The organism is Pannonibacter carbonis, assembly GCF_003012935.1.
GTDB lineage: Bacteria > Pseudomonadota > Alphaproteobacteria > Rhizobiales > Stappiaceae > Pannonibacter > Pannonibacter carbonis.
The window spans coordinates 1-56,749 of sequence record NZ_PUDR01000020.1 but is presented as its reverse complement, the minus strand read 5'-3'; the positions used below and the strand labels follow the sequence as shown (position 1 = coordinate 56,749).

Sequence of the window (56,749 nt, the reverse complement as noted above, 5' to 3'; positions counted from 1 at the left end):
CAACAACAAGGACAATGGCAAACAGGCTGCGAATGACCAGGGCCGCCTGCACTGCCAATCCGGCCAGACCGATGCCAGCGAGGACAAAGAGGAGACCTGCAGCCAGTGGATCGAACCAAAGCAGCGCACCCGCAGCTGCGGACGCAGCCGGAATGGCGAGTGCGGCAAGCCACCCTGTCGCCACGGCCCGCTCAAGACAGATCAAAGTGCCGAAGAACCCGCACAAGACAAACACCGCATGCCGGTCCGCCAGGCTGGCGGCCGGCTCAAACTGGCCGAGACGGGCCATTCCGGCCGATAGTCCAGCAACCAGCCCGATGACGGCAATAAGGGCGAGGAGTGCCAGAAGCGGTCGCGTGTCCCTTTGCATCATTGCGATCCCAGAAGGCCGGAAACGGCCGTGCGCAGACGATCTGCAAGGGAAACCGATGTGCTGCCGGTGAAGCGATCCCGGACCTGCGGCGTGGCCAGGTCCGGCGTCCAGTGAAAGCTGCGGTCCAGGGTGACGGTGACGGCCTTCCCGGGCGCCAGAGACCCCTCGATAGCAGCCCTTGCCGTTTCTGCGATCAGGCCACCCAGCGGACAGGTGGGTGTCGTCATGGCAATGGTAACCTGTACCCGGTCTGAGGTTACCTCGACGTGGCGCACCAGACCGAGATCAACGATGCTGACACCAAGTTCCGGGTCTTCGACCGAGGCGAGGGCCTGCATGACCTGATCCTCGAGCGAACTGGTCATGACCGCGTGATCCGCACCCGCCAGAACTGCGGTCCATTCTCCATGTAGTGCCACTGAAAGGCGGCGACAGTCCGGGTTGCGAAGGCGCGGCGCAGCGGCACCGGGTCATGATCGTTGACAATCTCGAAGGATTGCCCAGGAAGCAGGGCATCGAACGTTTCAAAGATAACGGCCTTGCGCACTGCACAGGGCAGGGCACAGACATCGATGACGGGCGGTGTATCAATGTAGGGCGCGTTCATAATGCCTCCGGACGAGAAGTCATGATATGGGAGGAGACACTGGCAGACGTCCGGCGGATGGTCCTTGTTCCGGCACAAACTTCCGCTATGAAGACCCTTCGGCGGGACACTGGGTCTCGTTGAGACTGGCCAGAAGCTCGAGGCTTGCGACGCCCTGTGAGGCAGCATTCGCAATCTGGCGGAAAGCGTCGGCGAGGGCTGTCAGGTCCTCGGGATCCATCACCGCCGCCTCCGGCGCATTCAGGTCATCGAGATAGGGCAGGAAGCCGGCAAGCTGCCGTGCCCTCGATCTTGCAGACTCAAGCAGACGGCGGCGGGCGCGGCGGACCTCGAATTCCGCAAACACAGCCACTGTCCGCTCGACTTCCTCCTGGCAAGAGCAGGGAAGCCCCATGTCATGCAGGACATTCGACAGGCGCTGCAACAAGGCAGTGTCCGTCGCAGCCGAGGAGACAAACGGGGCCTCCGGATCTAGAGGCCCAGCCATTGCAGCAGTCCCTTGTCTTCGCGCACCAGCCGGATACCGAGATTGGCGGGTGGAATTCCAATCGAACAGGCCCCGGCCTTGGGGTCGCGGAAGAAGGCGATCATCAAGGCGCGGTGGCTCCCTTCTGCAACACGAACGCCACAGTTTTCCGTCACCTGGGTTTGTCCGCTCTCCGTCACATGGTGACGGGTATAGCAGGTGGTGGTCCATTCCCAGATGTTGCCGGAGAGATCGACGAGGCCGTGCTCGTTGGTTCCGAAATGTCCGATGGGCATCGGCGTTGGATCGATCGCTTCCTGGGCTTGGGACTCCGCTGCGTAGATCGCCATCCAGCGCTTTGAGGGGTTGGCCGGGTCACTGACCTCCGTATAGGCATCGTCCTTGAACCGGGAACCGGCAGCCAGGGCCCATTCGCGATCGGTCGGCAGGCGCCAGTTCTCACCGGTCTTGGCGGACAGCCAGCTGGCGTAAGTGACGGCGTCATTGAAATTGACCCCAACCACCGGCAGGCCGGCATCGCCCTTCGTATCAAGGGCAAGACAGGCACCGTCCTGGACGCAGGCCTCATATTCGCCGCGGGTCACCTGATTGCGCATGATCGAGATCGGTGCGTTCTGTTCAATGGTCAACAGCGGACCATTGACCGGGGTGCCCCGGTCGAGGAATTCGCCGGGTTCGCGATAAATGACGGACGAGGCTTCGATGCGGACAAGTGCCGCATCATCGGGCAGCGGCGAGAAACCTTGCAGGGCTGCCATGGCCGTCAGGCTGATTGCGGCGACGGTTCCGTACTTGAAAATGGACATTGGATGCCTCCACCAGCGATTGGCAGTTCGGCGACCCGCGGGGCGGCGCGGGTCGCCGACGACCGGCCTCATTCCCCGACGATGGGGCCTGGTGCCGATACCTGCATCATCAGGTCATTGTCCCACGCGCCGTCGACCTTGAAATGGGCGGCCGCGCCGAGTTCCAGGGCCTCGATCAGGTTGTGGTTGACATAGGCGTAGATGCCCGGCTGCAGGAACTTGTAGGTTGCAACCGTTGCACTGCCGCCGGCGACGAACCAGGTCTCCAGACCCTTCTGCGGCGGGTTGTTGAACTTGCCCCGTTCCCAGACATAATCGCCATGGCCGCCAATGAGGTGCGGGCGCGTGTCGCGGTTGGCCGAGCTGTGGATCATCAGCACCGTCTCGCCGACCTTGGCCGTCATGGCCTTCTCACCGGTGAGCGCACCAACTGCGCCGTTGAAGACCACATGGGTCGGGATCAGACCCTTCATGACTTCAACCGTATCGGCGTAGGCGTCACCCGGCGTTTCGTAGTCGATGTACTTGCCGGTCTCGTCCTTCGGGACATAGAGGTCGAACTCGCCGATGGTGTAGGCGCGGTCATAGGTGATCGGGTTGCCCTGGTCATCCTTGAGGCCGTCGCGTGGCAGAACCAAAAGTGTGCCTGACATGCCGCTGACCACGTGCCAGGCAACCATGCCTGTTGGGGCGCAGTGATAGACAAAGGCACCGTTCTTGGTCGCCTTGAACCGCAGGGTCACCTGTTCACCAGGGTTGACGAAGGTCAGTTGAGCGCCGCCGAGAGCACCGGTTGCCGCATGGAAATCGATGTTGTGCGGCATCGTGTTGGTTTCGGGATTGACCAGCGTCAGCTCGACGTAGTCCCCTTCATGCACGACCATGGTCGGTCCGGGCATCGAGCCATCGAAGGTCATCGCCTGGAAGGTTGTGCCTTCGCCATCGATGACGATCTCCTTTTCCTCGATCGTCATGGTGAACTGGACGACCTTCGGACCACCTTTGGCCACCTGGTCATGGTCCATGACGAGGGGCGGGGTCAGAAGCTTCGCCTTGACACGCTCCAGTCCGGCCGTCAGATCGGTTTGGGCTTTTGCATTGAGGGTCGGATCGGGCCCTTCTTCGGCGCGAAGCGGGGAGGCGATCATGAGGGCGAGTGCTGCTGCGCCACACAGGGCTGCACGACGGGTCAACATGGCAAGTCCTTTCTTGTGTTTGCCGTTGCTGTTGACTGGAGTAAACGACAGAAAAGGCGATGCTTTTTTGCGAAAAGGCAAAGAGCATTCCGGACATGACCGCGCTGGCCATTTCGTCGCAGGCGCGGTTATAACAAGCTGATCGTGTTGAGTAATTTCTGAGGATTGACGAATGGCCGCGCATCGACTTGACCGATCTCTGATCCGGAACCTGAGTATTTTCCAGGCGATGACCGATCCGGATCTCGACAATGTCCTTGCGATGGCGTCGGTGCGCCAACTGCCAGAGGGCGCTGCAGCCTTCACGCAAGGGACCGAGGCGACCGAGTTCTTCTGCCTGCTCAATGGTCGTCTGAAGGTGGTCCAGACGACACCGGACGGTCAGCAGGTCGTCGTCCGGCATGTCAATCCGGGGGATATCTTCGGAATTGCCAAGGCAATGCGCCGCCCGGACTATCCGGCGACCGCCGTTGCGATTGTCGAAAGCCTGGCGCTTGCCTGGTCGTCGACCCAGTGGGAAGTGTTTATCGCCCGCAGCCCGACGCTGGCCCTCAATGCGCTTCAGACCGTCGGCCAGCGGCTGCAGGACGCCCACACGCGGATCCTGGAATTGTCGACGGAGGAGGTTGAGCGGCGCGTTGCGCATGCAGTTTTGCGGCTCGTTCGACAGGCCGGGCGCAAGACGGAGGAGGGGATACTGATCGACTTCCCCGTGACGCGCCAGGATATCGCGGAGATGACCGGTACGACGCTGCACACGGTCAGCCGTGTCATGACGGCCTGGGAAGCGAAGGGGCTGGTTCAGTCCAGCCGCAAACGGGTCGTTGTCGTGGATCCGCACCGGCTCTATGTGCTGGCTGAGCGCAGCGACGACTGAGGACGGTCCGAAGTTTGTTCCTCGACAAGGACCGCTGCCCGTCCTCGGCTTAAGACGCTGGGTCATCCGTATCAGAACCGGAGTGCGTCATGACCCATGCAACTGTCCAAGACCTGAAACCCGTCGTTACCGTTGACCTGCGCTCGCTGCCAAGGCCCCAGCGTCATACGCTGGTGTTCCGCCAGTATGATGCCCTGGGTCCCGGTGAGTGCTTCGAGTTGATCAATGATCATGATCCGCTCGGGCTGCTCTACCAGTTCCAGCAGACCTTGCCGGGGCAGTTCTCCTGGACCTACAGGGTGCCCGGTCCAATCGACTGGCACGTGATTGTTGGCAAGGAAGGGGAACCCGAGGAGGTTCGCAAGGACGACTGCTGCGGCGGCGGCTGCGGCGGCTGAAAACAAGAAGGGCACCGGAAGGTGCCCTTTTTAGTTTGACCGGATGGTTTAATTTGACCGGGTGGCTGCTGCCATCGTCATTGCGCAGGTCCCCGCCGCATGGCGGGGGGCAGGGGCTGGTCGCCGAAATCCACGTTGGACCGGCGCAGCAAGGTGCCGGCCTCGTCGACCACCAGTGTCAGCCGTCGGTTGGCATGGAAGAAAACACAGGCATAGGTGCCCGCATCCTCGTTCTCGCCCTTGTAGAGGCGCCCGGTAATCTTGCCGGCGCGCATCAGGTCAATAAGGTCGCCGGCAGCAAGCCCGAGGCCTCTGGCAATGTCTGCCGCGTCAAGTGTCATATCCTCGCGCATCATCCGTTTTCTACCTCGTCCTCGATCTCGTAAGGAGAGCGGCCGGAGCGGATCGTCTCGTTGATGTCCTCCAGGAACTCGGAGAGCGAAATGCCATGCTCCGAGCAGGCCTGGCGGACGTCATGCATATGTGCAATCGGGCAGCCGATGCACATCAGCTTGCGATGAATGAAAAGCGGGATGGTGACCTTGTAGGTCTCCATCAGGTCGTCGAGGATCGTGTCGGCTGTCACCGGACCTGTCAGGGCTGCGGCCATGGTGCAATCTCCTGGCTGATGATGATCAGACTAGGTCGGGCAGAGCTTGGCAACGTTGATCGTGCGCAACGTTGGCCGCTTAAAACCGCGCCAAGTTGCCGGTCACAAGCAGGACCGGCCCAACAATCGTCGGCCTGCTGCGAAAAGGACGCAAGCACCATGGCCCCATCGATCGCCCCCGAGCTCGTGGAACTCTCACGGCAGCCGGTTCCACGTTACACCTCCTATCCCACGGCACCGCATTTCACGAGTGACGTAACGGCGGACGATTATGCCGGCTGGCTGAAGTCGGCAGGCCAGGAGGGGGGGGCCGTTTCGCTCTATCTGCATATTCCCTTCTGCCGCACGATCTGTACCTATTGTGGTTGCACGACCAAGGCGGCGCTGCGCGATGATCCGGTGCGGGCCTATGCTGCGGTGGTACATGACGAGATCGCGCTGATCGCCAATCACCTCGGCCGTGCACCCGTCACCCATATCCATTGGGGCGGTGGTACGCCGAACATCCTGCCGCCCGACAGCTTCACCGCTCTTGTCGAGGATCTTTCCGCCAGATTTGACCTGCAAGACTGGTTCGAACACGCCATCGAACTGGATCCCCGCCATGTCACACAGGAAGGTGCAAGGCTGCTGGCGCGGCTCGGCATCAACCGGGCAAGCCTCGGTGTCCAGACACTGGATCCGCAGGTTCAGGCCGTGATTGCCCGTATCCAGCCGCTGGAGCGGATCACTGCCGCCTTCGAAGCCCTTCGGGAGGCGGGGATCACCGCGATCAATGCAGATCTTATGTATGGTCTGCCGCGGCAGTCGCTGGGCTCCATCCGTGAGACCGTCGAGGCGGTTGTTCGGCTGAAGCCGGAGCGGATTGCCGTTTTCGGCTATGCGCATGTCCCCTGGATGAAGCCGCATCAGAAACTGATCCGGGACGAAGACCTGCCGGGGGCCGCTGAACGGCTGGCCCAGGCGCGGCTGGCGCGTGAACTCCTAGTCGATGCCGGATACTGCGAGGTCGGGATCGATCACTTCGCCCTGCCGGATGACGCCTTGACCCTTGCCGCCCGGGCGGGGACGCTTCGACGGAACTTCCAAGGCTACACTACGGATGTGGCAGAGAGCCTGATCGGCATCGGGGCCTCGTCAATCAGCCGCACGCCGCAAGGCTATGCCCAGAACGCACCGGACAATCATGGTTGGCGCAGGGCCATCGAGGCGGATCGCCTGCCTGTGGTGCGCGGCCGGCGGCTGCAGCCCGATGATCTGACGCGCGGGCGTGTGATCGAGGACCTGCTGTGTCGTTTCAGCGCTGACGTTCCCGCCGAAGTGGCCGGTTCGAACCTCGAACTGGCCAGCCTGCCGCAGCTTGCAGCGCTTGCCGAACGCGGCTGGTTGCGGATCGGCGATGGACAGGTCGAGATCCAACAGCATGCACCGGAGATTGCCCGGATCGTTGCCAGCGCCTTCGACGCCTATCTGGGCACAGCCGGGCGGCATTCTGCGGCGGTCTAGTCATGTCTGTCCCGGATCCGGACGCGCGTTCGCAAAGGGGACAAGGGTCATCTTTGGCTGGCTGGGTGTTTGCCGTCTCCTATCGGCCGTTCTCCCTGGCTGCGTCCGTGCTGGCGGCCCTGGCGGTGCCGGTCTGGTTGATTGCCTATCTGACGGGGATCGAGACGGTCAGCGGTCTGTCCGCACGGGACTGGCATGTCCGCGAGATGCTGTTCGGTTTCCTGCCAGCGGTGGTCGGAGGATATCTACTCTCGGCGACACCGAACTGGTCAGGGCGCTTGCCTGTTGCAGGCTGGCGTCTCGCCGGTGTCTTCGGGCTCTGGCTTGTCTGCCGCCTGCCGCTGGACGTGTCATTGCAAGGTGATGCGGCGGCTGCCCTGGGCCTGTTCGCGCTCGATCTTGCCTTTCCGGCCACTCTTGCAGCACTGCTTGCGCGTGAAGCGCGGGTTCGGGCACCACGACAGACGCGCCTGGCCGTGCTGGCTTTCGCCGGGCTCGGGGTGTCCGGTGCAGTTTTCAGCCTCTGCGCAAGGCTCGGGGTGATGCTCCCGGGCCTGCCGGCCCTGCCCTGGGTGGGGATCAGCCTTGCCCTGGCCTTGATCGCCCTGGTCGGAGGACGGCTTGTGCCCAGCCTGACCCGCAGTACCCTTGGCCCCGGGCTGAAGGACCAGGTGGCGCCGGTGGGGGGGAGAGTGGATCATGCCGCAATCGGCGGGTTGCTGATCGCAGGAATTGTCCTGGCTGCCGGGGGCAGCGGCCGCGTACCTGCGGTGATTGTCCTCTCGGCTGCGGCGTTGCAGGGTTTGAGGCTGCTGCGCTGGCGTGGCTGGCTGTTGCGGTCGCCCGAAATCCTGGCCTTGCATGTTGCCTATGGCTGGCTGGTGGTGGCGCTGGTCTTTGCCGGGCTGTCGCTGCTGCCGGATTCGGGTCTTGTGAGGGATGCGGGGCTGCACGCCGGAGCGGCGGGAGCCATCGGAGGCATGACCATGGCAGTCATGGGGCGGCTCGCCCTGTCTCGATCATCGATACGCCGCGGTAGGCTGGAGCGTTGGCAACGCGGTCTGTTTCACCTGGCGTTGGCGCTTCTGCATGCGTCCGTGCTGCTGCGGGTTGCCGCGCCGCTGGCGACTGGTCTGTTCGCCTCGGCCTATGCGGTAAGCCTGATTGCTGCGGCAATGGTGTGGTGCCTCGCCTGGACCAGCTTTGCCGTCGCCCAGGCGCTGGGGCATCCGCGCTTTCAACCAACCAGTTGCCGGTAGATTGCTGGTAGTGCTGAGGGCAGGCGCTCGGGGTGAGTTACGATCGAATAGGCCCCGCGCCCGAAGAGATACGGGAAGTAGTCACGGGCGGTTTCGTCCACCGTGACGCCGAAGACCTTGAGTCCGGCCTTGCGCGCTTCCCGGATGGCCATGCGGGTGTCCTCGATGCCATAGCGGCCCTCGTAATAGTCCATGTCATTCGGCTTGCCATCGGTCAGAAGCAGCAGGAGGCGGTGCCGTTGCGGCCGCTCGGCGAGGCGGGTGGTGACATGCCGGATGGCAGCGCCCATGCGGGTATACTGGCCGGGCCTCAGTCCCTCGATCCGCCGGATCACGCGGGCATCGACCGGGTCGACGAAGTCCTTCACGGTCTCCACGCTGACGGATGTACGCCGGCGTGAGGTGAAGGTGAAGATGGCGTGCTCGTCGCCGCATGCGTCCAAGCCCTGGCTGAGGGCCAGCAAGGCTGCCTTTTCCACATCGATGACCCGGTGCGCGCCAAGCGAGGCATCGGTGGAGAGCGAGATGTCCATAAGGACAGCCATCGACAGATCGCGATCGATGGCGCGGCCGGCAAGGAACAGGTTCTCCGACCCTGGGCTGCCGGCCGAACGATCCGCTGCTGCCCGCACGACGGCAGAGAGATCAAGATCTTCGCCATCCGGCTGGCCATGCAAAACGACGCGGCGGGGACGCAGCGCCTCGAACTGGCGCCGAACGGCCCGGATCTGACGCTGCATGTCATCGGAAGCTGTCCAGCCACCGTCGCCTTCGCTGGCCCGCCGGGTAAAGACGCGGCAATGGTCGGGGCGGTGGGCCTGACGCTTCCAATCCCATTCGGGATAGGTCAGGCCGACGGTCAGGGCGGAGCCTTCGGCCTCGCTCGGCGCCAGGTCGAGATCCATCTTGAGGCGGGCGGCCGTGCGCTGGCTGTTGTTGCCGATGGTCAGGTCAGTGAGGTCGCCTGCGGCCTGGCGTGCGCCGTCTTCGTCGTCCTCATCGACCCGGCGGTTTACGTTGACCATCTCGGCGAGGGAGAAAATCGTCTCGAACCGGTGAAAGCAGAGCGGATCGCCCCTGTCGCTCATGTCGGTCTGGCGGCGCTCGGCCTGGCGGCGCTGTTCGTCGGCCCGAACGGAATTGCCGTCGCTGTCCTCCGGCTCCTCCGTTGCCTGCACACCCGTTGAGTGACGGATGTCGCCGAACAGCGGGATTGGTAAGTAGGGCTTGTAGCCGCGCGGGGCTTTGAACATCGACAGATCGGCATGAGGCTCTTCGATGGTGAGCAGCAGGCTGATATCGTTCGGTCGCCGGCCGCCGAGAAGTGCGCAGATGGTCTCCTCCAGCCGCGCCTCGACCGACGGAAGCCCTCGCCGGGGACGTTGTGCCAGCGTGGCCGCACGCAGCCGGTGGAACAGCGGTCGCAGTCCGGGCCAGGCGTTGAGCGATTCGCGTGTTGTCCGGACCGCCGCGCGCAACGCAAGAAGATCGCTCACCAGCGGATCGGGATTGGTTCGCTCAACCGGCACGGCATGAGCGAACCATGCCGCCAGCCATTCGTAGAGGGCGGCATTGTCGTCCCGGTCCGGGAAGCAGTCGACGGTTGGCGGCAGGCGCAGGGACATCGTGTCGAGAACCGCTCGGCTGAGCGTTTCGCGGCCAAGGCCGGCCTTGCGCAGGACGCTCAGCCGGTGGTGGCTGAGCGTTGGCGCTGCTTCCGCAATCCGGATCGCGCCACTTCCGCCGAGGGCCCTGAACAAGACACCGAGGCGAAGCCGCATGGTCGACAGCGGAACGGCGGCCTCGGGGTAGCGTGGCAGGGTGGTCAGGCTGCCCACCAGCCGGTGCCAGTGGGATCCGACAAATTCCTCCGGTTCGAACAACGACATGATGTTACCCCAGTGCCAGTTCCGCGACCCGTGCCAGGGCGGCCTGTACGTCCGGATCATCGCTTAGGGGTTGCAGCAGGGCCGCCTCCAGGGCGATGGCCGGTTTCATGCCGGCGCGGATCAGCGTTGCGGCATAGATGATCAATCGGGTCGAGGCGCCTTCCTCAACGTCCTGTCCCTTGAGGTCGCGCAGCGCATTGGCAACCCGTACCAGCGGCATGCAGCGATCCTTTGGCAGGCCGCTTTCCGCCGAGACGATGGCAGCTTCCGTCTCAGGATCCGGATAGCCGAACTCGAGTGCCACGAAGCGCTGGCGTGTCGATGGCTTCAAACTTTTGAGGACGTTCTGGTAGCCGGGATTGTAGGAGATGACGAGCATGAACTCCGGCGGGGCCACCAGCGTCTCGCCGGTGCGCTCGAGCGGCAGCGTGCGCCGGTCGTCGGTCACGGGATGCAGCACGACGGTGACATCCTTGCGCGCCTCGACGACTTCATCAAGATAGAGGATCGCGCCTTCGCGCAGGGCCCGGGTGAGGGGGCCATCGACCCAGACCGTCTCCCCGCCCTTCAGCAGGAAGCGGCCGGTCAGGTCTGCGGCAGTCAGGTCATCGTGGCAGGAAACCGTGTAGAGCGGGCGGCCGAGGCGGGCGGCCATATGGGCGACAAAGCGGGTCTTGCCGCAGCCTGTCGGGCCTTTCAGCAGCAGGGGCAAATGGTTGGCATAGGCCTGCTCGAACAGTTGGCACTCGAGACCGGTCGGAGCATAGAAGGGGAGCGCTGAGGCTGCAGCGGCGGACGATGGGGCGGACATCGGCTTCTTCCTTGGCAGGATTGCGGGCAGATGCGGCCCCGTGAAGGGGCCGCATCCGGGATCATTCAGCCGGCTGGGCGGCGGGTGAGCCGACCGGACGGGCGGCCTTGCGGCTGTCCCGCACGGGGCCGAACACGGCCCAGAGGAACATCAGCGCAGAGATGACGACCAGTACGCCCGAGCCGAGGCGGACCCAGTAGAACGGGGCAATCTGGTCCTGGACGTCCATGTAGGACATGCCCATGACCCGCTGCAGATGAACCTGCACGGCGCCGGCAAAGGTGAGCGCAAAGGTCATCAGCGTCATGGCACCGGTCATGATCCAGAACGAGACGATGTTCAGCGTCTGGTGATAGGGAGCTTTGCCGCGCAGATAGGGCATTGCGTAGCTGATGAGGGCGAGATTCAGCATCACGTAGGCACCGAAGAAGGCGAGGTGTCCATGCGCTGCCGTCACCTGTGTTCCGTGGGTGTAGTAGTTCACGAAAGACAGCGTGTGCAGGAAGCCCCAGACGCCGGCCCCGAAGAATGCGCCAACGGTGCAGCCCAATGACCAAAGCATCGCCGCCCGGTTCGGATGGTCCTTGCGACCCTTGAACACCATCGTAAAGGCAAAGATGACCATGGCGAAGAACGGAGCGATTTCAAGCGCCGAGAAGATGGAGCCGACCCACTGCCAGTAGCCGGGAGCACCGATCCAGTAATAGTGGTGACCAGTGCCAAGGAGGCCCGAAAACAGGGCAAGGCCTACGATCGAGTACAACCACTTCTCGATGACTTCCCGGTCAACGCCGGTCATCTTGATCATCAGGAACGCGAGGACGGAGGCCATCACCAGTTCCCAGACGCCTTCCACCCACAGATGGACGATGTACCACCAGTAGATCTTGTCGACGGAAAGATTGTCCGGTTCATAGAAGGCAAAGAGCCAGAACACGGCGATGCCCCAGAGCCCGAGCAGCAGCACGCTGGTGACAGCGGTGCGGCGTCCCTTCAGGACAGTCATGGAGATGTTGTAGAGGAAGATAAGTGCCACCACGACAATGGCGATCTTGATCCACAACGGCTGCTCCAGGAACTCGCGCCCCCCATGGATACCCTGGGTGTAGCCAGCCACGGCGGCGAGCGCTCCGAACATCAGCAGGCCGAGCTGGATATAGGCGAGCAGAGGGCTTTCGATGTCCCGTTCCGCCTCTTCCGGCACCAGGTAATAGGCACAGCCGAAGAAGCCCATCAGCAGCCAGACGATCAGGGCGTTGGTGTGGATCATGCGGATGATGTTGAAGGGCAACAGTTCCGACAGCGTATTCGGCAGAACATAGACCGTTCCTGCCAGTGCGCCGGCAAGGATCTGCACGCCGAACAGGACCAGGGCACCGACGAAGTACCAGTAGGCCACTCTTTGTGAAGCGTATTTCATGGCGTTGTCTCCTCAGCCGGCGTCGTTGGGCGGCCAGCCCTGCGTGTCGATGCGGCTGGTCCACTCGAGGAAGTCGACGAGGTCGTTCAGTTCCTGGTCGGTCAGGTGAAACTGCGGCATCTGGCGGCGGCCCTCGACGCCGGATGGCTGTGCCTGCATCCAGGCGATGATGCCTTCGCGTGCCGACTGCGGGTCATCCTTACCGCCGTAGCGGACCCAGACATTGCCGAGTTCCGGGGCGAAATAGGCGCCTTCCCCCAGAATCGAGTGGCAATTGATGCAGGCGTGCTTTTCCCAGACGTGCTTGCCGCGAATGACGCTCTCGTTCAGCGTCGACTCGTCGGTGGACTTGGTCACGATATGCCAATGGCTCTGCGCGGTCAGGCCGACAAAGACGACGAAGAAGAAGATAGAGCCGCCATAGAAAATATTGCGGGCGGCTGATCGTGTGAAGCGCTCGACGGGCGGTCGATGCGGTTCATGTGGTGATGACATGCTTGGTCTCTCCCGTGTGTTGCCGGTACAGGGCAAATGCTGACGGTGAGGCCAGAGCTAGGGGGTCTACCGGGAGGCGACGTTGCTGCGGCGCAAACTCTGGATCTGTTCCAGAAATCCGACAGTTTGCGCGGGCGCAAATCGCTGCGATCTCTCCAATGATATGAAAATAGGAAATTAGATGCCGCATCGTGCAGACAGGATCGCCGATCATGAAAATGCCCAAGATCGCTATTGTTACCGTTTCCGACCGGGCCAGTGCCGGGGTCTATGAGGATCTGAGCGGCCCGGCGGTGTTCGATTGGCTCAAGACGGCCGTTGAGCCACCCTACGAGGTTGTCCGGCGTCTCATCCCTGATGGCGAGGAGATGGTCAGTTCGACACTTGCAGGATTGTGTGATGACGAGCAGTGCGATCTTGTGCTGGTTGCTGGAGGAACGGGGCCGGATCTGCGCGACCAGACGCCCGAGGGCGTGGCGCGCATCGCTGAGAAGTACTTGCCGGGCTTCGGGGAAGCCATGCGGCGAGCCAATCTTGCCGAAGTCCCGACGGCAATCCTGTCCCGTCAGGAGGCGGTCACACGGGGAAAAAGCCTGATCATCACCTTGCCCGGCAAGCCGGCAGCGATTGCGACCTCGTTGAACGCGATCTTTGCCGCCGTGCCCTATTGCCTCGATCTGATCGGCGCTGCCCGCCTGAGTACCGATCCACTGGTTGCGCCAAGTTTTCGTCCCAAGCCCCACTAGGCAACTTGCCGCGCTGACTGGGCTGGGACCTGGGAGCAGGACCTGGCTGCCCCAGATCCCAGATCGCCGGGAATTCTCAGGCCGGGATCTGGTTGCGCCAGGCAACGCCGCTCGGACCGTCGATGAACCCGTCGCAGAAGCTGCCGCCCGGGGCATGGGGAAGCGCCTGTTCGCTGAAGGCTTCAGCGTCGATGCGGCCGTCGATCAGGTCGCGGAACAGTCCGATGACCTCGAAGAAGCCGGTCGACTGGGGCGACAGGCGCAGGCCGCTGACCCCGAGATGCCTCAACCGGTCCAGCGCATGGGCCATGTTGGCGCATTGGGCGGACAGGGTCTGGACGCCGTTGATTGCCAGGAACTTCTGGTCTTCGAGCGTGTCCACAGCCAGGCCGTCGGGATCCTCGGCGCAGACAAACTGGCATTGGTCCTTCGGCCGGTCGTGATAGCGGGCATGGTAGCAGCGGCCGGAGATCGCCAGTGGTAAGCGGCCCCAGCCCCAGACGTCGACGGGAATGGTTCCGGCGGCCTTCGCGAGGCGTTCGACGGAAGCGGCGGGCAGTTCCGGCGGCAGGCAAAAGCGGGCGGCTCCGCGCCGCGCCAGAAACCGCAGAGTGCCCTCGTTGTAGACATTGATCAGGGGACCGACCGAGAACTGGGCGCCATCTGGCAGGTGGGCGAGGGCGGTCAGGTCGTTGACTTCCACGTCCAGGCCGAGGCCAGGCAGGTCCGCCGTCATCTTGCGCTCACGCTTCAGCGTCACGAGGGCAAGGCTTGTGACAGCCACCTCCTTGCCGCCAGCCAGAAGCTGCTCGATCGCTTCAGGCAGACGGTCCTGATAAAATGGCAGGCGCTTGGAACAGACCAGTTCGCCAATGACGACCCGCTTCACGGCTGGCTCCTCAGCGAGACGGGCATAGAACGCGCTCCAAAGATCGGCATCCCAGAAGCCCTGGATCGGGCCAATCGTCAGATCCATCGGCTTATCTCCAGATCTTGTTGTAGGCACCGGCCGTGGCGCTCTGGCCCTCGGTCAGTCCGGCGAGCATGCCGGCGGGCATGGGCTGGCCGGCCTCAAGCGCCTCGACGGCGTTGCGGAAATTGCGCACGACTTGTGCAACATAGGCACGTGACCGTTGACGGCCTTCAATCTTCAGCGCGCAAACACCGGCCTTGGCGAGTGCCGGCAGCAATTCCGAGGCATCGAGGCTGGCCGGGTCTTCGAAGACATAGCCGGTGCGGGGGCCGACCTTGAAACAGCCCTTGCACAGGGTCGGGTAGGGCGCGGCCTCGCTTTTGGCAGAGCGATGGATGGTGTAGCCGCCGAGGCGTGCGGCCAGTTCGTCGTCTTCTTCCGTGTAGGTGACGTGACTTGCCGGGGAGCAGACGCCGTTCATGTTGGGCGAGCGGCCGGTGATGTAAGACGACAGCGAGCAGCGGCCTTCCGTCATGACGCATAGCCCGCCGAAGACGAACACTTCGCTCTCGACGTCAATCTCGCGGTTGATCGCCGCGATCTCCTGGACACTCAGCACGCGCGGCAGCACCACGCGCTTCACGCCGAAGGTTGCGGCGTAGAAGTTGATCATGTCGGCATTGGCAGCAGCTGCCTGCACCGACAGGTGCAGGCGAAGTCCGGGATGCGCTTCGGCAGCATGGGCGATGAGACCAAGGTCGGCCAGGATCACCGCGTCCGCACCAGCGGTGCTTGCGTCGGCAACGGCGCGGTGCCACGTCGCTTCGTCGCCCGCGCGCGGAAACGTATTGATGGCAACAAGCACCCTGGCGCCGCGTGCATGGGCATAGGCGATGCCCTCGGCCATCTCGGGCCGGGAGAAGTTCAGGCCGGGGAAGTTGCGGGCGTTGGTGTCGTCGGCAAAGCCGCAATAGACCGTATGCGCACCGGCATCGACGGCCGCGCGCAGCGAGGCGGGGGTGCCGGCCGGACAGACCAGTTCCATCATCGCACTGCCTCCGTCCGGGTGAGCGGCACCCCGGTCAGGCCTTCGGCGAGGCTGATGATCCGTGCGGCAGGACCTGCAAGCGGACCTGTCAGGCGGGCAATCTCTGCGCCGATGTCCAGTTCCGCGTCATCAATCGCATTGCGCAAGGCGAGGGCAGCAGACGTGTCGCCCTCGATGGTGAGGTCACGGGAGAAGAACAGGGCGTCACCGTCCCACACGCAATGCACCAGCCCGATCAGGGCGGCCAGCTTGCCGGAAATGCGCGCATCCGCTTCCGGCGGGGCGGCATGCAGGCTGACGCAAACCGGATCCTTGCCAAGATCGAGGAGGAAACTGATCGGCACATCCGTCGCCATCAGGGCGAAGCGGCTCTGGCGATAGGGGCCGAGCCGCTCGATCAGGCGCGGGTGCCGGTTGAGGATGCGGCGGGCGACCTCGCTGAGGATCCGCCCGGCCGGCGCGGACGGGGCAAGGCGCAGGCCAAGGGCGAGGAAGGGCGGAATTTCGGGAATCGGGCGCGCGGCCCGAGTGTCGCCGGCGAGAGTGGTCATGCGGGGCTCCGGATGTCGCTGTCGGGCGCACCATAGGAGCGCCGGCTGCGGCTGTAGTTGATGCGCATCAACTTCGCCGGCGACAGGCCCTGTTATTGCTCGCCTGTCAGGCAACGTGCCGCCGAGGTGCGGCATCCTGACAAACCAAACGCTGCCCTGGCTTGTGCCATCCTTGACGAGCCCGGCTTGTGGGAAAAGTGATGGCCACCGAACGGACTTCCTATGCGCCAGTTACCTGCCTTTCCGGATCTGCGGTCCTTTCTTGACTGGTGCGAGGGGGCAGGCGATCTCAAGCGGATCGCCGCGCCCGTCAATCTCGTGGAGGACATGACGGCGGTGCACCGCCGCGTGCTGTTGAAGGGCGGGCCTGTGCTGCGCTTCGATGCGCCGGTGAATGCAACCGGTCAGGTGATGCCTGTTCCTGCCATCACCAACCTGTTCGGCACACGGGCGCGGGTTGCCGCCGGACTGGGGCTCAGCCTTGATGCAGTGCCATCCTTCGGGGCGTTTCTTGCCGCGCTGCGCAACCCTGTGCCGCCAAATGGCCTGCGCGACGCCTTGTCGCGTTGGCCGCACCTCACGGCCGCCCTGAAAAGCCGGCCCCGCGTGGTGGACCGCGCCGTGTCGCAGGAAGACCAGATGTCCCGGCCTGACCTGGCGCGTCTGCCGGTCCAGACCTGCTGGCCGGGGGATGCCGGACCGCTGATCACCTGGCCAGTGGTGCTGACCCGGCCGCATGGATCGGATCCTTCTGAGACGGGCGCCTACAATGCAGGGATCTATAGGGCGCAGGTCCTGTCCGGCGACCGCCTGATCCTGCGCTGGCTGGCGCATCGCGGCGGGGCCGCGCATCACCGCAGCTATGAACGGGCCGGTGAGCCGATGCCGGTTGCAGTGGTCCTCGGCGCTGATCCGGCCTTGTTGCTGGGGGCGGCACTGCCATTGCCGGAAACGGTCTCGGAGCTGGCGTTTTCGGGTGTCCTGCGCGGCGCGCGGACGCGCCTCGTGTCGGCCCGGACGATCCCGATGCTGGTGCCTGCCGATGCGGAGATCATCGTCGAGGGCTGGGTGCAGCCCGGCGATGTCGCGCCGGAAGGACCGTTCGGGGATCACACGGGCTATTACAATTCGGTCGAGGCTTTCCCCGTACTGACAGTCAGCGCCATCACCCACCGGCGTGATCCGCTCTATCTTTCGACCTGGACCGGGCGGCCGCCCGATGAACCTTCGGTGATAGGCGAGGTGTTCAATGATCTGGCCTTGCCGCTGATCCGGCAGCAGATCCCGGAGATCCGCGACCTGTGGCTGCCTCCTGCCGCCTGTTCCTACAGGATGGCCGTGGCGAGCATCGACAAGCGCTATCCGGGGCAGGCCCGCCGGGTCATGCTGGCGTTGTGGGGCATGCTGCCGCAGTTCAGTTACACCAAGATGATCGTGGTCGTGGACGACGACGTAGATCCGCGTAACTGGGACGACATCGCCTGGGCACTTGCCACCCGGTTTGATCCGGCGCGGGACAGCCTCGTCCTGGATCGCACGCCGATGGACTATCTCGATTTTGCCTCGCCGCTGGATGGTTTGGCCGGCAAGATCGGGCTCGATGCCACCACCAAGATCGGATCCGAGACCCAGCGCCCCTATGGCACGGTCATGCAACTGAGCCCGGCGGCAGAAGCCGCTGCCGAACATATTCTTGCGCGGGAGGGACTGGTATGAGACCTGCCATGCACACGGTCGTGCTGGGTGTCTCCGGTGCCTCCGGGGCGATGCTGGCGCTGGCGACGGCGGGCGAACTTGAGAACCGTGGCATTGCCTTCGATCTCGTGATCAGCCCGGCAGCCGAACGCACCCTGGCGCTGGAATGTGGACCGCATGCGCTGATGGACTTGTGCGGGCTGGCATCCGCGCGACACCCGTCGTCGGATGTGGGTGCGCGCATTGCCTCCGGCTCCTATCCGTCCGCCGGGATGATCGTTGCTCCTTGTTCCATGCGCAGCCTTGCGGCCATCGCACACGGGCTGGATGACAATCTGCTGGTTCGAGCTGCTTCAGTGCATCTCAAGGAGCGGCGGCCGTTGGTCCTGATGGCGCGCGAAGCGCCGCTGACGCTGGCGCATCTGCGCAACATGAGCCTGGTGACGGAGATGGGTGGCATTATCCTGCCGCCGGTGCCGGCCTTCTATCACCGGCCGTCATCACTGGAGGCAGCGGTCGCCCAGATTGCGGCGCGGGCCGTTGATCTGCTGCGGCTGGGGCCGCCGCAGGCTGCGGCATGGACTGGGCCGGATACGGAACAGACTGCTGGCACTGGATCGCTTCTGGTAGTTCCCGGCCCCTGGAGGATCGAGGAATGAGTGGCATGTTTGGAGCAGCCGAGTTCGCGTTGGCCTTCGCGGCGTTTTTGTTAGCGCACCGCGTTCCGACGTTCCCGCTCGTCCGCTCAGCGCTTGTCGCAAGGTTCGGAGCCGTGGGCTTTACACTGTTGTATTCGCTGTTGTCCCTGCTGCTGCTGGCCTGGGTGATCGGAGCGGCGGGGCGTGCGCCCTATATCCACCTGTGGGACACATCCGCCCTGCTGGCGCAGGTGGCATTTTGCCTGATGCTCTTGGCCTTCGTGATCGTCTGTCTGGCACTCGGGCGGCCCAACCCGTTTTCCTTTGGCGGCCTCGACAATCACCGCTTCGATGCTGCCCGTCCGGGCATTGTGCGGCTGACGCGTCATCCGCTGCTGCTGGCGTTGGCGCTGTGGTCCTTTGCGCATCTTCTGGTCAATGGCGACTTGGCGCATGCGGTGCTGTTCGGCAGCTTCCTGGCGTTCGCCCTGCTGGGAATGGGCATGATCAACCGTCGCAACCGGCGCCGCATGGGACCTCCCTGGCATGATCTGGATGCTGCGGTCCAAAGGGCTCCGCTGTCTGCCAGCCTGCAGCCGATCGCTGCAACCGTGTTCCGCGTCCTTGCCGCACTGGCCCTGCTCGGAATGCTGTTGCTGTTGCATCCGGTGCTGTTCGGCGTCGATCCCCTTGCCGGTCATTACCTCCCCTAGACGTGTGGTGGTCATCTCAAGCTGCACAAGAGGGCTCAGGACGCAGGGTCGTCGATGAGGGGTGTTGGCTTGGCGAAGGCTTCAAGGTCGGGCCGGTTCTCGATCACCACCCGGTTGCCTTCGATGTGGACGCCATAGGGGGCGAGGGCCTTGATTGCGCGGGACATGTTTTCGGCCGTCATGCCGAGCAGCGAGGCGAGTTTGCGCTTTTCGATGTCGAGCAGGAAGGCATCAACGCCATTGCGCGCTGCGCTTTCCTGCAGCACGTAATTCGCCAGCCGTTCCAGGGATGTGCGCAGCTTCAGGGTCTTGGTGTGCTTGATCGAGGCGCGGTAGCAACTGGCAAGCTCGCGGACAACCGCACGCGCAAAGCCGCTGTCTTCGTCGAAGATCGAGCGCACATCCTCCGAGGGCAGCATGACGATGCGTGAGCGCTCCAATGTGCGCGCCGACATCAGGTAGGGCGCACTGCGGATGGTCGCGGCCAGGATAAAGGTGGAGACCGGACGCACGATGCCGATCGTTGTGTCCTTGCCTGTCCATGTGGCGAAGAGTTCAACGCTGCCATCCATGACGACATGCAGGAAATCGCTGCTGTCCCCTTCGCGGATCAGGTCCACGAGGGGCGGAAACGACTGTACATAGGCGCCGCGCATCACGGCTTCGAAATTTTCGTCCCGCATGCTGCGAAACAGATCGAGGTGCCGGATTTCGGCCAGATAGGCTGATTTCATGTGTTGTCACTGTCTCCCTGCGTGATTTGCCCTCGACGATTGATAAATGTCAATCGCAAAATTCAAAAACACGTCATCTCAGTCCTAGCAGATCAATCGACTGTAATAACAATTCGACCTTTGCGTTTATTTCGTCTCGCTGCGTCAGATATTTGATGCAGGTCAAGTTTTCGCGGACGATCTCTCGCCAGTCTCCGCATGACATCCCGACGCGAATGGGTGTCAAAGCTGGGAGAGTACCCTGTGATTACGTCGCCATCCGTTTCCAGCGGCGCGCAAAACCGCGCGCTTGCGCTGAGTACGATCGCCTTTACGGCCTGTTTTGCAGTGTGGACGATCTTTTCCATCATCGGTGTTGCCATCAAGACAGAACTGGGTCTGACCGAATTCCAGTTCGGACTCCTGGTGGCAACGCCAATCCTGACCGGATCAGTGACACGGCTGTTCCTTGGCGTCTGGACGGAGAAATACGGCGGTCGTCTGGTTTTCTCTGCGCAGATGCTGCTCACGGCGGCCGCGACATGGGCACTGACCTACGCCACCACCTATCCGATGTATCTGCTGGCAGCGCTCGGAATTGGCCTTGCCGGTGGCTCCTTCATCATCGGCGTCGCCTATGTCTCGCGCTGGTATGACGCTGGCCACCAGGGCACGGCGCTCGGGATTTTCGGCGCGGGCAATGTCGGGGCGGCGGTGACCAAGTTCGTCGCGCCCTTTGTCATGGTGGCCTATGGCTGGCAGGGCGTTGCCCATGTCTGGGCCATCGGCCTTGCACTCATGGCCGTCGCATTTTTCCTGCTGGCCAAGGACGATCCGCAGCTCACCGCCCGGCGTGCGTCCGGCGTCAAGGCACCCTCGCTCGCCGAGCAGTTTGCGCCGCTGAAGAACCTGCAGGTCTGGCGCTTCTCGCTCTACTACTTCTTTGTCTTTGGGGCCTTCGTGGCGCTGGCACTGTGGATGCCGCATTACCTGATCTCGGTCTACGGCGTTGACGTGAAGACGGCCGGTATGGCGGCGGCTGCTTTCTCCCTGTCTGCCTCGCTGTTCCGCGCCTATGGCGGCCATCTGTCTGATCGCTTCGGCGCGCGCGCCGTCATGTACTGGACCTTCGGCTTCTCGCTGGTGTTCCTGTTCATGCTGTCCTACCCGCCGACGGATTATGTCATTCGCGGCAAGGATGGCCTCATCACCTTCTCGACTGAAATGGGTCTGTGGCCCTTCGTCATGACCATGTTTGCGCTCGGCTTCTTCATGAGCCTTGGCAAGGCGGCGGTGTTCAAGCACATCCCTGTCTACTATCCCGATCACGTCGGGTCCGTCGGTGGCCTTGTCGGCATGATCGGTGGTCTTGGCGGTTTTGTCCTGCCGATCATCTTCGGTGCGCTGCTGGACGTCACCGGCATCTACACCAGCTGCTTTGCGTTGCTTTTCGCCCTTGTCGCGGTTGCGCTCGCCTGGATGCATCTCTCCATCCGGCAGATGGAGCGCGCGGCCCATGGCGCCGTGCTTGACCGGCTACCGGAGCTGCCGGAAATGCAGGACATTCACGTGCCCGGCAAAACGGTAATGAGCGGCGTCCTGACCGAGTGGAAGCCGGAAGACAAGACGTTCTGGCAGTCGAAGGGACAGGCCATAGCCCGGCGCAATCTCTGGATCTCGATCCCGGCGCTGCTGCTTGCCTTCTCTGTCTGGATGGTGTGGTCGGTCGTGGTCGCGCGGCTGCCGGCCATCGGCTTTGCCTTCACGGCGGACCAGCTTTTCTGGCTGGCAGCCCTGCCGGCGCTGTCCGGGGCGACGCTGCGCATCTTCTACAGCTTCATGGTGCCGATCTTTGGTGGCCGGCTCTGGACTACACTGTCCACGGCCTCGCTGCTGATCCCGGCGCTTGGCATCGGCTATGCGGTGCAGGATCCGGAGACGCCGTATCTGATCTTCCTTGTGCTGGCGCTGCTGTGCGGGCTGGGTGGCGGCAATTTTGCCTCCTCGATGGCCAACATCAGCTTCTTCTTCCCCAAGGCAGAGAAGGGCAATGCCCTGGCACTGAATGCCGGTCTCGGGAATCTCGGCGTCTCGGTGATGCAGTTCCTCGTGCCGCTTGTGATCACGGTCGGGGTCTTCGGAGCCATCGGCGGCGCACCGCAGCAGCTTGGCGACGGTGGTCAGCTGTTCATGCAGAACGCGGGCTTCATCTGGGTGCCCTTCATTCTCGCGTCCACGGCGGCCGCCTGGATCGGCATGAACGACATCGCCGATGCCCGCGCCAGCTTCAAGGAGCAGGCGGTCATCTTCGGCCGCAAGCAGAACTGGCTGATGTGCGTTCTCTACATCGGCACTTTCGGCAGCTTCATCGGCTACTCCGCAGGCTTCCCGCTGCTGGCCAAGATCACCTTCCCGGACGTGAATGCCCTGCAGTATGTCTTCCTCGGGCCATTGGTCGGCGCGTTGTCGCGGGCCGGTACGGGCTGGATGTCTGACAAGTACGGCGGTGGCCGCGTCACCTTCTGGGTCTTTGCCGGCATGATTGCGGCAGTCGCCGGCGTGATCTTCTTCCTTGGCATCAAGGACCAGCCAGGCGCGTTCTGGGGCTTCTTCTCCTGTTTCATGGCGTTGTTCTTCTTCACCGGCGTCGGCAATGCCTCCACCTTCCAGATGATCCCGGTGATCATGGGTAAGGAAGTGGCCCGGCTGATGCCGCAACTGACCGGCGACGACGCGCGCCGCCAGGCGGAACGCGAGTCGGCGGCGATCATCGCCTTCACCTCGGCCATCGGCGCCTATGGCGGCTTCTTCATCCCCAAGGCCTACGGGACGTCACTCAGCATGATGGGTTCGCCCGTCGGCGCACTCTGGGCGTTCCTCGCCTTCTACGTCCTCTGCCTCGGGCTGACCTACGTGGTCTACACGCGCCCCGGCGGTCTTCTCCATGCCATCGAACGCCGCGCTGCAGCTCCCGCTGCCGTCCAGACGGCCTGATCGGATCTGAAAGGAAAGCCAGATGAGCCATCTGCTCGACCGATTGAACTTCTTCCAGTCAAAACAGCTGGATACATTCTCCAACGGCCACGGCCAGACCACGCGGGAGAACCGCGACTGGGAGGAGACCTATCGTAATCGCTGGCGCCACGACAAGATCGTGCGCTCCACCCACGGTGTGAACTGCACGGGCTCCTGCTCGTGGAAGATCTATGTCAAGTCCGGCATCGTCACCTGGGAAACCCAGCAGACGGACTATCCAAGGACGCGGCCGGATCTTCCCAACCACGAGCCGCGCGGCTGCGCCCGCGGTGCCTCCTACAGCTGGTATCTCTACTCGGCCAACCGGGTGAAGAACCCGCTGATCCGCGGACGCCTGATGCGCGCCTGGCGGGAATTGCGCAAGACGCTCACCCCGGTCGCCGCCTGGGCCAAGCTGCAGTCTGACCCGGCGCTGCGCGCGTCCTATGTGAAGACACGCGGCAAGGGCGGTTTCGTGCGCGCCACCTGGGAGGAAGCGACGGAGATCATCGCCGCGTCCAATGCCTATACCGCAAAGACCTGGGGTCCGGACCGGATCTTCGGCTTCTCGCCGATCCCGGCCATGTCCATGGTCAGCTATGCCGCCGGATCGCGCTATCTGAGCCTTATCGGTGGCACCTGCATGTCCTTCTACGATTGGTACTGCGACCTGCCGCCGGCCAGCCCCATGACCTGGGGCGAGCAGACGGACGTTCCGGAATCGGCGGACTGGTACAATGCCGGGTATCTGCTGCTGTGGGGCTCCAACGTGCCGCAGACGCGCACGCCGGACGCCCATTTCTACACCGAAGCCCGCTATCGTGGTGCGAAGTCCGCAGTCATCTGCCCGGATTATTCGGAAGCGGCCAAGTTCGGCGATGTCTGGCTGGCGCCCAAGCAGGGAACGGACTCGGCCCTCGCCATGGCCATGGGCCATGTCATCCTGCGCGAATTCCATCTCGACCGGCAGGCCGAGTATTTCGAGGACTACGTTCGCAAATACACCGACATGCCGATGCTGGTGCGTCTGGAGGAAAAGGACGGGCGGCTGATCCCCGGCCGGTTCCTGCGTGCCGATGACTTTGACGGCAAGCTGGGCGAGACTAACAATCCGGACTGGAAGACGGTTGCCTATGACCGCAAGTCCGGCCGGATGGTTGTGCCCAATGGCTCCATCGGCTTCCGCTGGGGCGAGACCGGGGTGTGGAACCTGGAGGAACGGGCCAAGGGCGAAGACACGGACCTTCGCCTGTCCTTCGTGCTGGAAGAGGACCAGGACGATGTGGTCTCCGTCGACTTCCCGTATTTTGGCGGCAAGGCCAGCGGGCCTTTCGAGGTTTGCCAGCATCCGGATGTCCTGACCCGGGCGATCCCGGTCAAGCGGTTGAAACTGGCCGACGGCGAGGCTCTGGTGGCGACGGTCTTCGACCTGTTCTGCGCCAACTACAGCCTCGACCGTGGCCTTGGCGGAAACTGGGTCAGCATGTCCTATGACGAGGATGTGCCTTACACGCCGGCCTGGGCCGAGAAGATCACCGGTGTGCCGCGCGACAAGATCGTCCATGTCGCCCGCGAATTCGCGCTCAATGCAGAAAAGACACGCGGCAAGTCCATGGTCATTCTCGGGGCCGGTCTGAACCACTGGTACCACATGGACATGAATTACCGGGGCATCATCAACATGCTGGTGATGTGCGGATGCGTTGGCCAGTCCGGCGGTGGCTGGTCGCATTACGTGGGACAGGAAAAGCTGCGGCCGCAGACCGGCTGGGCCCCGCTTGCTTTTGCCCTCGACTGGGCCCGCCCGCCGCGCCACATGAACTCTACCTCCGCCTGGTATGCGCACACCGACCAGTGGCGCTACGAGACTGTGACCGCCGCCGAGATCCTGTCGCCGACCGCTCCGGCCGGAGACTGGAACGTCAGCCTGATTGACTACAACATCCGCGCCGAGCGGATGGGCTGGCTTCCGTCCGCCCCGCAACTGAAGCAGAACCCGCTGGATGTCGGCCGGGCTGCCAAGGCCGAAGGCATGGAGGCCAGGGACTATGTGGCGCGCGGCCTGAAGGATGGCTCGTTGCAGATGTCCTGCGAGGATCCGGATGCGCCGGAAAACTGGCCGCGCAACCTCTTCATCTGGCGTTCCAACCTGCTGGGCTCCAGCGGCAAGGGGCATGAGTATTTCCTCAAGCACCTTCTGGGCACTGACCATGGCGTGCTTGGCAAGGACCTCGGCGAGGAGGGCGGCGTCAAGCCGGTCGAGGCCGTCTGGCACGGCGAGGCACCGCGCGGCAAGCTGGACCTGCTCGTCTGCATCGACTTCCGCATGTCGACGACGGCCGTCTATTCCGACATCGTTCTGCCCACGGCCTCCTGGTACGAGAAGGACGATCTCAACACGTCCGACATGCATCCCTTCATCCATCCGCTGCAGGCAGCGGTGGATCCGGCCTATGAAAGCCGTTCCGACTGGGAAATCTTCAAGTCCATCGCGAAGAAGTTCCAGGAAGTCGCGCCGGAGGTTCTGGGTACGGAAACCGATGTGGTGGCCCTGCCGCTGCTGCATGACACGGCCGCCGAGCTTGCCCAGGGCGACGTCAAGGACTGGAAGAAGGGCGAATGTGACCTTATCCCGGGCAAGACGGCACCGGCCTATATCGCTGTCGAGCGGGATTATGGCGCGATCTATGACCGGTTCACCGCCCTTGGGCCTCTGATGGACAAAGTCGGCAATGGCGGCAAGGGCATCAACTGGGACACCAAGCACGAGGTGCATCACCTCAAGGCGTTGAATGGCGAGCACCGCGCCGGCAGCTCGAAGGGCCTTGCCCGCATCGACACCGCCATCGACGCCTGCGAAGTCATCCTGATGCTGGCGCCGGAAACAAACGGGGAGGTGGCCGTCAAGGCGTGGAACGCCCTGTCCAAGGCCACCGGTCGTGAACATGCGCATCTGGCTGCCAAGAAGGAAGACGAGAAGATCCGCTTCCGCGACATCGCTGCCCAGCCGCGCAAGATCATCTCGTCGCCGACCTGGTCGGGCATCGAAAGCGAGGAGGTCTGCTACAACGCCGGTTACACCAACGTCCATGAGCTGATCCCCTGGCGCACGCTCACCGGGCGTCAGCAGCTCTATCAGGATCACCTGTGGATGCGTGCCTTCGGTGAAGGCTTCTGCCAGTACCGGCCGCCGGTGGACCTGAAGACCATCACTCCGGACGTGAATGACAGCGCCCGCGACGGACGTCCGCATATCGTCCTGAACTTCATCACGCCGCATCAGAAGTGGGGCATCCACTCCACTTATTCCGACAACCTCCTGATGCTGACGCTGAACCGCGGTGGCCCGGTGGTCTGGCTGTCGGAGCGCGATGCACAGAAGGCCGGCGTCGCCGATAACGACTGGGTCGAGGTCTACAACTCGAACGGGGCGCTGACGGCCCGCGCGGTTGTCTCCCAGCGCATGAAGGACGGCACGCTCTTCATGTACCACGCCCAGGAAAAGATCGTGAACACGCCGGGCTCGGAGAAGACCGGCCTGCGCGGCGGCATCCATAACTCCGTGACCCGCGCCACGCTCAAACCCACCCACATGATCGGCGGCTACGCCCAGCAGAGCTACGGCTTCAATTACTACGGCACCGTCGGCTCGAACCGGGACGAGTTCGTCATCCTTCGCAAGATGAACAAGGTCGACTGGCTTGACGAACCCGCCAGCGCAACCGCCGCCCAGAAGGAGGCAGCAGAATGAAGATTCGTGCGCAAATCGGCATGGTGCTGAACCTCGACAAATGTATCGGCTGCCACACCTGCTCCGTCACTTGCAAGAACGTCTGGACCACCCGCGACGGCGTCGAATACGCCTGGTTCAACAACGTCGAGACCAAGCCAGGCACCGGCTATCCGACCGACTGGGAAAACCAGAAGCGCTGGAACGGCGGCTGGACCCGGACCCGCTCCGGCAAGCTGCAGCCGAAGCAGGGGGCGAAGTGGCGCATCCTTGCCAACCTCTTTGCCAATCCGGACCTGCCGGAGATCGACGACTATTACGAGCCGTTCGACTTCGACTACGACCATCTGAAGTCGGCGCCGGAGATGAATGCTTTCCCGACGGCCCGGCCGCGCTCCAAGATCACTGGCGAGCGGATGGAGAAGATCGTGAAGGGGCCGAACTGGGAGGAAATCCTGGGAGGTGAATTCTCCAAGCGCAGTCAAGACTACAATTTTGAAGGCGTGCAGAAGGAGATCTACGGCCAGTACGAAAACACCTTCATGATGTATCTGCCACGCCTGTGCGAGCACTGCCTCAATCCGGCCTGTGCGGCGTCCTGTCCGTCCGGCGCGATCTACAAGCGCGAGGAGGATGGCATCGTCCTGATCGACCAGGAGAAGTGCCGTGGCTGGCGCATGTGCGTGTCCGGCTGTCCGTACAAGAAGGTTTATTACAACTGGTCGACCGGCAAGTCGGAGAAATGCACCCTCTGCTATCCACGCATCGAAAGCGGCAATCCGACCATCTGTTCGGAAACCTGCGTCGGCCGCATCCGCTACATTGGCGTCATGCTCTATGATGCTGACAAGATTGAGGAAGCGGCCTCGGTCGAACACGAGAAGGACCTCTATGACGCCCAGCTCGGCGTCTTCCTTGATCCTAATGATCCAGCGGTGATTGCCGAGGCACGCAAGGCCGGCATTCCGGAGGACTGGATCAAGGCGGCGCAGGAAAGCCCGGTGTGGAAGATGGCGATGGACTGGAAGGTCGCCTTTCCGCTGCACCCGGAATACCGCACCCTGCCGATGGTCTGGTACATCCCGCCGCTGTCGCCGATCCAGAACGCAGCCAAGGCCGGCAAGATCGGTACGGACGGCGAGATGCCGGATGTCCGCTCCCTGCGCATTCCGGTTCGCTACCTCGCCAACATGCTGACAGCAGGCGACGAGGCCCCGGTGGTGCTGGCCCTGGAACGCATGCTGGCCATGCGTGCCTACATGCGCGCGAAGACCATCGACGGCGTGATCGACGAGGGCATTGCCGCGAAGGTGGGGCTGTCGTCGGCCATGATCGAGGACATGTACAAGATCATGGCGATTGCCGACTACGAGGACCGTTTCGTCATTCCCACCACGCACCGCGAACAGGTGGAGGAGGCCTATGACCTGAAGGGTGGCTGCGGCTTTACCGATGGCAATGGCTGCTCCACCGGCATCTCCAAGACCTCGCTCTTTGGCGCCTCCAAGCGGCCCTTGCGGATGCCGGAGGAGGTGCAGTGATGGACCGGTCCCTGAAAGCCTTCTCGCTTCTGCTCAGCTATCCCTCGCGTGAACTCCAGGCGGCGATGCCGGAGATCACAGCGGTTCTGGTCGCCGACAGCCGCCTGACGGCGCTCGCGCGGCGCGGGCTTGCCAGCCTGGGCGAAGGGCTCGCCGCAGGCGATATCTATGATCTGCAGGAGACCTATGTCGGGTTGTTCGACCGCAGCCGGACCCTGTCGCTCAACCTGTTCGAGCATGTGCATGGCGAAAGGCGTGACCGGGGCAGCGCGATGGTCGACCTGGTGGAGACTTACCGGGAGGCGGGCTTTGAGCCCGTCACCGGCGAGTTGCCCGACCATCTGCCGGTGCTGCTGGAGTTCCTGGCAACGCGGCCTGCCGAAGAGGCAAAGGCGATCCTCGCCGATGCCGCCCACATCCTGACGGTGCTTGAGCGCCGTCTGGCCGGGCGGGAAAGCCCCTATGCGGCTGCCTTTGTCGCTCTGGGGCAACTGGCCGGTAAGGTTGCCGCAAAGGAAACCGTCGAGGCGCTTCTGGCCGAACCGGAGGATGACCCGCAGGACCTCGCCGCCCTCGATGCGGTCTGGGAGGAATCGCAGGTCACTTTCGGCCCGGATCCGAACGCCGGCTGCCCGCAGGTTCGCGACATGCTCACCCGAATGGATCAACCGGCCCGGCCCGCCGCAGCATCTGTTGCTGGCTGATGGAGGTTCACATGCACAATTTCTTCTTCGGCATCTATCCCTACATTGCCCTGTCTGTGCTGGTGATCGGGTCTATCGCCCGCTATGAGCGCGACCCCTTCACCTGGAAAAGCTCGTCCAGCCAGTTGCTCAGGCGCAAGCAGCTGATGATCGGCTCGGTGCTGTTTCATGTCGGCATTCTGGTCATTTTCTTTGGTCATCTGTTCGGCCTGCTGACCCCGATCTGGATCTTTGATGCGCTCGGTATCAGCCATGGCGCAAAGCAGGTCCTGGCGATTGTTGCTGGTGGCATTGCCGGCATTTTCGCGCTCGTCGGTGGTCTGATGCTGCTGCACCGGCGGCTGATGGATCCGCGCGTGCGGGCGACGTCCAGCTTTGCCGACACGGGCATCCTGTTCCTGTTGATGGCCCAGCTTGTGCTCGGGCTTGGTACGATCTTGGTCTCGTTGCAGCATCTCGACGGTCACGAGATGACGAAGTTCATGTCCTGGGCACAAGGTATCTTCACCTTCCAGGCGGACGCAGCGGCGCAGATCACGGATGTGAGCTGGCTGTTCAAGCTGCATCTGGTGCTGGGCCTGACGATCTTCCTCGTCTTTCCCTTCACCCGTCTCGTCCACATGCTGTCTGCTCCTGTGCGCTACCTTTGGCGTCCGGGCTATCAGGTGGTGCGCTCGCGCCGCCGGCCGTCACAGATGGCAGGAGAGTGACCGATGTCCGGTGTTGCCGCTTCCCACATCTTCGTTGACGGAGCCGAAATTCCGGCAAGCCGTATTGCCGCCGAGGCGCAGAACCATCCCGCGACGGCCGGCCGTCCGGGCGACGCCTGGCGCGCCGCAGCCCGTGCCCTTGTCATCCGCCAGCTGCTGCTGGCGGAGGCGGAACGCCGCGGCCTGACCGCAACGCCCGAACGGCTGGACGATGTCCGGCTGGAAACGGCGGAAGAGGCGCTGATCCGCGACCTTCTCGATGAAGCCCTCATCGTGACGCCGCCATCGCCAGAAATGGTGCAGGCGGAGTGGCAGGCTCATCCGGGCCGTTACCGTTCGCCCTCGCTCTGGGATGCCGCTCATATCCTGTGCGCGGCCAACCCTGCCGATCTGCCGGCCATGGCCAAGGCGGAGGACCGGGCCAACCGGATCCTCGGGCTGCTCGAGCGTGATCCCTCTGCCTTTGCCGAGCTGGCGCGGGCAGAGAGCGACTGCGGCTCGAAAGACGCGGGCGGCGCGCTTGGACAGATCGTGAGCGGGCAGATGGTGCCGGAGTTCGAGGCGGCGCTGGAGCGTCTGGGCGAGGGCGCGATGACGGCGTCGCCGGTTCGCACCCGCTTCGGGTTTCACATCATCAAGGTCCACGCGCATGCGCCTGGCCAGGTGCTGCCGTTTGACAGCGTCAAGGCCAGCATCGGCGAGGCGCTGGAACGGGCAGCCTGGGCGAGAGCCTCGCGCGCCTTTGTTGCCGGTCTGGTAGCTGCAGCGCGGATCGAGGGCATCGACATGGAGGGCGTGTGATGGGTCAGGTAACGCCCCCGTCAGGTCTTTCGCGTCATGCGGCCGGGTGTTCCTGTTGCGCCGGGACAAGCGTCCCCGGATCGACGCCGCTCGAGGCGCTGATGGAGCGCAACCGGACCTGGTCGGATCAGCGTCGCGAGGCGGAACCGGGCTATTTTGCAAGACTGGCCGGCCATCAGGCGCCGGAGTTCTTCTGGATCGGCTGTTCCGACAGCCGGGTGCCCGCCAATGTGGTGGCCGGTCTTGATCCGGGAGAGGTGTTCGTCCACCGCAATGTGGCCAATGTGGTGCATTCATCGGACATGAACCTGCTTGCGACGCTGGAGTTTGCCGTCGAGGCGCTGTCGATCCGCCAGATCATCATCTGCGGCCACTATGGCTGCGGCGGGGTCAGGGCGGCGACAGAGGACCTGCCGCATGGACTTGCCGATCACTGGCTGGAGCCGATCCGCCGGCTGGAGCGTCAGCATGCGCTGGATCTGGCAGGGGCTTGCGATCTTGAGGCCCGGCGCGACCGTCTGGCGGAATACAATATCATAGAAGGCGTCCGCAGGGTCGCTGAAACGCCGATCCTGCAGCGGGCCTGGGGCAGGGGCGAGGACATCGCCATCCATGGCCTCATCTACGGTCTCAAGGATGGTCTATTGCGCAACCTGAACTGTTCCATCGCCCGGCCGCAGTCAGCGGTCCCGGTTGCCAGGGTTTGAGGACATGCAGATGCCTATACCGTTTGCCTATCTCCTTGCCGAGGAAACCGGCGCTGCCGATCCGGTGTTGCTGGCGGTGGCCGAAGCGCTGCAGGCGCGTGGGCTGCGCCTTGCCGGCACGGTCGCGCTGCCACCGGCCGCTCCCGATACGGGGCATCCATGCGAAACCGAGCTGCTGGTGTTGCCTGACGGGCCGAGGCTCTGCATTTCGCAACAGCTCGGTCGCCAGTCGCGCGGTTGCCGGCTGGATCCCTCTGCGCTTGAGGATGCCGTCATGGCCGTGAACGCCCGTGCGGACCAGCCGGCTGATGCGTTCCTGCTCAACAAGTTCGGCAAGCAGGAGGCGGAAGGTCGCGGGTTCCGCGATCTCATTGCCAGCAGTCTTGGTGACGGCATTCCCGTGGTCGTTGGCGTCAACGGGCTCAATCTGCCCGGGCTGCAGGCTTTTGCGGCAGACGAAGCCATCCGCTTGCCGTGCGACGTGGCAGCAGTTGTCGGATGGGTCGTTGAGGCCAAGTCCGAAACCTGCGCCAGACCCGCAAGGGTGCCAGCCTGATCCGGGTTGACACCCAGGCATCAGGCCAGATCAACAATCCGTGCGCCTGTGACCCATGTGAGTGCCGTTTCTATGGCAGTGCGGGACATCAGGCAGAAGGCGGTCGACAGGCCATCGGCGACGGCGGCAGACGGCGCTGTCACGCTTACCTGTGTCCAACCCGCCGCCGCCGGGCGCCCGGTGCGCGGATCGAGGATATGGCCGGTTGTGCCGCCCTGATCAAAGGCGGTGCCGAGCGGGGCGGATGTGGCGAGTGCGAGATCGCGCAGGCGCGTGCTGCCCCGGTTGCCCGCCAGCGTCACGTCCCAGTCACGCCCGCCGGGCTGGCCACCGAGCGCGCGCAGCTCACCGGTGTTGATCATCACCTCCGTGAGGCCTTCTGACTGCAGCAGCGCCGCGATCCGGTCGGCGATATAGCCTTGTGCAATGCCATTCAGCGTCAAGGCCGCGCCGGACCTGTTGAGCCGGATGACCTGTGTGTCGATATCGACGCCAGACCATCCCACACGCTGTAGCGCTGTGGCGATGTCATCATCCGAAGGCTTGCGTCCGCTGGCATGGGCGGCGGCATAGGTGGCCCAAAGTGGCTGGATGGTCAGGTCGAAGGCGCCTTCCGTTGCCCTGTGGATGGCGCCAGCAATGCCGAGGCAGTCGACCAGTTCCTGCGGCGGGGCGGAGAGCTGGCCATCGCGGTTGAGGCGGGCGAGGGCGCTGTCGGTGCGGTACAGGCTGAAGATCGCCTCCAGCCGTTCCAGTTCCGCGCGGACGCTGCGCATCAGGCGGTCGCCCTGTGGATGGGCGAAGGTAATCCGCGTTTCAGCTCCCAGCGCGGTGCCGCGCCATGTGGTCAGGCTGTCCGCTGCTGCGGCGACTGATCCGGGCAGGGAGGTTGCGAGCCCGCACAGGCCGGCGGCGGCGGAAATCGTCAGGAAACGGCGACGGGTGAGATGCGGCATGGTCGCCTCCCTCAATGTTGTTTGGCGTTTTCGGGCGGCAGGAAATTGCCGTCCGCATCGGTTGCAAATTCGACAGGGGCAAGGACATCAGCGTCCGGGATGGCGGCCAGATCGATCACGCTGCCACCATGTTTCTCGGCGAAAGCGGCAGCGCTCTCCCGGCTGGAAAAGGGTACAAGCTCCGGCGCCCCCATGCCGCCGGCAAGCTTTGCGCCGACGACATAGATGGCAGTCTCGGCTGCGATCCAGTTTTCGGCGCCCGGATTGTCCCAGCTTGGGGCCTTGGCCATGTCGCTGACATAGACCGCGCGGATGCCGTGGCTCTGCTCGGGCAGGCGCTGGTATGCGATGGCATCGCGCACCTGGCTGAAGAACAGGGGGCGGCCGTCCATGCCCTCAAGATGGACCTGGGCCTTTGGGCCAGGGTGTTCCAGCAGGTTCATCTGGCAGTAGTGCCCCAGAGCCGTTTCGGTCATCGCCACGGGCGGGGGGAGGTCCTTGGCGGCCTCCGGCTGGCAGGCGGATAAGAGCAGGGCCAGCGGCAGCAGGGCAACAAGTGGCCATCTGATACGCGCAATCATGACTGTACCCTCCGGAAGGCGGCGATGGCCGCGAGGAAGGCTGCAATGGCCCACAGCGTGAGCGACAGCAGTGCCTGCAGCGGGGGAATGGCATTGGCAGCCCCGCCGATCCCTGCCGCAGCAGACGTTGCCTCCGATGCAGCGAGGTTGAACAGGCGGAAGGCGTCGGCCGGATTGGCCAGCAGCGCCAGCGGGAAAATCCTGGTGGTGAATACGCCGCCATTGTCTGCAACGACGCCGGCCAGCAGCGCCAGATCGAACAGCACGATCATCACCAGCCACAAGGCAATCACCAGAGCTGCAGCGGTGCCTGAGCGCCGGGACAAGGCTGAGACGGTATAGCCAAGGCCGAGGAAGGCTGCCCCCAGCAGCAACGACGTCCATGTGAGGCGAAACAGGGCGGCAAGGCCGGCGAGGGAGCGTGGATCAACGGCAAAGGCTGCGATGGTGGCAACGCCGTAGCCGCAAACAACCGCCAGCGCCAGGATGGCGAGGTGGGCAAGGAACTTGGCCGCCACGAGCTGCCAGCGCTGCACCGGATAGGTCAGCACCAGCGCCAGCGTGCCGCGCTCCTGTTCGCCGGCAATGGCATCAAAGGACATCAGCAGCGCGATCAGCGGCACCAGATAGACCCCGAGCGAGGTGAGGCTGGCGACGGTGATCGTGAGGCGATCAACGCCGAGGTCCCCAGTCGGTGCGGTACCGGCAGCTGACAGGACCGCTGCGAAAAGCACCATCATGGTGATGGCGATGGCAACCCAGCGGTTGCGCAGGGCAATGCGGAATTCAGCCGCCGCAGCGGCGAGAAGGCGGCTCATTGCGCGCTCCCCTGGCTGTAGAAGGTGTAAAGGGCCTCAAGGCTCGGCGGGATCACGTCGACATCCTCGATCGCGCTGCCGAGCCCGGTTATGGCGCTGAGACTTGCAAGCTTGGCTGCAGGCTGGCAGGTCAGCTCCACCCGGCTTCCGTTCCTCCGGGTTCCGCCGAGCTGCGCTGCCACCGCATCCGCTTCGCCGTGCCGGGCGACAAGATGGATCTGGATCGGCAGTTGTGCCGCCTGGCGCAGGGCGGCCAGCGTGTCGTTGGCCACCAGCCGTCCACGCGACAGGATGGCGATCCGGTCGGTGCGGGCCTCGACCTCGGTCAGGGCGTGCGAGGAGTGAAGGATGGCGGTGCCTTCGCGGGCAAGGTCATCGAGCACGGTGTAGAAGTCATGCCGGGACACCGGATCGAGCCCGCTGGTCGGTTCGTCCAGCACCATCAGCTTCGGCCGTCCGATCAGCGCCTGGGCGAGCCCGACGCGCTGGCGCATGCCTTTCGAGTAGGTGCCGATGCGCCTGTCCATCGCAGCCGTCAGGCCGACCCGCTCCAGAAGTTCCGCAGCCTTTGCAGCGGGTTCACCCTTCAGGCGCAAATAGAGGCGGATCTGTTCGCGGCCGGTCAGGGCCGGATGGAAGGCAACGTTCTCGGGGAGATAGGCCGTCATCTCGCGGGCGACGCGCTCGCCTGGGCGGTGACCGGCGACCTGGACCGTTCCACCGTTTCCGTCCAGAATCCCGAGCACGATCTTCATCAGGGTGGACTTGCCGGCACCGTTATGACCGAGCAAGGCCACACGTTCCCCGGCAGCGACCTCGAGGTCGACCGCGTCGAGCGCCCGCAACGGTCCGAACAGCTTAGTGAGTTGTGAGAGTATCAGGATCTTCATCGGTCTCGGTCCGGTTGCGGGCCTCCGCGAGGGCGCGCTGCTCAAGCGCTGCCAGCTCAGGGGAAACGGAAATGGAAAGGGCGCGCGTCAGGGGCGCGCTGTCGGTAACGCCGCCTGGCAGGATGGCGGGGAAGGATTCCTGGCTCCAGCGCACCAGCTGCACGGCGGGCGAGCCCAGCAGCAGCTTGGCGGCAGGCTGGGACCACAGGATGTGGTCCATCAGGTCGTTGGGCCGGAACGGGCTGTCGGCGATGCCATCGCCGTTCAGGTCAAAGGCGGCGTGGTCCGACCAATAGTTGCCGCGCCCGCCGTCGCTCCATTCGACATGGCGGGTGCCGACATATTTGACCTGGTTCTGGTTGGCGACGAAGGCATTGCCGGAAATGTTGTTGCGCTCGGATCCGGCGGTGAAATGTACGCCAATCTGGCAGCCCTCAAAGCGATTGCCGGAAATCAGGTTCTTGTGCGCATTGTAGATGAAGGTGCATTTCTCGGTCAGGCCGCCCCTCACAAGATTTCCGGTCACGACGGCGTTGTTGGCGTAATTGAGCATCAGCCCATGCCGCCGGTCGCCCAGTGACATGTTGCCGGTTACCTTGATCTTGTTGGAAAACATCAGCGCGAAGCCGAGCGTGTTGCCGATCGACACATTGCCGGAGATCTCGCTGTCGTTGGTGTACATGTAGTGAACGGCGAAACGCAGGTCGCTCATGCGATTGTTGTGAAACACGTTGCGCTTGGAGGCGTTGGCGAAGATGCCGTCCCGGCCCCAGCGGATGTCGTTGCCTTCCACCACCGTGCCGGGGGCATTCCACACATAGATGCCATTTCCGCGGTCGTTCACCCGTCCGCCCTGGCGGCCCTCGATCCGGTTGCCGGTGACAAGACTGTCCTTCGCCCCGTGCAGGGTGATGCCATGCAGATTGGCGCTGAGATGATTGTTCTCGATGCGGGCTGCGGTGGCCGTGGAACTGACAAAGACGCCGCTGCTGATCTCGGTCGCATCATCGCCAGAACCACTGATGAAAAGGCCCCTGACGGTCACGCCAGGCCCGGTGATGGTCACCGTGTTGCCTGTGCCGCCGCCGGTCAGCCTTGCGCCGGGCTGGCCTTCAAGAGTGAGCGGGAAGGCAAGGGTGATCGGGCCGGGATGGTCACCGGCCTGCAGCACGAGAACATCGCCGGGGCTGGCCCCGGCGATGGCTGTTGCCAGCGCGCCCGGCACGGGCGCAACCTGCAGCGTTGCTGCTGCTGCCGGCGTTGCCGCAGCAAGACAAAACGCCAGCAGGAGGAGTGCCGGGACGCGCTGCATATCAGGCTTCCTTCGGCTCGACGAACATGCGGCCGCGCATTTCCATATGCAGCGCATGGCAGAACCACTGGCAGTAGTACCAGTACACCCCCGGCTTGGCGGCGATGAAAGTCACAGAGGCGGTTGCCTGGGGTGCAACTTCCATGGCAACGCCATGGTCGCCCATGCAGAAGCCGTGCGTCAGGTCCTCGATATCATCCATGTTGGTGACATAGACTGTGACCTCGTCGCCTTCCTTGACGGTGAAGGTCTCAAGGCTGAAGGACGGGGCAACCGAGTGCATGTAGACGCGCACCTTGTTGCCGTCGCGGATGACATCGGCGGCATAGTCGAGCTCGATGCCATCGGCGGCTGCCTGCTTGCGGGCGTCCTCCCAGAACGGGTCATTGCGGTCCCATACATGCACGGGGTTCATCACGGAGCGATGAACAACGATTGAGTCATGCGGTTCGGCAAAGGTCGGTCCGTCATGCAGAAGGGTCAGCTTGTTGCCGTCGATGGAAAACAGCTGCTCATTCTCCGGCTTCAGCGGCCCCACGTTGATGTAGCGGTCCTTGGAGAACTTGTTCATCGACATGAAGTACTTGCCGTCGGCGTCGAGGGTTTCGCCCATCGTGGTGGAGTTGTGGCCCGGCTGGTAGTGCACGTCCGTCTTGGAGATGATCGGATCGACTTTCTCGCCCGCATAGGCGCGCACAGCCTTTTCGATGTTCCAGAACACCACCTGGCTGTCGAGGAACAGCGTCGTATAGGCGTTGCCCTTGCCGTCGAAGGCGGTGTGAAGCGGCCCGAGACCCAACTCCGGTTCTGCCACGACCGCCGAGCGCGGATCTGCATCGGTCTCGAACAGGGCATCCAGCTTGCGCACGTCGATCACGGAGACCGTCGGAGACAATTTGCCGCCGATGCACAGGTGGATCTTGTCCGGGGCCATGTTGCAGCCGTGCGGATTGTTCGGGATCGGGATGTAGCGGGTGTACTTCTTGTTCTTGCCCTTGCGGCCATCCACGACCTTCACGCCGTTCAGCTCGATAAAGTCGCCCGCAGCGATGCCCTTCTCGATTTCGGCGATGTTGAACACCACCACATGGTCCCGGTCGGTCGCGGTCATCTCGGCGAGGTTCGTGCCCATCTCCGAGTTATAGGACGTCGAGAACGCATATTTGCCGTCATAGTCGGCATCGGTGTTGTCGAGGTTGCCTGTGACCATGACCTGCCAGGCGATGGTCATGTCGTCCGCATTGATGGCGGTGTAGAAGTTCGTGTACTGGCTCGGATCATCGAGGATCGTGCCGTCGTTGACCATCGGGCCTTCGTCTTCACCATTGGCGAAGATGTAGTTTGTGCGGGGCCATTTTTGCGGACGCATCCCATGGATTGCCTTGGCGTTCGGGATCTCGATGATCTTGTCGCAGCGCATCACGTCGCAGCGCACGCGGGCCACGCGGGTGTTGGCCTTGTCGTTCATGAACAGGAAGCGGCCATCGTACTTTCCTTCAGTGAAGGACATGTGCACGTGGTGCAGGTCGCCGTTGTCATGGATTTTCTTGCCGTTGGCGGCGAGGAACTTCTTCGTCTTCTCGGTCATGTTCTCGGTCAGGACCTTGAGAGACTCGTTCGTCTGGCCCCAGCCGGTGGCCGAGCAGCGGTTGAACACCGGCACGCGGATCAGCTCACGCATGGACGGCACGCCGAGAATGCGCAGTTCGCCCGTCTGGCCCGAGGACCAGAAGCCGTAATATTCGTCGAGTTCGCCCGGCGCGACATGGCCGGAGGCGTTGGACGAAGTTGTGGCTGCCCGGGTCTCGCTGGTGCTGCCGACGAGGGCGCCGGTGGTGCCAGCGGTCAGGGTGATGCCGCCAACAGCCACCGATCCAAGGGCAGCGCCGCCGGCGGCGGTCGCGCCCATCATCTGGCGGCGTGTGAGGCCGCGCGGTTCGTTCGTATCAGACATGTGCTTGTCCTTTTTGCAGGCTTGGTGTGTTGATTACGGGCTTGTGGCCCTCGGTCGGCGCAGGGCGTTCGCCCGTTCCGGCCGCCGCCCGCCGTTTCAGCTTGCGCATGACGACGGGACATCTCGTTTCGGACTGGTAGAGAACCTGGCAATTCATGCAGTTGACGCATTCATTGGGGTTGATTTCGCCAGTCGGATGAATGGCCTGCACCGGGCATGTGTTGGCGCAGGTCTGACAGGGGTTGCCGCACTCGTGGTAGCGCTTGAGCCAGTCGAACATCCGGATCCGGGCCGGAATGGCGAGGGCTGCGCCCAGCGGGCAGAGATAGCGGCAGTAGAAGCGCTCGACGAAGAGCCCGATGGTGAGGAGCGTTCCGACATAGAGCAGGAACGGCCAGGCACGGGCGAACTTCAGGACGATTGCGGTCTTGAACGGTTCGACTTCGGCCAGATGTTCGGCCTGGTCCATCGAGGCCAGAGAGACACCGAAAAGGCCGAGGAAGATGATGTACTTCAGCGCCCACAGCCGTTCGTGCAGGCCCCAGGGCAGGGTGATCTGCGGCACGCGGAACACGCGGGCGATCCTGTTGGTCAGCTCCTGCAGGGCACCAAAGGGGCAGAGCCAGCCGCAGTAGGCGCCACGTCCCCAGAAGATCAGCGCGGCCGCCACTGAGAACCACAGGATGAAGGTCAGCGGGTCGAGCAGGAATGCGTCCCAGGTGAAGCCGCTCTTGACCGACGCCGCCAGCGCGAAGAGGTTGACCACCGACAGCTGGGCGTTGGCGTACCAGCCGAGGAACACCAGCGTCACCGTCAGGAACCCCATGCGGAACCAGTGGGTCAAGCGGGCCGAACGGGTCAGGTAGGTCTGGAAGAAGAAAGCGAAGGTCAGCACGGCCAGCATGATGGTCACGCCCGCGATCTCCAGCGTCTTGTCGCGCCAGATCCTCTGCCACAGCTGCGTCTTGGCGGCGGTCTCATCGTCAGTGGCTGAACTTGCATCCGAAGGAGCGGCGATGGCGACCGGTTGCACCACCGGTGCCACCGTCGTCACAAAGGCGGCAGGGGGCTGCCAGCCAAGGTCGAAGGTCGTGAACAGCTTCTCGATCGGGCCAACGTTGCGCTGGACGAGGAGCTGGATCCGGAACGGTTCGGCCGGATTGAAGCCGGACCCAGCCGGGATGCGGAAGACATCGCGCTCGCTGAAATCCGGCGCACCTTCCGATGCGAGGGGGCCGAGGCGCTTGTTGTCGCGGTCCTTGAAGCGCACCGAGATATCGCCCTGGATCAGCTGGACCCGGTCGAAGATACCGCCACGGACATAGCCAGAGCCCTTGTAGGAGTAACGGCCCCGCCCGGCGAGCAGCAGGGCATGATCGCCCGGCTTCAGCCAGCCGTCGACATTGGCCTTGTCGCCCGGTTCCAGCAGCTTGCCGCCAATGCCGGGGATGCTGACGAGACTGGCGTAGAGGTCGATGAAGCTGTCTTCGGCGGAGCCTTCCTCCGGCCGTTCGGCAGCGCGCTGGTCGGGGAGGGCGGCGAAGGCGTCATTGACCTGGCCGATGTCCAGCGAAAGGCGGCGCACGGTGCCATCGCCAACCTGGGTCAGCCAGTCGTCGGCAGCAAGTGCCTCGTGATTGATCTCGAATGTGGGGCCGGTGCCTGGCAGCGTGCTCTGAAGCCCGCCAAGACCAAGCGACCGCGCGACCTTGATGCTCGACCGGACGACAGAGTCGTCGATGATCATCACCGTCACGGTTGCGCCCGAAATGATCTTCAGATCGTGATCAGACCCACCGGCAGCGGCCTCCCGGGCAATGTCCAGCCCACGGTAGCCGTCGATGAGATCAACCATCTTGGCTTCCGGGATGCCGATCAGGACGATCGGTTCGGAGTGTTTGAGAAGTTTGACGCCCTTCAGCACCGCGTCGGTGCCGATGGCGACCATCACATGGATGGGCTTGCCCGAGTAGCCGGTCGTGCCGACGAAGTCCGAGGTGACATAAGCGTAGCCGACGGTTTCACCGCCGCTCAAGACAGGTGCGACCGGGATGTCGGTGCGGATAGGTCCATAGGCATCTGCCCCCTCGACAAGGGTTGCAGGCGATACCTGGAGCAGGAAGCGGGAGAGATGCGAGCCATCCTTGCCCTGCTGGGCCAGAACCTGTCCTAAGGGAAGCAGGAAGGCGAACAGGGCGAGCAGCAGTCCGGTGAGAAGCTGGAGGCAAAGGGAACTTTTGGTCGCGGCAGACGGGGAAATGCGAGGGCGGGTCATGATCCGATCCTTGGCGGAGCGCGCTGCGACGCGCGCGTTGCCACTCCGTCCGGTGCACGAACGGCATTCCAGACGGACGCAGCTTGGCTGGGTGCGGGGCGGGGGAGGAGAACGGCATTTGCGGTATTGCCAGCCATCGGCGAGCACATGGCGCAGTCAAGGCACAGATCCGTGCAGCATGGCATCGAGCTGTCCGGGTCCGTGTCGCCAGACACGGCCTGCCCCGATGCATCTATCCTGACAATGCGCTGGCCATCACTGCTGCAGATAACGAATTCGATAACGCTGGCCGTGTGGGCAGGTTGTGTGCCGCGAGCTTTTGCCCCCATGCCAAAACCCGTCAGCGCTGCTGCAATTGCCAGCAGGCAAGCAAGCAGGGCGTTGAGGCCGGGTCTGATGGAGCGCGTGTTCATGGCCTGACATAGGCTGACATGACGTGCACCGACGTTGATATTTATCAACCGAGATAACAAAAATCATTAGATTTGATGTTTCGCAATTGTGAAAGTTCAGGCAATTCTGCAGCAGACGGACGATCTCTTCCGTAAGAACGCGGTGCCGCTCATTGACAGATATTGCGCGTCACGAAGGTCTGATACCGTGATCCGTGATCCGTGATCCGTGATCCGTGATCCGTGATCCGTGATCCGTGATCCGTATCCGCAGCAAGACGTCGCCTGCGCCGTTCGAGCGGGCAGGGCGAAAAAGGTCCCCACTTCAAACTTTTTGGCTGATAGCCGGCCTGGCGACCCGCCGCCTTTGACCCGGTAGAGCAGGCATCTGCAAATCCGTAGTTACAACTATAGTATGCAAAAATGCGAGGTCTCGCTTGCGGCGATGCTGAATTGGATATCTAACTGAGGCGTGAAAACCTGTGATTGAAACGCATGCCTTACTACGCCCATTCAGCGCCAGATGCTGACGAAGCACTCTGGCAGACACTTCCCGATCATTCCGTGCAGACTGCGGAACTGGCATCGAAGTTCGCGGCGGATTTTGGCGGCGAGCGGCCAGCCTATCTGGCCGGCCTGCTGCATGATCTCGGCAAGTACAATCCCGAGTTTCTCGCCTATATCCGGGGGCAACTGCGGCGCGGCGGCAAGGGGCCGGACCATTCGACGGACGGGGCCGGTGTCCTCCTGCGAGCGGCAGAAAGCGCAGCGAGGCCAATTGATCGCGCCGTTCTCGAGTTGCTCGCCCACGCCGTCGCAGGTCACCACGCGGGACTTCCCGACCGGACGCGCAGCGTTCAGGAAGCAAGCGCCGGTGCACTTCAGGAGCGGCTGGAGCGGTGGGACGACACCCGGCTCGATCCGGTCTGGCAAGACGAACTCAGCGCTGATTTCAGCGCCCTGTTTCCGCCGGGGTTCCGCATGGACCCCAGAAAGGCAAGCACCAACCCGGCCGCCGCCTCGGCCTTCCAGATCGCGTTTCTGGGCCGGATGCTGTTCTCCTGCCTCGTCGATGCGGATTTCAAGGACACGGAGACCTATTACAACCAGTTGAAGGGGCTCATCGCCGACCGGAACTGGCCCGCCCTGCAGGATGTGCTGCCAGAGCTGCGGGCGCGGTTTGACCGGGAAATGGCCTCGAAAGCGGCCACATCCGGCAAGCTGACGTCCTTGCGCGGCGAGATCCTCGCCCATGTGCGCGGGCGGGCAGCCGAGCCAGCCGGCGTCTTCACGCTCAATGTTCCGACCGGCGGCGGCAAGACGCTCGCTTCGCTCGGCTTCGCGCTGGATCACGCCGCACGGCATCGCCATCGGCGCATCATCTATGCCATCCCCTTCACCTCGATCATCGACCAGACGGCGGCGATCTTCCGGCGTGTGCTGGGCGACGAGATGATCCTCGAGCACCACTCGGCCATCGAGGAGGAGAGCCTCAAGGCGCTTGGCCAGCGCGACAAGCTCAAGCTGGCCATGGAGGACTGGGCCGCGCCGGTGGTGGTGACCACCAACGTGCAGCTGTTTGAGAGCCTCTTTGCCAACCGGCCGGGGCGCTGCCGCAAGCTGCACAACATCGCCCGCAGCATCATCATCCTTGATGAGGCGCAGACCCTGCCGCTGCCTTACCTGAAGCCATCCGTCCTGGCGCTAGACGAGCTGGCGCGCAATTACGGCTGCACCATCGTGCTCTGCACGGCAACACAGCCGGCGCTGGACCGGCGCGACTTTCCGGCGGGCAGCCTGATGGGGCTGGAGCTGGACAACCGGGAACTCGCCCCTGATCCAGCCCGGCTGGCACAGGAGCTCAGGCGCACGACCATCCGGCGGGCAGGCGTTCTGAGCGACGACGATCTTGTGCGGGATCTCGCGTGCCATCCGAGAGCCCTCGTCATCGTCAACAGCCGCAAGCACGCTCTTGAGCTTTTCTCCGCCGCCCGGGCGGCGGGGCTGGAAGGGCTCGTTCACCTGTCGACCCGCCAATGCGCGGCCCACCGGCAGGCGCTGCTTGCGCGTGTTCGGGAAGAGCTGCAAGGCGACGGCCCTTGCCGCGTGGTCGCCACGAGCCTGATCGAAGCCGGGGTCGATGTCGATTTTCCGCGTGTCTATCGCGCCGAAGCGGGGCTGGATCAGGTGCTGCAGGCCGCCGGCCGCTGCAACCGCGAAGGCTCGCGTTTGCCGGAAGACAGTCAAGTCCTCGTGTTCAAGCCAGAGGTCGCGCAGCCGCCTGAGGAACTGGCGCAATTCGCGACGGCCTTTGCCAGTATCGAGCGCAGGCACTCCGATCTCTTCAGCCCGGAGGCGATCCGGGACTACTTCCAGGAAGTCTACTGGCAGCGCGGTGCCAATGACGGAAAGAGCGGTCTTGATGCCAAGGGCATCCTGGCGATGGCACGGATGGACAAGTCCGGCACCAACATCGCCTATCGCACGATTGCGAAGGAGTTTCGGATGATCGAAAGCGCCATGTTGCCGGTGATCATCCCATACGACGACCACGCCCGCCACTGGATCGGCCAGCTGGACGTCGAGTCCGTATCCTCCGGCCAGATTGCCCGCGAGCTGCAGCGCTATGTGGTGCAGGTGCTCCCGAAGGTACGGGCGGACCTGATCGCCAACGGCGCCGCCTCCGTCCGCGCCGCTCACCTCAGGGCGGACCAGTTCGTCGTGCTGGTGGAGGCGAGCAAGCTCTACACGCCGGAGGTGGGGCTGTGGTGGGAGGCGATTGGAGTACTGAGTACCGAGGATCTCTTGTGGTAGTATAGAAAGTAACTAGGAACTTGCAAAAGGTCGTGTGGCTCCTATATCATGTTTGTAGCCACGAACATGAAAGGGTGTCCTGGTGAAATTTCCAGAGTTGCCATCAACAGAATGGGCGACGTGGATTGCTTTGGCGCTGGCGCTTGTAGATCTTGTCGTCGGCTTTACGAAGTGATTGGAGAATGTCGCGAGTATTCGCGTGGATAGAAACCTAGTTACTTTCTATATGCAAGAAAGCCCTGCCGGCACGCCGGCAGGGTGCAACGATGGCAGATTTCCCGCCATCATCCCGGGGCGAGAGCGCGGCGGAGGTCCGGATCTGAGTGGCGCAGTCTGTCATTCTTGATGCGGTGGGCCGGCTAGGGTCCGGCTAGCGGTTTCTTGCTCGCGGCTGTTCGGGATGGTCAAGGAGTTTTCTGAAGTTTGTAGGTGGCCTGATTTTGCCGGGTCGCTGGTAGGTCGTAAAAGGGAGGTCGTCTATCCATGCCCTACGGCGTGAAACTGTTGGTCTCAGGCCCGCGTGCCTGCTTCACGAGGCCTGAGATGAAGGCCGAGCGCGTGTCGTATGACACGCTGACACCCTCGGCGGCGCGGGGAATCCTGGAGGCGATCCACTGGAAGCCGGCGATCCGCTGGGTCATCGACCGCATCCATGTGCTGCAGCCGATCCGCTTCCAGTCGATCCGCCGCAACGAGGTCGGCAGCAAGGCTCCGGCCGGCAGGATCAAGACGGCGATGAACCGGGGCAGTCTCGAGGATCTGGCGCTCCTGGTGGATGAGGACAGGCAGCAGCGCGCCTCCACGGTTCTGGTCGATGTCGCCTATGTCATCGAGGCGCATTTCGAGCTGACGGCGCGCGCCGGCGCCGATGACACCGAGGGTAAGCACCTTGAGATGTTCAACCGCCGCGCCGAACGCGGCCAGTGCTTCCACCAGCCGTGCCTCGGCACCCGCGAGTTTGCTGCAGATTTCCGGCTGATCAGTGACGGCGAGCCTCTTCCCAAGGCGATCGCCGAGACCCGCGACCTCGGCTTCATGCTGTGGGACATCGACCACTCCCGGCCCGACCGTCCGTCCCTGTTCTTCCGCGCCATGCTGGAGAACGGTGTCATCGCGGTGCCGCAGCCGGGCTCACTGGAGATCCGCCGATGACCATCCTTCAGGCTCTGAGCCGTCTGGGCGAGCGCATGGAGGCGGACGGCCACCTGCCGCCGCTTGGCTACTCGCCGGAAAAGATCTCCTACGTCATCTCGCTCAACGAAGATGGAACTCCTGTCGACGTCCGCGACCTTCGCGATGTGACGGGCAAGAAGCCGCTGCCGCGCACGGTCGCCGTTCCTCAGGCGATCAAGCGGACCTCCGGTGTCGCGCCCAACTTTCTCTGGGACAAGACCGCCTATGTGCTTGGCGTGACAGCGGGGGAGGGCAAGCGACTTGCAGAGGAACACGCGGCCTTTGTCGAGCGGCACCTGACCGAACTGAAGGATGCCGACGATGCAGGGCTTGTCGCCTTGCGCCGGTTCCTTGAGCGCTGGACACCGGGGGACTTTGTCGCCCTGGATTGGCCGGAGGCGATGAAGGACCAGAATGTGGTCTTCGCGCTGGAAAGCGAGCGCCGCAGCCGGTACCTGCATGACCGCCCGGCCGCCAAGGCCTTGTGGGCCCGGATGAATGCGGCGGCGGATGCAACGCTCGGCATCTGCCTCGTCTCCGGCGAGACGGCACCGATTGCGGTTCTGCATCCTTCGATCAAGGGCGTCTGGGGCGCCCAGTCATCCGGGGCTTCGCTGGTGTCCTTCAACCAGGCCTCGTTTGAATCCTACGGCCACGAACAGGGGCTCAACGCGCCGATGTCCGTGGCCGCCGCCGCCCGCTATGGCGGTGCTCTCAATGAGCTCTTGCGCCGCGACAGCGGCCACTCCGTCCAGATTGGCGACGCTTCCACCGTGTTCTGGGCTGAGGCCGTTGATCCGGATGTCAGTGAGGACGACATGGCCATCGTCGATGCCGTGAGCCAGGAATGGTTCGCCGACATCCCGGAGGTCGATCTCACCATGCAGTCTGCCGAGGTTGGCGCCGCCTTGAGCCGCCTCCAGTCGGGCGAGCCGATTGCGCTGGTGCGGCCGCAACTCGCCAAGGGCGTCCGCTTCTACGTTCTCGGCCTCTCGCCGAATGCCGCACGGCTGTCGGTGCGCTTCTATCTGGAAGATGACTTTGGCGCCGTGGCTGAGACGCACAACAGGTTCGTCCAGGACATGCGATTTGAACCTCGATCCAAAGACCGGCCGATTTCGATCCGCCACCTGGTCTTGCGGACGGCAACAGCGCGCCGGGATGACACAGGCAAGGTCAAGTACGACGCCAAAAGCATATCGCCTCTGCTATCGGGCGAACTTTTCAGATCGGTCCTGACAGGAAACCGGTTTCCTGCGGGTCTGCTCTCGCTGCTGTTGCTGAGAATTCGCTCAGATCACGTCCTGGATGCGCTGAGAGTTTCAATGATCAAGGCGATCATTGTTCGCAACATGCGCCATGAGGGCAGGCTTCCACTCTCCGCTTCAGGCAGTCCAATGGAGGAGTATCTAATGCGTTCTGACCCTGATGACGAAAATGCCGCGCGGCGGCTCGGCAAGTTGTTTGCCCTGATCGAGCGAGCTCAGCTTGCCGCACTGGGAGACGAGATCAACTCGACGGTCAAGGACAAGTACTTCGGATCCTGTGCGGCCACTCCCGCCCAGACCTTTCCCAAGCTCCTTGTCTATGCGAACCAGCACCATCTGAAGCGCCTTCGCAACGGGCACTCGGACGCGAAATGGATCAAGGACGCCAGTCATGCGCGCCGCGTCGGTGCGGCCATTGAGCGGGACATGGGAAGGTTGGCAGCCACTTTTGAGGACGGCTTTCCAGCGCTGCACTCCGACGAGGAACAGGGCCTGTTTGTCATCGGCTACTACCAGGAACGATACGGCAAAACGCAGGGAGCCAGCGATGGGGATGACCTCATCGAAGACGACGTTAATGACGCGAACGAACCGGAAGGGCAGGAATGATGAGCGCTATCCAGAACCGTTACGAGTTTGTCTTTCTCTTTGATGTGGCAAACGGAAATCCGAACGGCGATCCTGACAACGGCAACATGCCGCGCATTGAGACGCAGACCCAGCTGGGTCTTGTCAGTGACGTCTGCCTCAAGCGGAAAGTCCGCAACTATGTTGATCTGGTGAAAGGCGGCGAGCCACCTTTCGCCATCTATATGCAAGAGCGGGCGATCCTGAACAATCAGCACAAGAAGGGCTATGAGGCTCTCGGCATTGAACCCGCACCGAAAAAGCTGCCGAAGAAGGAGGCGGAAGCGCGCGACCTGACACGCTGGATGTGCACCAACTATTTCGACATCCGCACCTTCGGCGCCGTCATGACGACTGATGTGAACGCCGGGCAGGTAAGAGGTCCGATCCAGATGACCTTTGCCCAGTCGATTGATCCAATCGTGCCGCAGGAAATCTCGATCACGCGCTCTTCGGTCACCAACGAGCGTGACGCAGAAAAAGAGCGGACCATGGGCCGGAAATTCATCGTGCCATATGGTCTCTACCGCAGCCACGGCTTTGTCTCGGCCAGTCTTGCTGGCGATGCCACGAAGGGCACCGGATTTTCCGAGGATGATCTCGAGCTTTTCTTCAACGCGCTGGTTGACATGTTCGACCATGATCGCTCAGCCGCACGCGGCGAAATGAATGCCTGCAGGCTCATCATTTTCAAGCATGCCAGTGCGCTTGGTAACGCGCGCGCGCAGAGCCTGTTCGAGCTCGTCAAAGTAAGCCTGAAGCCCGACGTCAAGCTGCCCCGCCACTTCTCCGACTACATCGTCACCATCGACCGCGACAACCTGCCGGCCGGTGTGGACCTGATCGAACGGCTGTAACCCATGACAGGCGGGGAGGGGAGTGAGCTGCCACAGGACGGCGAGCCCATCCCGCTCTCCGCTCTGCAGCATGCCGTCTATTGCCTGAGGCAGGCGGCCCTGATCCATCTCGAGCGGCTGTGGGCGGACAACCGCTTCACCGCCGAGGGGCATGTGCTGCATGCGGTGGCCGACAAACCCGGCAGCCGGTTTTCGCGCGGCGTGCGGCGGGTGTCGGCGCTCGCCATCGCCAGCCGGCGGCTGAACATCGCCGGCGTCGCCGATGTGGTGGAGTTCCGTTCCTCGCTGCAAGGCGAGACCGCCTATCCGGTCGAATACAAGCGCGGCAAGGCCAAGCTGCACCGGGCCGACGAGGTGCAGCTCTGTGCGCAGGCCTTATGTCTTGAGGAAATGACAGGCCGGCCCGTTCCGGCCGGAGCCCTCTTTTATGCCGAGCCGAAACGGCGGCTCGAGGTGCCCTTTGACGCGGACCTCAGGGAACTGACCGAGAGGACGATTGCGGATCTTGCGGCCGTCTTCGCCTCGTCCCGAACACCGCCGCCAGTCTACCGGGCAGACCGCTGCCGCGCCTGTTCCCTGAGCGATCTTTGCCGCCCGAAACAGGTCGTGCGCCCTGTCCTAGCCTGGCGGCAGCGCCAGCTTGCCAGCCTGCTCAGCGAGGAGGACCCATCCTGAAGAAACTTCTCAACACCGTCTATGTCACCACGGAAGGTGCCGCGCTGCGCAAGGACGGCGACAATCTGGTCGCCGAGGTGGACGGGGCTGAGCGCGCCCGTGTGCCATTGCACATGCTGGGGGCTGTCGTTGTCTTCGGTCCGGTTCTTGTCTCGCCAGCCTTGATCGGGGCCTGCGCCGGAGCCGGCATCACGCTTGTGCTGCTGGAACGTAACGGCCGCTTTCAGGCGCGTATCGAGGGACCTGTTGCGGGAAATGTCCTCTTGCGCCGGGCGCAATATGCCGCCTCCGAGCGTCCCGATGACATAGTCCGCAGCATGGTCATGGGCAAGATCGCCAACCAGCGCAGCGTTCTCTTGCGCCACCTGCGCGATCATGGCGCCGATGCCGATGAAACTACCAGGGCGGAAATGGACCAGGCAACCGCCCGCATGGCGCGGCTGTTGCAGAAGCTCGAGGTGCTGTCCGGTCTTGACAGTCTGCGCGGTGCCGAGGGCGAAGCGGCGCAGCTCTATTTCGGCGTGTTCAATCACCTGATCCGCTCACCCGACCCCGAGATCTGCTTCAAGGGGCGCTCGCGCCGGCCGCCGCTTGACCCGGTCAATGCGCTTCTGTCGTTCCTCTACACCCTGCTCACCCATGATTGCCGCAGTGCTGCGGAAAGCTGTGGCCTTGATCCGGCCGTGGGCTTTCTCCACCGCGACCGCCCGGGCCGTCCGAGCCTCGCCCTCGATCTGATGGAGGAACTGCGTCCCGTGCTGGCGGACCGGCTGGCCCTGTCGCTGTTCAACCGGCGTCAGCTGAGGGCAAAGGATTTTGAACCGCGCGACGGCGGCGCAGTGCTCCTCACCGATGACGCGCGCAAGCTTGTCCTCACCGCATGGCAGGAGCGCAAGCGCGAGGAGCGTCAGCATCCCTTCCTGGATGAAAAGGCGCCGCTCGGGCTCGTGCCCTATCTGCAGGCGCAACTCCTGTCCCGGCACCTGCGCGGCGATCTTGAGGCCTATCCCCCCTGGTTCTGGAAGTGAGCCGATGCTTGTTCTCGTGACCTATGATGTCAGCACCTCCAGTCCGGGCGGCGCCGGCCGATTGCGCCGTGTGGCCAGGGCCTGCCAGAACTTCGGCCAGCGTGTGCAGTTTTCGGTCTTTGAAATCGAGGTCGATCCCGCCCAGTGGACACAGCTGAAGGCCCGCCTGGAAGGGATCATCGCGCTGGAAACCGACAGCCTGCGCTATTACTATCTGGGCTCGAACTGGCAACGCCGGGTCGAGCATGTGGGCGCCAAGCCAGCGGTCGATCTCAATGGACCGCTGATCGTCTAGGACAGGTCCGATAAAAGCAGGTCGGCCTTGCCTCAAGTGTTGCACACCGGCAAGGCGCGCAGGGTCTGCGGCCCCATTGCCGCACAGGCCGTCTCAGTCGTAACTGGGGCGCATTCGCGCGAACCTGAAGCGTGCCTCAAAACCCGCCCCGGTTCGCGCTCACGCCAGCTCTTTGAAAACATGGAAACATTTCTGGCCAGTGCGCCCATTCAGCCGGCAACGCCCCAGATCTGCATGACGCCTCGCGCTGAAGAGCCGATTTTCATTTGCCCACCAAGCTGTTACGACCATACCCGTCGCTCCCTCACGGGAGCGCGGATCGAAACATCCAGCGGGGCTGGAACTACTTGCGGCTCCTCGTCGCTCCCTCACGGGAGCGCGGATCGAAACGATCAGCGCCCTCCGCCTCTGGTATTCTTGATCGTCGCTCCCTCACGGGAGCGCGGATCGAAACATGCGGTCAAGGCTGGCAATCCTGCTTGGGCAGACGTCGCTCCCTCACGGGAGCGCGGATCGAAACAACTTACCCACATAGTGCGGCAAATCAGATGACTGTCGCTCCCTCACGGGAGCGCGGATCGAAACAGCACAAAGTCAATATGCAGGTATGTGCTGAACATGTCGCTCCCTCACGGGAGCGCGGATCGAAACCTGACATGAACGCGCCTGTTGCCATGGCAGCGCGTCGCTCCCTCACGGGAGCGCGGATCGAAACATCGAGTGCACGTCATCTGCCTCCGATGATAGTTGTCGCTCCCTCACGGGAGCGCGGATCGAAACCGCGAACGCATGGCCGGCTTCGTCGCTGTCGATGGTCGCTCCCTCACGGGAGCGCGGATCGAAACTTTTTCCCGAGCGTCGTTCTTCAGGCGGCGAATGGTCGCTCCCTCACGGGAGCGCGGATCGAAACGCATGATGGAAAACAGTTACCTGCAGCCGCTTTGTCGCTCCCTCACGGGAGCGCGGATCGAAACCTTGAACCCGCCCGCGCCCGTCGACGCCGTGAAGTCGCTCCCTCACGGGAGCGCGGATCGAAACCTTGTTCGGGACATTCACCGTTCCGCCTGTGCCCGTCGCTCCCTCACGGGAGCGCGGATCGAAACATGTCCCCGGAAGCCAGCAGGTAGGCCCGGCTCGTCGCTCCCTCACGGGAGCGCGGATCGAAACCATCACTCACCTGCCTTTCCGAGATCGGGAACAAGTCGCTCCCTCACGGGAGCGCGGATCGAAACCTCTTCCGGATCGACCAGCCGCTCTGCTGTCAGCGTCGCTCCCTCACGGGAGCGCGGATCGAAACGATGGCTGTGATCCCGGAACTTAACGTGAAGGTTGTCGCTCCCTCACGGGAGCGCGGATCGAAACTTCGACATCGTGACCTATACCGGGGACGGTGTAGTCGCTCCCTCACGGGAGCGCGGATCGAAACTACGCAGTCCCTTGCGGGGTGTTGCGCTCCCTGTCGTCGCTCCCTCACGGGAGCGCGGATCGAAACACAGACTACAGGGTGTGAAACCTGTTGAAAGAGCGTCGCTCCCTCACGGGAGCGCGGATCGAAACCCTGACGAGAGCGGGGCTCCGCTGTTCCGAATTGGTCGCTCCCTCACGGGAGCGCGGATCGAAACCCGGATATGGACTGCGCCAACATCGCAGACGGCAGTCGCTCCCTCACGGGAGCGCGGATCGAAACACTCCGGTGACGGACTACAGCTCCATGTCCCCGATGTCGCTCCCTCACGGGAGCGCGGATCGAAACACTTGCCGGCGCAGGCCGTGGAACTGATCGAACAGTCGCTCCCTCACGGGAGCGCGGATCGAAACCACGAAGGCCATCCGGTCCTCCTCGAAGCCGCTGGTCGCTCCCTCACGGGAGCGCGGATCGAAACTGAAGCAGCTCGCAACGCCGGAACCGGCACAGACCGTCGCTCCCTCACGGGAGCGCGGATCGAAACTGGATAACACCGTTAACCCAGACGTCGACGTTGGTCGCTCCCTCACGGGAGCGCGGATCGAAACAAACAGGACGTCCGGCGTGGCCGCGAGCACAAGCCGTCGCTCCCTCACGGGAGCGCGGATCGAAACCGGCATTTGCGCCAGCGTCGTGGCGTCCAGCAGCCGTCGCTCCCTCACGGGAGCGCGGATCGAAACGGCGTCATCGACGCGGCGAAGCGCGTGCCGACCCGTCGCTCCCTCACGGGAGCGCGGATCGAAACACAATTTCCAGGAAGACGAAGACGCCCTCGACGGGTCGCTCCCTCACGGGAGCGCGGATCGAAACAACCGCCTTGGTCAGGTCTGTGACGGTCGTACCGTGTCGCTCCCTCACGGGAGCGCGGATCGAAACACGACGACAGGTCAGGCCAGCCCTGCAATCCCTGTCGCTCCCTCACGGGAGCGCGGATCGAAACATCGATTACCTGGGGCTCATGTCGGCTTCCGAGGTCGCTCCCTCACGGGAGCGCGGATCGAAACTATCCGAGCGCATTGCTGCATTCGAGACATCGCGTCGCTCCCTCACGGGAGCGCGGATCGAAACATGCAGGTGGCGGCAACGAGTGGATGGCTGCGGCGTCGCTCCCTCACGGGAGCGCGGATCGAAACCTGAACGGGATGACCGTTGGCGACTTCAAGGCCGTCGCTCCCTCACGGGAGCGCGGATCGAAACAAGATGGGGTTCGACATCGAGCCGGAAAAGCCGGGTCGCTCCCTCACGGGAGCGCGGATCGAAACTGGTGCGTACCGATGGCATAGCGCGGCGAGCCCTGTCGCTCCCTCACGGGAGCGCGGATCGAAACGGCACCAAGGGGAACGCCAAGCTACCGCCGCCATGTCGCTCCCTCACGGGAGCGCGGATCGAAACTCGACCTGCACCAATTGGCTCGAAGAGCGGCGGCGTCGCTCCCTCACGGGAGCGCGGATCGAAACTCAGCCCCGGTCGCCAGAACTGTAGCGGTCGCGACGTCGCTCCCTCACGGGAGCGCGGATCGAAACCTCCCCGTCCTCGCCCCATCCGTCCGCCGAGAGGGTCGCTCCCTCACGGGAGCGCGGATCGAAACAAATAAAGCGAATAGACAAACGGAACATCATCCACGTCGCTCCCTCACGGGAGCGCGGATCGAAACCTCCTGGAAGACAGCCCTGATCGCTCCGACACTGGTCGCTCCCTCACGGGAGCGCGGATCGAAACTCCTTTTTCCCACCTCCAAAAAGTCCACCACTCAGTCGCTCCCTCACGGGAGCGCGGATCGAAACTCGTTGAACTCGTTGCGGGTCGCGCTGACCAGCTGTCGCTCCCTCACGGGAGCGCGGATCGAAACCTCGAGCTGGGCAAGCTCTACTCCTGGGTGGCCGGTCGCTCCCTCACGGGAGCGCGGATCGAAACGTTGGCATAGTCATCCGGGCCGAGGGTCATGAACGTCGCTCCCTCACGGGAGCGCGGATCGAAACCCATTTTGCAGGCGTCATCAATCACGTCACGCATGTCGCTCCCTCACGGGAGCGCGGATCGAAACCCATCGGCCGGTCAATGGCCGCCGCCTCCGACGTGTCGCTCCCTCACGGGAGCGCGGATCGAAACCCTTTCCCCTCCTCGTCATAGAACCGGCGGAACGTCGCTCCCTCACGGGAGCGCGGATCGAAACTGCGTTGCTGCATCCGCACCCTGGAGCGCCTGGAGTCGCTCCCTCACGGGAGCGCGGATCGAAACCCGGTCAACCGGGTGACGATCGGCACCGACCTGTGTCGCTCCCTCACGGGAGCGCGGATCGAAACCCGGTGATCACGGAAAAGGAAGTGCCGTGGGGCGGTCGCTCCCTCACGGGAGCGCGGATCGAAACAGCAACCTGCACATGGATGCAACGCGCAAGAGCGGTCGCTCCCTCACGGGAGCGCGGATCGAAACCGCCGTGCGCCGGTTCGAAGCCCGCACCGGAACCGTCGCTCCCTCACGGGAGCGCGGATCGAAACAACGCCACGCGTGTAGATCACCCATGCAGGGCGCGTCGCTCCCTCACGGGAGCGCGGATCGAAACACACCCTGCTCGCTCCGCGACAACGTGCGCCAGCAGGTCGCTCCCTCACGGGAGCGCGGATCGAAACTCCGCTGTTGTGTGCCAGCCGCTGAGCTTGGTGAGTCGCTCCCTCACGAGAGCGCGGATCGAAACACCCGGTTTCCGTCGCGGATAGACACTGACCTGCCACTGAAGTTTCATCCAGCAGCGTTTAGAGCCCTGGCAGGGTTTACGCCTTGCGGCGCGATGTGTGCAACATGCGATCGGCGGAGCTGGTCCGGGTTGCGCAGCCGATCACATGCTGCGGAAAGGGAGTCGGCATAGGCCGCCGGAGTTTGGTAGGCGAGCGCAGAGTGCGGGCGCCGATTGTTATAGTCGTCGACCCAAGCCGTGACCTTCTCGCGGGCGTGGTCAAGGCCCAGAAACAGCGTCTCGTTTAGCAGCTCATCGCGCATTCGCCCGTTGAAGCTCTCGCAGAAGCCGTTCTGCATTGGCTTGCCCGGCGCAATGAAATGCCAGGCTATCCTGGCTTCCTGTGCCCATGTCAGCACGGCGTTCGAGGTGAACTCCGTACCGTTGTCGGAAACGATGAGGCCTGACTTGCCACAAAGCCGATAAATGCGATTGACGCCCGAAGGCTCGCCGCCCTGCCGCAACAGGATGAACAGCCGTCTGTAGCCAAAGCGTTTGCGCTCGTTGGCCATGTCGCGGATTTTTGTCCGCAGTTCGGTCTCTGGCGGTCGGCGGGACTGATAGCGGATCATCGTCCGATAAGCGTTGACAATGCCACGGGCCTGCCTCTCCGACAGGCCCAGAACGGCCCGCAGATGCGCGACAGCCTCGCGCTTGGCGGCGGGCCTTACCATTTTTTTGAAAGAAGCTCACGAAGGGCGGCTGCATCCAGCATCTGCTCGGCCAGCAGCTTCTTCAGCTTCGCGTTCTCCTCCTCAAGCGCCTTCAGCCGCCTGGCCTCAGACACGTCCATACCACCTACTTGGCCTTCCAGTTGTACAGCGTCGCTTCCGAGATGCCGTGCTTGCGCGCCAGATCAGCGGTCTTCGCTCCCGCCTCCTGCTCCCTCAGCACGCCAATGATCTGCTCTTCCGTGAACCGTGCTCGTTTCATATGTCCGTCCTCTCTTGAGCCGGACTCTAAACGCGTGTGGAGGAACTTTGCAGTGGCAGGTCAAGATGTGCTGCGCGCTGCCCCCGAGTTCGAAGTCCGTCACGCCGTTCCCAGATGAATCGCGCTGCTAGGGCTCTGAATCGGTTGTGGCGCCAGTTGAATCGATTAAACGTAACTTGATAAAATATGTAATAGACTTCCTGCGACGCTTATCCAGTTTCGGGCAATTTGTGTTAATTTCCAGCTAGGTCAGCCAGACCTTCGCGCAACCCAATTCCCCTGGTGCCATCCATTAGAAACACAATTCCAGCGTCCTCGAGGGCGCGCTGGATGTCCCGCAGTGTTCGGTCGAAGGGGACTGATTTCTCCTGCTCGAACGCCGCTATGGTCCGCCGGGCGCAACTGGCTCTCTCTGCCAGTTCATCCTGAGACCAGCCCAGCCACGCGCGCGCTGCCCGACACTGCTTTGCGTTTATCATTTGGTAACCATAAATCTGCATCGAACTATCAACTCTGATCAAAATGTGCAATTTGGGGCCATCTAATCAGCTTGAAAGGAAGCCTATGCACAATCAGTACCTTAATGCCAGCGCACCCCATGTTTTCAACAAATCCGACGTGGATACCGGGACCAAAGGGATCATTTTGCCCGTAGAGCTCTGTGAAGCGGTCGATCGATCCGTCGAAGAATGCTTCGCCAAGGAGTATCGCACCGATGAACTGCTTGGCGATGATCTCACGCAAATTCGCGGGCCGCTCGATAGCCTCTGCAAGCGTCATGGATTGCTGCTTGAAACCGGGATTGCTCACGGATTTGCCGCCCAGGGGGATCGCTTCGTCGTCTGGACGCAGGTTCCTGTGAGTGTTTCGAAAGCGGCCATCATGCTCGTCGAAAACAATCCGCTGAAATGTCTGGAGGGGCTTCATCTTCCGGTTTCTGACAGCCGCGTTAAGCAGGTGATCATTGACGTCCTGGTGTTAGATCGTCTGACGTCTCTTCTGCATGTGATTTCTGTGAAGCGGGGCGGTGGGGCTCAGGGCGGTCGAGCGGCCCGGGAGGCCAGAACGGATCTTCTCACCGCCGGACTCCTTCTGAAAAATCTGCTTCGACAGCAGGGAAGGCCGGTTCGCGAAGTCAGCCAGGTGCTTGTCGACTGGTACGGCCGCTCTGGGATCATCGCACGGAAAACCGTGACGCGTGAAACCGTTGATGAGCATTTTGGCGTGCCGATTGCCGCGATGGTCGACGCGATGTCCGCGCGCATGCAAGCAGCCATTGCTGAACGAATGGCGCATCGTCTTCTCAAAGCAGTCGGGCGTAAGATCCTGCCATTTGAGGATCTGTCCTCTGAGGATGATGGCCAAGGCGCCGACAATAGCTTCCCGGATTTCGAGGAGGGTTCGTCCCTTTTCGGCTCTGCAAGTTTTGCTGAGTGTCTCTCGGTTCTTCCCCTCCGGCGGCAGGGACGCCAGATGCGTCGGATCGGCAACTGACCAGCGGATACCAATCGTAACAGTCCAATTCCTGCTTCCTAAGCGGGCCGGACAAGCCCCGGGTGCCTTGAACATGTGATCCTGATAACTCGGCCCGGATCGCTGCATCGTCATTCTCCCAGTCTCTGCTGACCTTTCAACCCGCAGGCGTGTCATCTGCGAGGTGGGGACAGCTGTGTCCAATTGATCTGAAAGGACCTGCTATGTCTGATGTTCTTCGACACTACTTCCGTCGTGAAAAGCCGCGTTTTCACCAGTTCCTCGCTCACTGCATCGTTCGTCGCGCTCTTCGTTGCGTACCCGCAATGCGCCGCTCTGATCCTCCGGTCATCGGGATCGTCGCAGGGGAAAATCCGCCGATCGACGAGATCCAGGATGCTCTGACGGTGATGTGCCTGCCGAACCTGGATTTTCTTAAGCAACGGCATCCGGAGTCACTCGCTGTATTCCTGGAATGCCCTCCCGCAGATGACCGCAAGCCACGGGAACTAGAACAGGCCCGGTCTGCGTTCCTTCAGGCAATGAAGAAGAAGAAAGCTATTTTCGCGGTCGTGGAGCGCGAGGAGGGTAAGCGATGTTGTATCCTCACCTTCCGCTCGGTTGTGAGCCATGCGATTGCGCAGTGATTGATGTCAGTGCGGGAGTTTGTCCATGGACGCTCCAATGGAGCTTCTCACAAATGGGGCGAGGCGG

General features: G+C 63.1%; 50 protein-coding genes, 1 pseudogene and 1 CRISPR repeat array (1 of these 52 cut by a window edge). Of the genes and pseudogenes, 25 read left to right on the top strand and 26 right to left on the bottom strand.

The window, feature by feature from the left end:
• The 6 genes from C8348_RS20300 to nirK form a co-directional block, all read right to left on the bottom strand.
• Positions 1-370, bottom strand: the 5' portion of a protein-coding gene (locus tag C8348_RS20300; protein WP_106755128.1) for a hypothetical protein. 716 nt of this gene lie to the left of the window's left edge; only the first 370 of its 1,086 coding nucleotides appear in the window; its start codon is at positions 368-370; the stop codon falls past the left edge of the window.
• Positions 370-738 (bottom strand): metal-sulfur cluster assembly factor, encoded by a 369-nt coding sequence (locus tag C8348_RS20295; RefSeq protein ID WP_106755127.1) that lies wholly within the window; start codon positions 736-738, stop codon positions 370-372. Before C8348_RS20295 ends, C8348_RS20300 begins: the two co-directional genes overlap by 1 nt.
• Complete coding sequence (locus C8348_RS20290; RefSeq protein WP_106755126.1) at positions 735-980, bottom strand: DUF2249 domain-containing protein; 246 nt, start codon at positions 978-980, stop codon at positions 735-737. Before C8348_RS20290 ends, C8348_RS20295 begins: the two co-directional genes overlap by 4 nt.
• Positions 981-1,065: 85 nt before the next feature.
• Complete coding sequence (locus C8348_RS20285; protein ID WP_106755125.1) at positions 1,066-1,467, bottom strand: hypothetical protein; 402 nt, start codon at positions 1,465-1,467, stop codon at positions 1,066-1,068.
• Positions 1,452-2,273, bottom strand: coding sequence for an SUMF1/EgtB/PvdO family nonheme iron enzyme (locus tag C8348_RS20280; RefSeq protein ID WP_106755124.1), 822 nt, complete (start codon positions 2,271-2,273; stop codon positions 1,452-1,454). The genes C8348_RS20285 and C8348_RS20280 overlap by 16 nt, the downstream gene beginning before the upstream one ends.
• Before the next feature lie 68 nt (positions 2,274-2,341).
• Positions 2,342-3,469, bottom strand: coding sequence for a copper-containing nitrite reductase (nirK, locus tag C8348_RS20275; RefSeq protein WP_106755123.1), 1,128 nt, complete (start codon positions 3,467-3,469; stop codon positions 2,342-2,344).
• Between the two features lie 172 nt (positions 3,470-3,641).
• Between nirK and C8348_RS20270 the strand changes: the two genes are divergently transcribed.
• Together C8348_RS20270 and C8348_RS20265 are read left to right on the top strand one after the other, a co-directional pair.
• Entirely contained in the window at positions 3,642-4,346 is a 705-nt protein-coding gene (locus C8348_RS20270) for a Crp/Fnr family transcriptional regulator (RefSeq protein ID WP_208983838.1), read from the top strand.
• Positions 4,347-4,435: 89 nt separating this feature from the next.
• The gene (locus tag C8348_RS20265) at positions 4,436-4,744 is read left to right on the top strand and encodes a DUF2249 domain-containing protein (RefSeq protein WP_106755122.1); all 309 of its coding nucleotides are present in this window, start codon (positions 4,436-4,438) and stop codon (positions 4,742-4,744) included.
• Positions 4,745-4,821: 77 nt separating this feature from the next.
• Here the strand turns inward: C8348_RS20265 and C8348_RS20260 are convergent, their stop codons facing one another.
• Together C8348_RS20260 and C8348_RS20255 are read right to left on the bottom strand one after the other, a co-directional pair.
• The gene (locus C8348_RS20260; protein WP_106755121.1) at positions 4,822-5,100 is read right to left on the bottom strand and encodes a DUF6522 family protein; all 279 of its coding nucleotides are present in this window, start codon (positions 5,098-5,100) and stop codon (positions 4,822-4,824) included.
• Entirely contained in the window at positions 5,097-5,354 is a 258-nt protein-coding gene (locus C8348_RS20255; protein WP_106755120.1) for a DUF1858 domain-containing protein, read from the bottom strand. The genes C8348_RS20260 and C8348_RS20255 overlap by 4 nt, the downstream gene beginning before the upstream one ends.
• Positions 5,355-5,513: 159 nt before the next feature.
• Here C8348_RS20255 and hemN point away from each other — a divergent pair, with 159 nt between their 5' ends.
• Together hemN and C8348_RS20245 are read left to right on the top strand one after the other, a co-directional pair.
• Positions 5,514-6,860 (top strand): oxygen-independent coproporphyrinogen III oxidase, encoded by a 1,347-nt coding sequence (gene hemN / locus C8348_RS20250; RefSeq protein WP_106755119.1) that lies wholly within the window; start codon positions 5,514-5,516, stop codon positions 6,858-6,860.
• Positions 6,861-6,913: 53 nt separating this feature from the next.
• The gene (locus tag C8348_RS20245; RefSeq protein ID WP_157950491.1) at positions 6,914-8,119 is read left to right on the top strand and encodes an NnrS family protein; all 1,206 of its coding nucleotides are present in this window, start codon (positions 6,914-6,916) and stop codon (positions 8,117-8,119) included.
• Here C8348_RS20245 and C8348_RS20240 read toward each other — a convergent pair.
• The 4 genes from C8348_RS20240 to C8348_RS20225 form a co-directional block, all read right to left on the bottom strand.
• A complete protein-coding gene (locus C8348_RS20240; protein ID WP_106755117.1) occupies positions 8,098-10,008 on the bottom strand; it encodes a nitric oxide reductase activation protein NorD in 1,911 nt (636 codons plus the stop codon). The genes C8348_RS20245 and C8348_RS20240 overlap by 22 nt on opposite strands.
• A 4-nt stretch (positions 10,009-10,012) precedes the next feature.
• Complete coding sequence (locus tag C8348_RS20235) at positions 10,013-10,819, bottom strand: CbbQ/NirQ/NorQ/GpvN family protein (protein ID WP_106755116.1); 807 nt, start codon at positions 10,817-10,819, stop codon at positions 10,013-10,015.
• Positions 10,820-10,880: 61 nt separating this feature from the next.
• On the bottom strand, positions 10,881-12,239 hold the full coding sequence (locus C8348_RS20230; protein ID WP_106755115.1) for a cbb3-type cytochrome c oxidase subunit I: 1,359 nt from the start codon (positions 12,237-12,239) through the stop codon (positions 10,881-10,883).
• A gap of 12 nt (positions 12,240-12,251) precedes the next feature.
• Complete coding sequence (locus C8348_RS20225; protein ID WP_106755114.1) at positions 12,252-12,734, bottom strand: c-type cytochrome; 483 nt, start codon at positions 12,732-12,734, stop codon at positions 12,252-12,254.
• 218 nt (positions 12,735-12,952) lie between these two features.
• On the opposite strand from C8348_RS20225, the gene mog reads away from it, so the two are divergent.
• The gene (gene mog, locus C8348_RS20220) at positions 12,953-13,480 is read left to right on the top strand and encodes a molybdopterin adenylyltransferase (protein ID WP_106755141.1); all 528 of its coding nucleotides are present in this window, start codon (positions 12,953-12,955) and stop codon (positions 13,478-13,480) included.
• 76 nt (positions 13,481-13,556) lie between these two features.
• Here the strand turns inward: mog and ubiV are convergent, their stop codons facing one another.
• The 3 genes from ubiV to ubiT are packed head-to-tail and all read right to left on the bottom strand — an operon-like array spanning position 13,557 to position 15,992.
• On the bottom strand, positions 13,557-14,456 hold the full coding sequence (gene ubiV, locus C8348_RS20215) for a ubiquinone anaerobic biosynthesis protein UbiV (protein ID WP_106755113.1): 900 nt from the start codon (positions 14,454-14,456) through the stop codon (positions 13,557-13,559).
• 4 nt (positions 14,457-14,460) lie between these two features.
• Positions 14,461-15,438, bottom strand: coding sequence for a ubiquinone anaerobic biosynthesis protein UbiU (ubiU, locus tag C8348_RS20210; RefSeq protein WP_106755140.1), 978 nt, complete (start codon positions 15,436-15,438; stop codon positions 14,461-14,463).
• Positions 15,438-15,992, bottom strand: coding sequence for a ubiquinone anaerobic biosynthesis accessory factor UbiT (gene ubiT, locus C8348_RS20205; RefSeq protein ID WP_208983837.1), 555 nt, complete (start codon positions 15,990-15,992; stop codon positions 15,438-15,440). The genes ubiU and ubiT overlap by 1 nt, the downstream gene beginning before the upstream one ends.
• A 222-nt stretch (positions 15,993-16,214) precedes the next feature.
• Here ubiT and C8348_RS20200 point away from each other — a divergent pair, with 222 nt between their 5' ends.
• The 3 genes from C8348_RS20200 to C8348_RS20190 are packed head-to-tail and all read left to right on the top strand — an operon-like array spanning position 16,215 to position 19,038.
• Positions 16,215-17,708 (top strand): UbiD family decarboxylase, encoded by a 1,494-nt coding sequence (locus C8348_RS20200; protein ID WP_106755112.1) that lies wholly within the window; start codon positions 16,215-16,217, stop codon positions 17,706-17,708.
• A gap of 8 nt (positions 17,709-17,716) precedes the next feature.
• Positions 17,717-18,346, top strand: a complete 630-nt coding sequence (locus C8348_RS20195; protein WP_106755111.1) for a UbiX family flavin prenyltransferase — start codon at positions 17,717-17,719, stop codon at positions 18,344-18,346.
• On the top strand, positions 18,343-19,038 hold the full coding sequence (locus C8348_RS20190) for an NnrU family protein (protein WP_106755110.1): 696 nt from the start codon (positions 18,343-18,345) through the stop codon (positions 19,036-19,038). Before C8348_RS20195 ends, C8348_RS20190 begins: the two co-directional genes overlap by 4 nt.
• Positions 19,039-19,073: 35 nt before the next feature.
• On the opposite strand, the gene C8348_RS20185 is transcribed toward C8348_RS20190, so the two are convergent.
• Entirely contained in the window at positions 19,074-19,772 is a 699-nt protein-coding gene (locus C8348_RS20185) for a cyclic nucleotide-binding domain-containing protein (protein WP_106755109.1), read from the bottom strand.
• Between the two features lie 198 nt (positions 19,773-19,970).
• Here C8348_RS20185 and C8348_RS20180 point away from each other — a divergent pair, with 198 nt between their 5' ends.
• From C8348_RS20180 to C8348_RS20145, 8 genes are all read left to right on the top strand, one after another.
• A complete protein-coding gene (locus C8348_RS20180; protein WP_106755108.1) occupies positions 19,971-22,745 on the top strand; it encodes a nitrate/nitrite transporter in 2,775 nt (924 codons plus the stop codon).
• Between the two features lie 22 nt (positions 22,746-22,767).
• Positions 22,768-26,517, top strand: coding sequence for a nitrate reductase subunit alpha (locus C8348_RS20175; RefSeq protein ID WP_106755107.1), 3,750 nt, complete (start codon positions 22,768-22,770; stop codon positions 26,515-26,517).
• Positions 26,514-28,037 (top strand): nitrate reductase subunit beta, encoded by a 1,524-nt coding sequence (gene narH, locus C8348_RS20170; RefSeq protein ID WP_106755106.1) that lies wholly within the window; start codon positions 26,514-26,516, stop codon positions 28,035-28,037. The genes C8348_RS20175 and narH overlap by 4 nt, the downstream gene beginning before the upstream one ends.
• On the top strand, positions 28,037-28,741 hold the full coding sequence (narJ, locus tag C8348_RS20165; protein ID WP_106755105.1) for a nitrate reductase molybdenum cofactor assembly chaperone: 705 nt from the start codon (positions 28,037-28,039) through the stop codon (positions 28,739-28,741). Before narH ends, narJ begins: the two co-directional genes overlap by 1 nt.
• Positions 28,741-29,451, top strand: a complete 711-nt coding sequence (gene narI / locus C8348_RS20160; protein ID WP_208983836.1) for a respiratory nitrate reductase subunit gamma — start codon at positions 28,741-28,743, stop codon at positions 29,449-29,451. Before narJ ends, narI begins: the two co-directional genes overlap by 1 nt.
• A gap of 3 nt (positions 29,452-29,454) precedes the next feature.
• Positions 29,455-30,252 (top strand): peptidylprolyl isomerase, encoded by a 798-nt coding sequence (locus C8348_RS20155; RefSeq protein ID WP_106755103.1) that lies wholly within the window; start codon positions 29,455-29,457, stop codon positions 30,250-30,252.
• A gap of 101 nt (positions 30,253-30,353) precedes the next feature.
• Positions 30,354-30,959, top strand: a complete 606-nt coding sequence (locus C8348_RS20150) for a carbonic anhydrase (RefSeq protein WP_198647169.1) — start codon at positions 30,354-30,356, stop codon at positions 30,957-30,959.
• Between the two features lie 10 nt (positions 30,960-30,969).
• Complete coding sequence (locus tag C8348_RS20145) at positions 30,970-31,515, top strand: DUF2478 domain-containing protein (protein ID WP_106755101.1); 546 nt, start codon at positions 30,970-30,972, stop codon at positions 31,513-31,515.
• A 20-nt stretch (positions 31,516-31,535) separates the two neighbouring features.
• Here C8348_RS20145 and C8348_RS20140 read toward each other — a convergent pair whose 3' ends face one another.
• Genes C8348_RS20140 through C8348_RS22625 form a run of 8 tightly spaced genes read right to left on the bottom strand, consistent with a single transcriptional unit; the run spans position 31,536 to position 40,630 of the window.
• A complete protein-coding gene (locus tag C8348_RS20140) occupies positions 31,536-32,471 on the bottom strand; it encodes an FAD:protein FMN transferase (RefSeq protein WP_106755100.1) in 936 nt (311 codons plus the stop codon).
• 11 nt (positions 32,472-32,482) lie between these two features.
• Positions 32,483-33,052 carry a nitrous oxide reductase accessory protein NosL gene (locus C8348_RS20135; protein ID WP_106755099.1) on the bottom strand — a complete coding sequence of 190 codons (570 nt, stop codon included), beginning with the start codon at positions 33,050-33,052 and terminating at the stop codon, positions 32,483-32,485.
• The gene (locus C8348_RS20130) at positions 33,049-33,870 is read right to left on the bottom strand and encodes an ABC transporter permease (protein ID WP_106755098.1); all 822 of its coding nucleotides are present in this window, start codon (positions 33,868-33,870) and stop codon (positions 33,049-33,051) included. Before C8348_RS20130 ends, C8348_RS20135 begins: the two co-directional genes overlap by 4 nt.
• Positions 33,867-34,760 carry an ABC transporter ATP-binding protein gene (locus tag C8348_RS20125; protein ID WP_198647167.1) on the bottom strand — a complete coding sequence of 298 codons (894 nt, stop codon included), beginning with the start codon at positions 34,758-34,760 and terminating at the stop codon, positions 33,867-33,869. The genes C8348_RS20130 and C8348_RS20125 overlap by 4 nt, the downstream gene beginning before the upstream one ends.
• Positions 34,729-36,072, bottom strand: a complete 1,344-nt coding sequence (locus C8348_RS20120; RefSeq protein ID WP_106755097.1) for a nitrous oxide reductase family maturation protein NosD — start codon at positions 36,070-36,072, stop codon at positions 34,729-34,731. Before C8348_RS20120 ends, C8348_RS20125 begins: the two co-directional genes overlap by 32 nt.
• Before the next feature lies 1 nt (position 36,073).
• Positions 36,074-38,026 carry a TAT-dependent nitrous-oxide reductase gene (nosZ, locus tag C8348_RS20115; RefSeq protein ID WP_106755096.1) on the bottom strand — a complete coding sequence of 651 codons (1,953 nt, stop codon included), beginning with the start codon at positions 38,024-38,026 and terminating at the stop codon, positions 36,074-36,076.
• Positions 38,019-40,301: a NosR/NirI family protein gene (locus C8348_RS20110; protein WP_106755095.1), complete on the bottom strand. Its 2,283-nt coding sequence runs from the start codon at positions 40,299-40,301 to the stop codon at positions 38,019-38,021. The genes nosZ and C8348_RS20110 overlap by 8 nt, the downstream gene beginning before the upstream one ends.
• Complete coding sequence (locus C8348_RS22625; protein ID WP_425270840.1) at positions 40,298-40,630, bottom strand: hypothetical protein; 333 nt, start codon at positions 40,628-40,630, stop codon at positions 40,298-40,300. Before C8348_RS22625 ends, C8348_RS20110 begins: the two co-directional genes overlap by 4 nt.
• Before the next feature lie 558 nt (positions 40,631-41,188).
• Between C8348_RS22625 and C8348_RS20105 the strand changes: the two genes are divergently transcribed.
• From C8348_RS20105 to cas2, 7 genes are all read left to right on the top strand, one after another.
• The gene (locus tag C8348_RS20105; protein ID WP_106755094.1) at positions 41,189-43,507 is read left to right on the top strand and encodes a CRISPR-associated helicase/endonuclease Cas3; all 2,319 of its coding nucleotides are present in this window, start codon (positions 41,189-41,191) and stop codon (positions 43,505-43,507) included.
• Positions 43,508-44,050: 543 nt separating this feature from the next.
• Positions 44,051-44,659 (top strand): type I-C CRISPR-associated protein Cas5c, encoded by a 609-nt coding sequence (gene cas5c / locus C8348_RS20100; protein WP_425270839.1) that lies wholly within the window; start codon positions 44,051-44,053, stop codon positions 44,657-44,659.
• On the top strand, positions 44,656-46,557 hold the full coding sequence (cas8c, locus tag C8348_RS20095; RefSeq protein ID WP_106755092.1) for a type I-C CRISPR-associated protein Cas8c/Csd1: 1,902 nt from the start codon (positions 44,656-44,658) through the stop codon (positions 46,555-46,557). Before cas5c ends, cas8c begins: the two co-directional genes overlap by 4 nt.
• Positions 46,554-47,432 carry a type I-C CRISPR-associated protein Cas7/Csd2 gene (gene cas7c, locus C8348_RS20090; protein WP_425270838.1) on the top strand — a complete coding sequence of 293 codons (879 nt, stop codon included), beginning with the start codon at positions 46,554-46,556 and terminating at the stop codon, positions 47,430-47,432. The genes cas8c and cas7c overlap by 4 nt, the downstream gene beginning before the upstream one ends.
• Before the next feature lie 3 nt (positions 47,433-47,435).
• The gene (gene cas4 / locus C8348_RS20085) at positions 47,436-48,107 is read left to right on the top strand and encodes a CRISPR-associated protein Cas4 (protein ID WP_106755091.1); all 672 of its coding nucleotides are present in this window, start codon (positions 47,436-47,438) and stop codon (positions 48,105-48,107) included.
• On the top strand, positions 48,104-49,135 hold the full coding sequence (gene cas1c / locus C8348_RS20080) for a type I-C CRISPR-associated endonuclease Cas1c (RefSeq protein ID WP_106755136.1): 1,032 nt from the start codon (positions 48,104-48,106) through the stop codon (positions 49,133-49,135). The genes cas4 and cas1c overlap by 4 nt, the downstream gene beginning before the upstream one ends.
• 4 nt (positions 49,136-49,139) lie before the next feature.
• Positions 49,140-49,430, top strand: coding sequence for a CRISPR-associated endonuclease Cas2 (gene cas2, locus C8348_RS20075; RefSeq protein WP_106755090.1), 291 nt, complete (start codon positions 49,140-49,142; stop codon positions 49,428-49,430).
• Between the two features lie 295 nt (positions 49,431-49,725).
• Positions 49,726-53,590: a CRISPR direct-repeat array (repeat unit 31 nt; unit sequence GTCGCTCCCTCACGGGAGCGCGGATCGAAAC).
• 44 nt (positions 53,591-53,634) lie between these two features.
• Here the strand turns inward: cas2 and C8348_RS20070 are convergent.
• Positions 53,635-54,562 (bottom strand): annotated as a pseudogene (locus tag C8348_RS20070) (integrase core domain-containing protein).
• A gap of 233 nt (positions 54,563-54,795) precedes the next feature.
• Entirely contained in the window at positions 54,796-55,041 is a 246-nt protein-coding gene (locus C8348_RS20065) for a helix-turn-helix domain-containing protein (RefSeq protein WP_106755135.1), read from the bottom strand.
• Between the two features lie 85 nt (positions 55,042-55,126).
• Between C8348_RS20065 and C8348_RS20060 the strand changes: the two genes are divergently transcribed.
• Both C8348_RS20060 and C8348_RS20055 read left to right on the top strand, forming a co-directional pair.
• Positions 55,127-56,056 (top strand): hypothetical protein, encoded by a 930-nt coding sequence (locus tag C8348_RS20060; RefSeq protein WP_106755089.1) that lies wholly within the window; start codon positions 55,127-55,129, stop codon positions 56,054-56,056.
• Positions 56,057-56,259: 203 nt separating this feature from the next.
• Positions 56,260-56,682: a hypothetical protein gene (locus C8348_RS20055; RefSeq protein WP_157950490.1), complete on the top strand. Its 423-nt coding sequence runs from the start codon at positions 56,260-56,262 to the stop codon at positions 56,680-56,682.
• The last annotated feature ends 67 nt before the right edge of the window (positions 56,683-56,749 follow it).

Bases quoted from the DNA above. Each gene is read 5' to 3' on its own strand.
- C8348_RS20140 (WP_106755100.1), bottom strand. From the start codon at position 32,471: ATGCCGCATCTCACCCGTCGCCGTTTCCTGACGATTTCCGCCGCCGCC.
- C8348_RS20150 (WP_198647169.1), top strand. From the start codon at position 30,354: ATGGAGCGCAACCGGACCTGGTCGGATCAGCGTCGCGAGGCGGAACCG.
- C8348_RS20060 (WP_106755089.1), top strand. From the start codon at position 55,127: ATGCACAATCAGTACCTTAATGCCAGCGCACCCCATGTTTTCAACAAA.
- narH (WP_106755106.1), top strand. From the start codon at position 26,514: ATGAAGATTCGTGCGCAAATCGGCATGGTGCTGAACCTCGACAAATGT.
- C8348_RS20280 (WP_106755124.1), bottom strand. From the start codon at position 2,273: ATGTCCATTTTCAAGTACGGAACCGTCGCCGCAATCAGCCTGACGGCC.
- C8348_RS20135 (WP_106755099.1), bottom strand. From the start codon at position 33,052: ATGATTGCGCGTATCAGATGGCCACTTGTTGCCCTGCTGCCGCTGGCC.
- narJ (WP_106755105.1), top strand. From the start codon at position 28,037: ATGGACCGGTCCCTGAAAGCCTTCTCGCTTCTGCTCAGCTATCCCTCG.
- C8348_RS20055 (WP_157950490.1), top strand. From the start codon at position 56,260: ATGTCTGATGTTCTTCGACACTACTTCCGTCGTGAAAAGCCGCGTTTT.
- C8348_RS20230 (WP_106755115.1), bottom strand. From the start codon at position 12,239: ATGAAATACGCTTCACAAAGAGTGGCCTACTGGTACTTCGTCGGTGCC.
- C8348_RS20145 (WP_106755101.1), top strand. From the start codon at position 30,970: ATGCCTATACCGTTTGCCTATCTCCTTGCCGAGGAAACCGGCGCTGCC.
- cas7c (WP_425270838.1), top strand. From the start codon at position 46,554: ATGATGAGCGCTATCCAGAACCGTTACGAGTTTGTCTTTCTCTTTGAT.
- C8348_RS20235 (WP_106755116.1), bottom strand. From the start codon at position 10,819: ATGTCCGCCCCATCGTCCGCCGCTGCAGCCTCAGCGCTCCCCTTCTAT.
- C8348_RS20290 (WP_106755126.1), bottom strand. From the start codon at position 980: ATGAACGCGCCCTACATTGATACACCGCCCGTCATCGATGTCTGTGCC.
- ubiT (WP_208983837.1), bottom strand. From the start codon at position 15,992: ATGACCACTCTCGCCGGCGACACTCGGGCCGCGCGCCCGATTCCCGAA.
- C8348_RS20255 (WP_106755120.1), bottom strand. From the start codon at position 5,354: ATGGCCGCAGCCCTGACAGGTCCGGTGACAGCCGACACGATCCTCGAC.
- C8348_RS20180 (WP_106755108.1), top strand. From the start codon at position 19,971: ATGACATCCCGACGCGAATGGGTGTCAAAGCTGGGAGAGTACCCTGTG.
- nosZ (WP_106755096.1), bottom strand. From the start codon at position 38,026: ATGTCTGATACGAACGAACCGCGCGGCCTCACACGCCGCCAGATGATG.
- C8348_RS20295 (WP_106755127.1), bottom strand. From the start codon at position 738: ATGACCAGTTCGCTCGAGGATCAGGTCATGCAGGCCCTCGCCTCGGTC.
- C8348_RS20270 (WP_208983838.1), top strand. From the start codon at position 3,642: ATGGCCGCGCATCGACTTGACCGATCTCTGATCCGGAACCTGAGTATT.
- C8348_RS20265 (WP_106755122.1), top strand. From the start codon at position 4,436: ATGACCCATGCAACTGTCCAAGACCTGAAACCCGTCGTTACCGTTGAC.
- cas8c (WP_106755092.1), top strand. From the start codon at position 44,656: ATGACCATCCTTCAGGCTCTGAGCCGTCTGGGCGAGCGCATGGAGGCG.
- narI (WP_208983836.1), top strand. From the start codon at position 28,741: ATGGAGGTTCACATGCACAATTTCTTCTTCGGCATCTATCCCTACATT.
- C8348_RS20190 (WP_106755110.1), top strand. From the start codon at position 18,343: ATGAGTGGCATGTTTGGAGCAGCCGAGTTCGCGTTGGCCTTCGCGGCG.
- C8348_RS20065 (WP_106755135.1), bottom strand. From the start codon at position 55,041: ATGATAAACGCAAAGCAGTGTCGGGCAGCGCGCGCGTGGCTGGGCTGG.
- C8348_RS20155 (WP_106755103.1), top strand. From the start codon at position 29,455: ATGTCCGGTGTTGCCGCTTCCCACATCTTCGTTGACGGAGCCGAAATT.
- C8348_RS20120 (WP_106755097.1), bottom strand. From the start codon at position 36,072: ATGCAGCGCGTCCCGGCACTCCTCCTGCTGGCGTTTTGTCTTGCTGCG.
- C8348_RS20175 (WP_106755107.1), top strand. From the start codon at position 22,768: ATGAGCCATCTGCTCGACCGATTGAACTTCTTCCAGTCAAAACAGCTG.
- cas5c (WP_425270839.1), top strand. From the start codon at position 44,051: ATGAAGGCCGAGCGCGTGTCGTATGACACGCTGACACCCTCGGCGGCG.
- hemN (WP_106755119.1), top strand. From the start codon at position 5,514: ATGGCCCCATCGATCGCCCCCGAGCTCGTGGAACTCTCACGGCAGCCG.
- cas2 (WP_106755090.1), top strand. From the start codon at position 49,140: ATGCTTGTTCTCGTGACCTATGATGTCAGCACCTCCAGTCCGGGCGGC.
- C8348_RS20105 (WP_106755094.1), top strand. From the start codon at position 41,189: ATGCCTTACTACGCCCATTCAGCGCCAGATGCTGACGAAGCACTCTGG.
- mog (WP_106755141.1), top strand. From the start codon at position 12,953: ATGCCCAAGATCGCTATTGTTACCGTTTCCGACCGGGCCAGTGCCGGG.
- C8348_RS20260 (WP_106755121.1), bottom strand. From the start codon at position 5,100: ATGATGCGCGAGGATATGACACTTGACGCGGCAGACATTGCCAGAGGC.
- C8348_RS20225 (WP_106755114.1), bottom strand. From the start codon at position 12,734: ATGTCATCACCACATGAACCGCATCGACCGCCCGTCGAGCGCTTCACA.
- C8348_RS20185 (WP_106755109.1), bottom strand. From the start codon at position 19,772: ATGAAATCAGCCTATCTGGCCGAAATCCGGCACCTCGATCTGTTTCGC.
- C8348_RS20125 (WP_198647167.1), bottom strand. From the start codon at position 34,760: ATGAAGATCCTGATACTCTCACAACTCACTAAGCTGTTCGGACCGTTG.
- cas4 (WP_106755091.1), top strand. From the start codon at position 47,436: ATGACAGGCGGGGAGGGGAGTGAGCTGCCACAGGACGGCGAGCCCATC.
- ubiU (WP_106755140.1), bottom strand. From the start codon at position 15,438: ATGGAACTGGTCTGTCCGGCCGGCACCCCCGCCTCGCTGCGCGCGGCC.
- C8348_RS20110 (WP_106755095.1), bottom strand. From the start codon at position 40,301: ATGACCCGCCCTCGCATTTCCCCGTCTGCCGCGACCAAAAGTTCCCTT.
- ubiV (WP_106755113.1), bottom strand. From the start codon at position 14,456: ATGGATCTGACGATTGGCCCGATCCAGGGCTTCTGGGATGCCGATCTT.
- nirK (WP_106755123.1), bottom strand. From the start codon at position 3,469: ATGTTGACCCGTCGTGCAGCCCTGTGTGGCGCAGCAGCACTCGCCCTC.
- C8348_RS20130 (WP_106755098.1), bottom strand. From the start codon at position 33,870: ATGAGCCGCCTTCTCGCCGCTGCGGCGGCTGAATTCCGCATTGCCCTG.
- C8348_RS22625 (WP_425270840.1), bottom strand. From the start codon at position 40,630: ATGGGGGCAAAAGCTCGCGGCACACAACCTGCCCACACGGCCAGCGTT.
- C8348_RS20200 (WP_106755112.1), top strand. From the start codon at position 16,215: ATGCGCCAGTTACCTGCCTTTCCGGATCTGCGGTCCTTTCTTGACTGG.
- C8348_RS20285 (WP_106755125.1), bottom strand. From the start codon at position 1,467: ATGGCTGGGCCTCTAGATCCGGAGGCCCCGTTTGTCTCCTCGGCTGCG.
- C8348_RS20240 (WP_106755117.1), bottom strand. From the start codon at position 10,008: ATGTCGTTGTTCGAACCGGAGGAATTTGTCGGATCCCACTGGCACCGG.
- C8348_RS20195 (WP_106755111.1), top strand. From the start codon at position 17,717: ATGCACACGGTCGTGCTGGGTGTCTCCGGTGCCTCCGGGGCGATGCTG.